Source organism: Plantactinospora sp. ZYX-F-223 (genome assembly GCF_039649625.1).
Classification (GTDB): domain Bacteria; phylum Actinomycetota; class Actinomycetes; order Mycobacteriales; family Micromonosporaceae; genus Plantactinospora.
Genome location: NZ_JBDJAV010000027.1, coordinates 57672 through 113113, shown reverse-complemented (window position 1 = coordinate 113113; position 55442 = coordinate 57672). Strand labels below are relative to the sequence as shown.

Annotated in this window: 57 protein-coding genes and 1 pseudogene (1 of these 58 only partly in view); 36 read left to right on the top strand and 22 right to left on the bottom strand. The window is 72.8% G+C overall.

Going from position 1 to position 55442, the window contains the following annotated elements:
• The 3 genes from AAH979_RS26120 to AAH979_RS26110 all read left to right on the top strand — a co-directional run.
• Window positions 1–394 carry the final stretch of a Xaa-Pro peptidase family protein gene (locus AAH979_RS26120; protein WP_346260764.1) on the top strand. 719 nt of this gene lie to the left of the window's left edge, so only the last 394 of its 1113 coding nucleotides appear in the window; its start codon lies beyond the left edge, outside the window; its stop codon occupies window positions 392–394.
• Window positions 391–1530: an acyl-CoA dehydrogenase family protein gene (locus tag AAH979_RS26115; RefSeq protein WP_346260763.1), complete on the top strand. Its 1140-nt coding sequence runs from the start codon at window positions 391–393 to the stop codon at window positions 1528–1530. The genes AAH979_RS26120 and AAH979_RS26115 overlap by 4 nt, the downstream gene beginning before the upstream one ends.
• A 159-nt stretch (window positions 1531–1689) precedes the next feature.
• The gene (locus tag AAH979_RS26110; RefSeq protein ID WP_346260762.1) at window positions 1690–2214 is read left to right on the top strand and encodes an Lrp/AsnC family transcriptional regulator; all 525 of its coding nucleotides are present in this window, start codon (window positions 1690–1692) and stop codon (window positions 2212–2214) included.
• Here AAH979_RS26110 and AAH979_RS26105 read toward each other — a convergent pair.
• Window positions 2144–2755 (bottom strand): histidine phosphatase family protein, encoded by a 612-nt coding sequence (locus AAH979_RS26105; RefSeq protein ID WP_346260761.1) that lies wholly within the window; start codon window positions 2753–2755, stop codon window positions 2144–2146. The two genes, AAH979_RS26110 and AAH979_RS26105, sit on opposite strands and share 71 nt — an antisense overlap.
• Before the next feature lie 236 nt (window positions 2756–2991).
• Here AAH979_RS26105 and AAH979_RS26100 point away from each other — a divergent pair, with 236 nt between their 5' ends.
• Entirely contained in the window at window positions 2992–3186 is a 195-nt protein-coding gene (locus tag AAH979_RS26100) for a CsbD family protein (protein ID WP_318397160.1), read from the top strand.
• A gap of 94 nt (window positions 3187–3280) precedes the next feature.
• Here AAH979_RS26100 and AAH979_RS26095 read toward each other — a convergent pair whose 3' ends face one another.
• A complete protein-coding gene (locus AAH979_RS26095) occupies window positions 3281–4690 on the bottom strand; it encodes a lysine 2,3-aminomutase (protein ID WP_346260790.1) in 1410 nt (469 codons plus the stop codon).
• Between the two features lie 213 nt (window positions 4691–4903).
• Between AAH979_RS26095 and AAH979_RS26090 the strand changes: the two genes are divergently transcribed.
• The 9 genes and pseudogenes from AAH979_RS26090 to AAH979_RS26050 all read left to right on the top strand — a co-directional run bounded on the left by AAH979_RS26090 (window position 4904) and on the right by AAH979_RS26050 (window position 15494).
• The gene (locus AAH979_RS26090; RefSeq protein WP_346260789.1) at window positions 4904–5941 is read left to right on the top strand and encodes a zinc-binding alcohol dehydrogenase; all 1038 of its coding nucleotides are present in this window, start codon (window positions 4904–4906) and stop codon (window positions 5939–5941) included.
• A gap of 4 nt (window positions 5942–5945) precedes the next feature.
• Window positions 5946–7544: an amidohydrolase family protein gene (locus tag AAH979_RS26085; protein ID WP_346260760.1), complete on the top strand. Its 1599-nt coding sequence runs from the start codon at window positions 5946–5948 to the stop codon at window positions 7542–7544.
• 21 nt (window positions 7545–7565) lie between these two features.
• Window positions 7566–9170, top strand: coding sequence for a lysine 5,6-aminomutase subunit alpha (locus AAH979_RS26080; protein WP_346260759.1), 1605 nt, complete (start codon window positions 7566–7568; stop codon window positions 9168–9170).
• A pseudogene (locus tag AAH979_RS26075) lies at window positions 9167–9895 on the top strand (OAM dimerization domain-containing protein); the annotation flags it as partial. The gene AAH979_RS26080 and the pseudogene AAH979_RS26075, both read left to right, overlap by 4 nt.
• An 89-nt stretch (window positions 9896–9984) precedes the next feature.
• Window positions 9985–10419 (top strand): hotdog domain-containing protein, encoded by a 435-nt coding sequence (locus AAH979_RS26070; protein WP_346260758.1) that lies wholly within the window; start codon window positions 9985–9987, stop codon window positions 10417–10419.
• Window positions 10416–11768, top strand: a complete 1353-nt coding sequence (locus AAH979_RS26065) for a glutamate mutase L (protein WP_346260757.1) — start codon at window positions 10416–10418, stop codon at window positions 11766–11768. The genes AAH979_RS26070 and AAH979_RS26065 overlap by 4 nt, the downstream gene beginning before the upstream one ends.
• 679 nt (window positions 11769–12447) lie before the next feature.
• On the top strand, window positions 12448–14091 hold the full coding sequence (lnt, locus tag AAH979_RS26060) for an apolipoprotein N-acyltransferase (RefSeq protein ID WP_346260788.1): 1644 nt from the start codon (window positions 12448–12450) through the stop codon (window positions 14089–14091).
• Complete coding sequence (locus AAH979_RS26055) at window positions 14088–14900, top strand: polyprenol monophosphomannose synthase (RefSeq protein WP_346260756.1); 813 nt, start codon at window positions 14088–14090, stop codon at window positions 14898–14900. The genes lnt and AAH979_RS26055 overlap by 4 nt, the downstream gene beginning before the upstream one ends.
• A 60-nt stretch (window positions 14901–14960) precedes the next feature.
• Complete coding sequence (locus tag AAH979_RS26050) at window positions 14961–15494, top strand: FxsA family protein (RefSeq protein ID WP_346260755.1); 534 nt, start codon at window positions 14961–14963, stop codon at window positions 15492–15494.
• 211 nt (window positions 15495–15705) lie between these two features.
• On the opposite strand, the gene AAH979_RS26045 is transcribed toward AAH979_RS26050, so the two are convergent.
• Both AAH979_RS26045 and AAH979_RS26040 read right to left on the bottom strand, forming a co-directional pair.
• Window positions 15706–16047, bottom strand: coding sequence for an RNA polymerase-binding protein RbpA (locus tag AAH979_RS26045; RefSeq protein ID WP_101366032.1), 342 nt, complete (start codon window positions 16045–16047; stop codon window positions 15706–15708).
• Window positions 16048–16279: 232 nt separating this feature from the next.
• Window positions 16280–17437: a hypothetical protein gene (locus tag AAH979_RS26040; RefSeq protein ID WP_346260754.1), complete on the bottom strand. Its 1158-nt coding sequence runs from the start codon at window positions 17435–17437 to the stop codon at window positions 16280–16282.
• A gap of 162 nt (window positions 17438–17599) precedes the next feature.
• On the opposite strand from AAH979_RS26040, the gene AAH979_RS26035 reads away from it, so the two are divergent.
• Entirely contained in the window at window positions 17600–18310 is a 711-nt protein-coding gene (locus AAH979_RS26035) for a methyltransferase domain-containing protein (RefSeq protein WP_346260753.1), read from the top strand.
• Between the two features lie 39 nt (window positions 18311–18349).
• Here the strand turns inward: AAH979_RS26035 and AAH979_RS26030 are convergent, their stop codons facing one another.
• Entirely contained in the window at window positions 18350–19354 is a 1005-nt protein-coding gene (locus AAH979_RS26030) for an NAD(P)H-dependent glycerol-3-phosphate dehydrogenase (protein WP_346260752.1), read from the bottom strand.
• Window positions 19355–19481: 127 nt separating this feature from the next.
• Entirely contained in the window at window positions 19482–20219 is a 738-nt protein-coding gene (locus AAH979_RS26025; protein ID WP_346260751.1) for a TetR/AcrR family transcriptional regulator, read from the bottom strand.
• Between the two features lie 85 nt (window positions 20220–20304).
• Between AAH979_RS26025 and AAH979_RS26020 the strand changes: the two genes are divergently transcribed.
• Window positions 20305–22722, top strand: a complete 2418-nt coding sequence (locus tag AAH979_RS26020) for a PEP/pyruvate-binding domain-containing protein (RefSeq protein WP_346260750.1) — start codon at window positions 20305–20307, stop codon at window positions 22720–22722.
• Window positions 22723–22936: 214 nt separating this feature from the next.
• Entirely contained in the window at window positions 22937–23797 is an 861-nt protein-coding gene (locus tag AAH979_RS26015; RefSeq protein WP_346260749.1) for an endonuclease/exonuclease/phosphatase family protein, read from the top strand.
• Between the two features lie 113 nt (window positions 23798–23910).
• Here AAH979_RS26015 and AAH979_RS26010 read toward each other — a convergent pair whose 3' ends face one another.
• Window positions 23911–24861 (bottom strand): WYL domain-containing protein, encoded by a 951-nt coding sequence (locus AAH979_RS26010; protein WP_346260748.1) that lies wholly within the window; start codon window positions 24859–24861, stop codon window positions 23911–23913.
• A gap of 87 nt (window positions 24862–24948) precedes the next feature.
• On the opposite strand from AAH979_RS26010, the gene AAH979_RS26005 reads away from it, so the two are divergent.
• On the top strand, window positions 24949–25365 hold the full coding sequence (locus AAH979_RS26005) for a VOC family protein (RefSeq protein ID WP_346260747.1): 417 nt from the start codon (window positions 24949–24951) through the stop codon (window positions 25363–25365).
• A 25-nt stretch (window positions 25366–25390) separates the two neighbouring features.
• Here AAH979_RS26005 and AAH979_RS26000 read toward each other — a convergent pair whose 3' ends face one another.
• The 3 genes from AAH979_RS26000 to AAH979_RS25990 form a co-directional block, all read right to left on the bottom strand.
• Window positions 25391–26563 carry a hypothetical protein gene (locus AAH979_RS26000; protein ID WP_346260746.1) on the bottom strand — a complete coding sequence of 391 codons (1173 nt, stop codon included), beginning with the start codon at window positions 26561–26563 and terminating at the stop codon, window positions 25391–25393.
• Between the two features lie 198 nt (window positions 26564–26761).
• Window positions 26762–26890 carry a hypothetical protein gene (locus tag AAH979_RS25995; RefSeq protein WP_346260745.1) on the bottom strand — a complete coding sequence of 43 codons (129 nt, stop codon included), beginning with the start codon at window positions 26888–26890 and terminating at the stop codon, window positions 26762–26764.
• A 123-nt stretch (window positions 26891–27013) separates the two neighbouring features.
• A complete protein-coding gene (locus tag AAH979_RS25990) occupies window positions 27014–27796 on the bottom strand; it encodes a class I SAM-dependent methyltransferase (RefSeq protein WP_346260744.1) in 783 nt (260 codons plus the stop codon).
• 89 nt (window positions 27797–27885) lie between these two features.
• On the opposite strand from AAH979_RS25990, the gene AAH979_RS25985 reads away from it, so the two are divergent.
• The 4 genes from AAH979_RS25985 (at window position 27886) to AAH979_RS25970 (ending at window position 32681) form a co-directional block, all read left to right on the top strand.
• Window positions 27886–28872 carry an alcohol dehydrogenase catalytic domain-containing protein gene (locus AAH979_RS25985; protein ID WP_346260743.1) on the top strand — a complete coding sequence of 329 codons (987 nt, stop codon included), beginning with the start codon at window positions 27886–27888 and terminating at the stop codon, window positions 28870–28872.
• 115 nt (window positions 28873–28987) lie between these two features.
• On the top strand, window positions 28988–31138 hold the full coding sequence (locus AAH979_RS25980; protein ID WP_346260742.1) for an MMPL family transporter: 2151 nt from the start codon (window positions 28988–28990) through the stop codon (window positions 31136–31138).
• A gap of 5 nt (window positions 31139–31143) precedes the next feature.
• Complete coding sequence (locus tag AAH979_RS25975) at window positions 31144–31833, top strand: response regulator transcription factor (protein ID WP_346260741.1); 690 nt, start codon at window positions 31144–31146, stop codon at window positions 31831–31833.
• Window positions 31830–32681: an ATP-binding protein gene (locus AAH979_RS25970; RefSeq protein WP_346260740.1), complete on the top strand. Its 852-nt coding sequence runs from the start codon at window positions 31830–31832 to the stop codon at window positions 32679–32681. The genes AAH979_RS25975 and AAH979_RS25970 overlap by 4 nt, the downstream gene beginning before the upstream one ends.
• Window positions 32682–32754: 73 nt before the next feature.
• Here AAH979_RS25970 and AAH979_RS25965 read toward each other — a convergent pair whose 3' ends face one another.
• On the bottom strand, window positions 32755–33240 hold the full coding sequence (locus tag AAH979_RS25965; protein ID WP_346260739.1) for a DUF1062 domain-containing protein: 486 nt from the start codon (window positions 33238–33240) through the stop codon (window positions 32755–32757).
• A gap of 546 nt (window positions 33241–33786) precedes the next feature.
• On the opposite strand from AAH979_RS25965, the gene AAH979_RS25960 reads away from it, so the two are divergent.
• Both AAH979_RS25960 and AAH979_RS25955 read left to right on the top strand, forming a co-directional pair.
• Window positions 33787–34356 (top strand): DUF4158 domain-containing protein, encoded by a 570-nt coding sequence (locus tag AAH979_RS25960; RefSeq protein WP_346260738.1) that lies wholly within the window; start codon window positions 33787–33789, stop codon window positions 34354–34356.
• 288 nt (window positions 34357–34644) lie between these two features.
• The gene (locus tag AAH979_RS25955) at window positions 34645–35025 is read left to right on the top strand and encodes a hypothetical protein (RefSeq protein ID WP_346260737.1); all 381 of its coding nucleotides are present in this window, start codon (window positions 34645–34647) and stop codon (window positions 35023–35025) included.
• A gap of 6 nt (window positions 35026–35031) precedes the next feature.
• Here the strand turns inward: AAH979_RS25955 and AAH979_RS25950 are convergent, their stop codons facing one another.
• Entirely contained in the window at window positions 35032–36291 is a 1260-nt protein-coding gene (locus tag AAH979_RS25950; RefSeq protein ID WP_346260736.1) for a hypothetical protein, read from the bottom strand.
• Between the two features lie 255 nt (window positions 36292–36546).
• Between AAH979_RS25950 and AAH979_RS25945 the strand changes: the two genes are divergently transcribed.
• Window positions 36547–36729 (top strand): hypothetical protein, encoded by a 183-nt coding sequence (locus AAH979_RS25945; RefSeq protein WP_346260735.1) that lies wholly within the window; start codon window positions 36547–36549, stop codon window positions 36727–36729.
• Between the two features lie 570 nt (window positions 36730–37299).
• On the opposite strand, the gene AAH979_RS25940 is transcribed toward AAH979_RS25945, so the two are convergent.
• Entirely contained in the window at window positions 37300–37767 is a 468-nt protein-coding gene (locus AAH979_RS25940) for an HNH endonuclease (protein ID WP_346260734.1), read from the bottom strand.
• A 147-nt stretch (window positions 37768–37914) separates the two neighbouring features.
• Between AAH979_RS25940 and AAH979_RS25935 the strand changes: the two genes are divergently transcribed.
• The 3 genes from AAH979_RS25935 (at window position 37915) to AAH979_RS25925 (ending at window position 40834) form a co-directional block, all read left to right on the top strand.
• Window positions 37915–38943: a tyrosine-type recombinase/integrase gene (locus tag AAH979_RS25935; RefSeq protein WP_346260733.1), complete on the top strand. Its 1029-nt coding sequence runs from the start codon at window positions 37915–37917 to the stop codon at window positions 38941–38943.
• Between the two features lie 1107 nt (window positions 38944–40050).
• Complete coding sequence (locus tag AAH979_RS25930; RefSeq protein WP_346260732.1) at window positions 40051–40464, top strand: VOC family protein; 414 nt, start codon at window positions 40051–40053, stop codon at window positions 40462–40464.
• A gap of 187 nt (window positions 40465–40651) precedes the next feature.
• The gene (locus tag AAH979_RS25925) at window positions 40652–40834 is read left to right on the top strand and encodes a hypothetical protein (RefSeq protein WP_346260731.1); all 183 of its coding nucleotides are present in this window, start codon (window positions 40652–40654) and stop codon (window positions 40832–40834) included.
• A gap of 13 nt (window positions 40835–40847) precedes the next feature.
• Here AAH979_RS25925 and AAH979_RS25920 read toward each other — a convergent pair whose 3' ends face one another.
• From AAH979_RS25920 to AAH979_RS25910, 3 genes are all read right to left on the bottom strand, one after another.
• Complete coding sequence (locus AAH979_RS25920) at window positions 40848–41333, bottom strand: dCMP deaminase (RefSeq protein ID WP_346260730.1); 486 nt, start codon at window positions 41331–41333, stop codon at window positions 40848–40850.
• Between the two features lie 414 nt (window positions 41334–41747).
• Complete coding sequence (locus AAH979_RS25915) at window positions 41748–42611, bottom strand: hypothetical protein (protein ID WP_346260729.1); 864 nt, start codon at window positions 42609–42611, stop codon at window positions 41748–41750.
• The gene (locus tag AAH979_RS25910) at window positions 42608–43570 is read right to left on the bottom strand and encodes an ATP-binding cassette domain-containing protein (RefSeq protein WP_346260787.1); all 963 of its coding nucleotides are present in this window, start codon (window positions 43568–43570) and stop codon (window positions 42608–42610) included. The genes AAH979_RS25915 and AAH979_RS25910 overlap by 4 nt, the downstream gene beginning before the upstream one ends.
• A 96-nt stretch (window positions 43571–43666) precedes the next feature.
• On the opposite strand from AAH979_RS25910, the gene AAH979_RS25905 reads away from it, so the two are divergent.
• From AAH979_RS25905 to AAH979_RS25890, 4 genes are all read left to right on the top strand, one after another.
• Window positions 43667–44887 (top strand): sensor histidine kinase, encoded by a 1221-nt coding sequence (locus tag AAH979_RS25905; protein WP_346260728.1) that lies wholly within the window; start codon window positions 43667–43669, stop codon window positions 44885–44887.
• Window positions 44884–45543, top strand: a complete 660-nt coding sequence (locus AAH979_RS25900; protein ID WP_346260727.1) for a response regulator transcription factor — start codon at window positions 44884–44886, stop codon at window positions 45541–45543. Before AAH979_RS25905 ends, AAH979_RS25900 begins: the two co-directional genes overlap by 4 nt.
• A gap of 72 nt (window positions 45544–45615) precedes the next feature.
• Complete coding sequence (locus AAH979_RS25895; RefSeq protein WP_346260726.1) at window positions 45616–45867, top strand: DUF6364 family protein; 252 nt, start codon at window positions 45616–45618, stop codon at window positions 45865–45867.
• On the top strand, window positions 45864–46181 hold the full coding sequence (locus AAH979_RS25890; protein ID WP_346260725.1) for a type II toxin-antitoxin system PemK/MazF family toxin: 318 nt from the start codon (window positions 45864–45866) through the stop codon (window positions 46179–46181). The genes AAH979_RS25895 and AAH979_RS25890 overlap by 4 nt, the downstream gene beginning before the upstream one ends.
• Before the next feature lie 25 nt (window positions 46182–46206).
• On the opposite strand, the gene AAH979_RS25885 is transcribed toward AAH979_RS25890, so the two are convergent.
• Complete coding sequence (locus tag AAH979_RS25885; RefSeq protein ID WP_346260724.1) at window positions 46207–46710, bottom strand: MarR family transcriptional regulator; 504 nt, start codon at window positions 46708–46710, stop codon at window positions 46207–46209.
• Window positions 46711–46780: 70 nt separating this feature from the next.
• Here AAH979_RS25885 and AAH979_RS25880 point away from each other — a divergent pair, with 70 nt between their 5' ends.
• From AAH979_RS25880 to AAH979_RS25870, 3 genes are all read left to right on the top strand, one after another.
• A complete protein-coding gene (locus AAH979_RS25880; protein ID WP_346260723.1) occupies window positions 46781–48016 on the top strand; it encodes an MFS transporter in 1236 nt (411 codons plus the stop codon).
• A 68-nt stretch (window positions 48017–48084) separates the two neighbouring features.
• Window positions 48085–48624: a GNAT family N-acetyltransferase gene (locus AAH979_RS25875; RefSeq protein ID WP_346260722.1), complete on the top strand. Its 540-nt coding sequence runs from the start codon at window positions 48085–48087 to the stop codon at window positions 48622–48624.
• A gap of 70 nt (window positions 48625–48694) precedes the next feature.
• Window positions 48695–49120: an Hsp20/alpha crystallin family protein gene (locus tag AAH979_RS25870; protein WP_346260721.1), complete on the top strand. Its 426-nt coding sequence runs from the start codon at window positions 48695–48697 to the stop codon at window positions 49118–49120.
• An 86-nt stretch (window positions 49121–49206) separates the two neighbouring features.
• Here AAH979_RS25870 and AAH979_RS25865 read toward each other — a convergent pair whose 3' ends face one another.
• Complete coding sequence (locus tag AAH979_RS25865) at window positions 49207–50190, bottom strand: WYL domain-containing protein (protein ID WP_346260720.1); 984 nt, start codon at window positions 50188–50190, stop codon at window positions 49207–49209.
• A gap of 139 nt (window positions 50191–50329) precedes the next feature.
• On the opposite strand from AAH979_RS25865, the gene AAH979_RS25860 reads away from it, so the two are divergent.
• Window positions 50330–51274, top strand: coding sequence for a tyrosine-type recombinase/integrase (locus tag AAH979_RS25860; protein WP_346260786.1), 945 nt, complete (start codon window positions 50330–50332; stop codon window positions 51272–51274).
• Window positions 51275–51302: 28 nt separating this feature from the next.
• Here AAH979_RS25860 and AAH979_RS25855 read toward each other — a convergent pair whose 3' ends face one another.
• A complete protein-coding gene (locus tag AAH979_RS25855) occupies window positions 51303–51674 on the bottom strand; it encodes a VOC family protein (RefSeq protein ID WP_346260719.1) in 372 nt (123 codons plus the stop codon).
• Between the two features lie 86 nt (window positions 51675–51760).
• On the bottom strand, window positions 51761–53461 hold the full coding sequence (locus tag AAH979_RS25850; RefSeq protein WP_346260718.1) for an acyl-CoA dehydrogenase family protein: 1701 nt from the start codon (window positions 53459–53461) through the stop codon (window positions 51761–51763).
• Between the two features lie 179 nt (window positions 53462–53640).
• Between AAH979_RS25850 and AAH979_RS25845 the strand changes: the two genes are divergently transcribed.
• The gene (locus AAH979_RS25845; protein WP_346260717.1) at window positions 53641–54099 is read left to right on the top strand and encodes a hypothetical protein; all 459 of its coding nucleotides are present in this window, start codon (window positions 53641–53643) and stop codon (window positions 54097–54099) included.
• Window positions 54100–54126: 27 nt separating this feature from the next.
• Here AAH979_RS25845 and AAH979_RS25840 read toward each other — a convergent pair whose 3' ends face one another.
• The gene (locus tag AAH979_RS25840) at window positions 54127–54720 is read right to left on the bottom strand and encodes a thymidine kinase (RefSeq protein WP_346260785.1); all 594 of its coding nucleotides are present in this window, start codon (window positions 54718–54720) and stop codon (window positions 54127–54129) included.
• Window positions 54721–54960: 240 nt separating this feature from the next.
• Window positions 54961–55332: a hypothetical protein gene (locus AAH979_RS25835; protein WP_346260716.1), complete on the bottom strand. Its 372-nt coding sequence runs from the start codon at window positions 55330–55332 to the stop codon at window positions 54961–54963.
• Window positions 55333–55442: the final 110 nt, after the last annotated feature.

Below are 55442 nucleotides of genomic sequence, written 5' to 3'. Positions count from 1 at the left end.
CTCCACCCGGTGCTACGTGATCGGCACCCCTCCACCCGAGTTCACCGACTACTACCAGGTGCTGCACGCGGCTCAGCGAGCCGCGGTCGGGGCGGTACGGCCCGGGGTCAGCGCGGCGGCGATCGACTCGGTCGCCCGCGAGGTCATCGCGGACGCCGGCTACGGTGCCGCCTTCCTGCACCGCACCGGGCACGGGATCGGGCTGGACGGGCACGAGGACCCGTACCTGGTCGCCGGCAACGAGCTGCCGCTGGAGCCGGGGATGGCGTTCTCCATCGAGCCGGGGATCTACCTGTCCGGCCGGCACGGCGCCCGGATCGAGGACATCGTGGTCTGCACCCCGGACGGGGTGGAGCGGCTCAACACCATCTCCCGGGAGTTGGTGCGGCTATGACGGTCGACCGGATCCTGCCCACCGACGAGGCGTACGAACTGCTCGACCTCGTCACCGAGCTCGCCGACCGGGAACTCGCGCCCCGGGTTGCCGACTTCGAACGGCGTGGCGTGTTTCCCCGCGAGCTGCTGCGTACCCTCGGCCGGGCCGGACTGCTCGGGTTGCCGTACCCGGAGGAGTACGGCGGCGCGGCGCAGCCGTACGAGGTCTACCTCCAGGTGCTGGAGATCCTGGCCAGCCGCTGGCTGGCGGTGGCCGAGGCGGTCAGCGTGCACACCCTGTCCTGCTATCCGGTGGCCACCTACGGCGGCGAACAGGTACGCAAGCTGCTGCCGGACATGATCGGCGGCGAGCTGCTGGGTGCGTACTGTCTCTCCGAGCCGCAGGGCGGCTCGGACGCGGCCGCCCTGACCACCCGGGCCAGGCGGGACGGCGCCGACTACCTCGTCTCCGGCACCAAGGCCTGGATCACGCATGCCGGCAACGCCGACTTCTACAACATCTTCTGCCGCACCGGCGGTCCCGGCGCCCGGGGCATCTCCTGCCTGCTCGCCGACGCCGGCACCGCCGGGATCGTCCCGCAGACCCCGGAACGCACCATGGGGCTGCGCTCGTCGCCGATCGCGCAGATCGCCTTCGACGACGCCCGGGTCCCGGCCGACCGGCTGGTCGGTGCCGAGGGGGAGGGGTTCCGGATCGCACTGTCGGCACTGGACAGCGGCCGGCTGGGCATCGCGGCCTGCGCCGTGGGGCTGGCCCAGGCGGCGCTGGACTACGCGGTCGACTACGCCCGGCAGCGGGAACAGTTCGGCCAGCCGATCATCGACTTCCAGGGACTGGGCTTCCTCCTGGCCGACCTGGCGACCCAGGTGTCGGCGGCCCGGGCGCTGACCCTGGCCGCGGCCCGGCTGCGGGACGCGGGGCGGTCGTACTCGACCGAGGCGGCCAAGGCGAAGCTCTTCGCCACCGACACCGCGATGCGGGTCACCACCGACGCGGTGCAGGTGCTCGGCGGCGCCGGCTACGTGGCGGACCATCCGGTCGAGCGGTACATGCGGGAGGCGAAGGTGTTGCAGATCGTCGAGGGGACCAACCAGATCCAGCGCCTGGTGATAGCCCGCTCGCTGGCCCGCTGACCACCGTCGTCCCGGCCCGCCGGCCGGAGCCTTCCCGGCCCGCCGGGGAGGCTCCGGCCGAGCGTGGGGCCGCCGCCAGCTATCGACCTGATAACGCGCGGCGGCGACCCGGCCGGTTCGAGGTCGTCCGGACCACCCTTTACCGGTAGGTTGCACGCCGTGGAGGAGACCGATCGGGCCATCGTGGCGGCTCTGGCCGCCGACGGCCGGCTGTCGTACACGGATCTGGCCGAGCGGGTGGGGCTGTCGGTGTCCGCGGTGCACCAGCGGGTCCGCCGGCTGGAGCAGCGCGGTGTGATCAAGGGGTACGCGGCGCGGATCTCGTTCGAGGCGATCGACCTGCCGTTGAGCGCGTTCGTGGCGATCCGGCCACTGGACCCGTCGCAGCCGGACGACGCACCGGACCGGCTGGCCCACCTGCCGGAGATCGACTCGTGCTACTCGGTGGCGGGGGAGGACTTCTACCTGCTGCTGGTCCGGGTGGCCAGTCCGGTGGACCTGGAGCGGGTACTCCAGGAGATCCGTACCGCCGCGAACGTCACCACCAGGACGACCGTGGTGCTCTCCATCCCGTACGAGAGCCGCCCGCCGAAGCTGCCGGCGGAGTCGAAGCTCAGTTCGGAGCCGGGGACGGCCCGGCTGCGGGCGCTCCCGCCCGACCCGGCGAGTTCCAGCGCAGGATGACCGGTCGGCCGTGCTCGTAGCCGAGCGTGGAGACCGTGGCGGTGTCCAGGCGCAGCCGCCCGCCGCCGCTGGCCGGTAGCCCGATCCAGCGCGCCCCGGCCACCCGCAGGCTGTGCCCGTGCGCCACCAGGGCCACGTCACCGGTGTCGAGCAGCGCCGTCGCCCGGGCCAGTACCCGGTCCAGCCGGGCACCGACCCGCTCCGGGGACTCACCACCGGGGCAGCCGTCGGTCCAGAGCACCCAGTCCGGGCGCTCCCGCCGGATCTCGTTGGTGGTCAGCCCCTCGTAGTCCCCGTAGTTCCACTCGCTGAGATCGTCGTCGACCTCCGTCACGTGCAGTCCGGCGAGTTCGGCGGTACGCAGTGCCCGCCGCCGGGGGCTGGAGAGCACGGCGGCGAAGGTCCGCTCGCCGAGTTCGGCGGCCACCTCCCGGGCCTGCCGCTCACCGTCCGGGGTCAGTTCCAGATCGGTGTACGAGGTGTGTCGGTGACTGGCACTCCAGGTGGTCTCGCCGTGGCGGATGAGGATGATCTCGGCCATCCCTCCAGTCAACCACCTCCGGTACCGCCCGCTTGACCTAGCATCCTAGGACGCATTAGGAGAGGTGGCACGCCCCGCAAGGCAAGACCGAAAGCACGGCCACCGGACAGGGAGTGCGACCTTTGGGAGCCTTCACGGGGTTTGGGGCGATCAGGCAGGTTTCATTACACCCTCGTCGGGCAACTCACTTGCGGGCCAGCCGCCGTGAGCGGCGCCATCGAGGTGAGGAGTGCGACATGAGTGCCATGGACAAGATGCGCAACAAGGCGGAGGAGCTGAAGGGCGCCGCCAAGGAACGGATGGGCGACCGGAGCAACAACGAGCAGATGCGTGGCGAGGGCGCCTCCGAGCAGATGCAGGCCAAGGCGAAGCAGGCCGGCTCCAACGTGAAGGAAGCCGGCCGCGACGCCAAGCAGGCGTTCGACCGTTGACGGTCGCCCGTCCTCAGTGAACCTTCTCCGACCTCCCCTTGCGGGCCGTAGGTGGAAGTCGGGGCGCGCGCCGCGCTGTCCAGGCGGAGAAGGTTCAGTGACCGGCCTGAGTGCCGTGCCGGGCCCACCAGGCCCGGCCGGCCTCGGGCAGGGTGTCGATCGGGTCGTAGTAGGCGTACCGCCGGTCCAGGGCGGTGAGGTCGTCCGACTCGATCGACGTCCGGTAGTTCTTGGTCCAGTACGAGATGCCGCGCTCGCGGTCGTACTCGGTGACCATGTGCACCCAGCGCTTGCCCACGAAGGGCACGTCGCAGACGATCCGTGGGGTGGCGTAGCCGGGCAGGTAGCCCATCATGTCGTGCTGGAGCCGCTGGGCGTGCCAGACCGGTACCCGCCAGTGTTCGGCGTTCGGGATCATGTCGCACATGTAGAAGTAGTACGGCAGGATTCCCGCTTCCCCCTGTAGTGCGAAGCAGAGGTCGAGCAGGTCGGCGGCGGTCGCGTTGACGCCGCGCATCAGTACCCCCTGGTTGCGTACGTCGCGGACCCCGACCTCCAGTGCGGTCTGGGCGGCCCGGGCAACCAGCGGGGTGAGCGACTGGGCGTGGTTGACGTGGGTGTGGATGGCGAGGTTGACGCCGCGCCGGGCGGCGGTCCGGGCGACCCGTTCGAGTCCCTCCACCACCTCGGGCTGGAGCCAGTGCTGGGGGAGTCCGGCGAGTGCCTTGGTGGCGAGCCGGATGTCCCGGATCGTCTCGATCTCCAGTAGCCGCATCAGGTACGACTCGAGGTTGCGCCACGGCACGTTGGCGACGTCGCCGCCGGAGACCACCACGTCCCGGACGCCGGGGTGGGCGCGCAGGTAGTCGATGTGCGCGTCGTACCGGTCGACGGGCTTGAGGCGCAGCCGGAGCTTGTCGACGGTCGGGGTGGAGTTGCCGACGAGGTCCATCCGGGTGCAGTGCCCGCAGTACTGGGGGCAGGTGGAGAGCAGTTCGGCGAGGACCTTGGTGGGGTAGCGGTGGGTGAGGCCCTCGGCGACCCACATGTCGTGTTCGTGCAGCGAGTCGCGGGTGGCGTACGGGTGGGAGGGAAAGTCGGTGCGCCGGTCGGTGGCGAGCGGCAGCATGTAGCGCCGGATCGGGTCGGCGCGGAAGGCGTCGACGGTGATCGGGCCGTCCGGCACCATCGTGTTGAGCATCTGCGGCGGGACCAGCATCGACATGGTGGCCCGGGTGTCCTGGTCGGCGGTGAGGTCGGCGTAGCAGGTGTCGTCGACGGCCTCGCCGAGCACGGCGCGGAGCTGCTTGACGTTCTTGACGCAGTTGGCGCGCTGCCACTGGGCGGATTCCCACTGCTCCCGGGTCACCTGTCGCCAGCCGGGGAAGCGGGTCCAGTCGGGTTCGACCAGGGCGCGGCGGCGGTATTCGTACGGCTGGCCGGTGGTGGGCGCCTCGGCCGGGCCGGGGTGCGCCGGGCCGCTGGGGTTGCGGGGGGCGAGCACGGCGGTTGCCGGTTCGACCTGGGTCACGGCGCCTCCTCCAGTTTCGGGTGCCGGCAGGGGCCGGTGCGGCCTGGACCTCGAACGCTACTGGAAGATTTCCCGTCTAGGAAATATCCTGCCGTAAGTTTTCCTGTTCCTGGCGGGCCTGAAGGGCTGATGCCCCGCCGGACGGGCCGTCGGGAGGAGGCAGCGGTGGGCACGACGCCGGGAGGTGTGGCGGTCACGTCGGCGGTCGGCTTGCGCCGGGTGCTGGAGCCGGCCGGGGTACTGCCGCAGGCGGCGTACCGGCTGGACACCCGGGGCGAGATCGCCGCCGACGAGGTCCGGATCCGGGTGGAGCGGCTGAACCTGGACGCGGCGAGCTTCCGGCAGTTGTCGGAGAAGCACGGCGGGGACGGTGCGGCGGTCCGGACCGAGGTGCTGGAGATCATCCGAGAGCGCGGCAAGATGCACAATCCGGTCACCGGGTCCGGCGGGATGCTGGTCGGCACGGTCGCCGAGGTCGGCCCGGAGTCGCCGCTGCCGGTCAAGCCCGGTGACCGGGTGGCGACGCTGGTCTCGCTGACCCTGACCCCGCTGGCGATCACCGACGGGCTCGCCGGCTGGGACGGCCGCTCCGAGCAGGTGCCGTGCACCGGGCACGCGATCCTGTTCGCCCGGTCGATCGTGGCCGTACTCCCGGACGACCTCGACCCCCGGCTGAGCCTGGCGGTCTTCGACGTCTGCGGTGCGCCGGCGCTGACCGCCCGGACGGTGCGCGGCTACCCGACACCCCGGGTCGCGGTGCTCGGCGGGGCCGGCAAGAGCGGCTCGCTGGCGCTGGCCGCCGCCCGGCAGGCGGGTGCCGGCCGGACCGTCGGGGTGGTGCCGGTACCGGCCGAGCAGGACCGGCTGCTCGCCACCGGGCTCGCCGACGAGGTGGTACTCGCCGACGCCCGGGACCCGGTGGGGTTGGCGGCGGCGGTGACCGGCGCGTTGGGCGGGCCGGCGGACGTCACAGTGGTCTGTGTCGACGTGCCCGGCTGCGAGCACGGCGCGATCCTGGCCACCGCCGACGGCGGGACGGTGGTCTTCTTCTCGATGGCCACGAGTTTCGCCTCGGCGGCGCTCGGTGCGGAAGGGCTGGCCGCCGACGTGACGATGCTGATCGGCAACGGCTACCTGCCGGGGCATGCCGAGTACGCGTTGTCGCTGCTGCGTACGGTGCCCGGAGTGCGCGCGCTCTTCACGGACCGGCTCGCGGCAGACTGATGCCATGACGAACCCCTCGACTCTCTACCGTGGCGGCCGGTTGTACTGTCCGGCCGATCCGCATGCGACCGCGCTGCTGGTCCGGGACGGCCGGATCGACTGGCTCGGTGCCGATGCCGACGCCCCGGCGGCCGACCGGGTGGTGGAGCTGGACGGCGCGCTGGTGACCCCGGCGTTCGTGGACGCGCACGTGCACGCCACCGACACCGGGCTGGCGCTGGCCGGGCTGGACCTGTCCGGGGCGCGGTCGGCCGCGGACGTCTGTGCGGCGGTCGCCGGGTTTGCGGCGGGGTTGCCGGCCGACGCGGTGGTGCTGGGACACGGCTGGGACGAGTCGGGCTGGTCGGACCGGCGGATGCCGGAGGCGGCGGAGCTGGACCGGGCGGCCGGTGGCCGGCGGGTGTACCTGTCCCAGGCGTCGATCCATTCCGCGCTCTGCTCGTCGGCGCTGCTGGCGGCGGTGCCGGAGGTGGCCGGGATTCCCGGCTACGACCCGTCGGGGTGGCTGCGCCGGGACGCCCACCACCTGGTGCGGGAGCTGGCGTTGGGTTCGGTGACCGACGCCCAGCGCCGGTCGGCGCAGCGGCTGGCGTTGCGCCGGGCGGCGTCGTTGGGGATCGCGGCGGTGCACGAGTGCGGCGGTCCGGACATCTCCGGCGAGGCGGATTTCACCACGCTGCTGTCCCTCTCCGGTGGCGACGGTCCGGAGGTGTACGGCTACTGGGGCGAGCTGATGGGTGCGGAGCGGGCCCGTGCGCTGGGTGCGGTCGGTGCCGGCGGTGACCTGTTCGCCGACGGGGCGCTGGGTGCGCGTACGGCGCACCTGTCGGTGCCGTACGACGACGGTGAGCCGGGAGCGTGCGGGCACGGCTACCTGACGGCGGAGCAGGTGCGGGACCATCTGCTGGACTGTGCGGCGCACGGGGTGCAGGGCGGTTTCCACGCGATCGGGGACGCGGCGATCAACACGGTGCTGTCCGGGTTCGCCGGTGCGGCGCAGGTGCTCGGGGTGGAGCGGTTGCGGGCGGCCCGGCACCGCGTCGAGCATGCCGAGATCATGAGCAAGCGCCTGATCGCCGGCTTCGTCGAGTACGGGATCGTGGCGAGCATGCAGCCGGCGTTCGACCGGTTGTGGGGCGGCGAGCGGCGGATGTACGCGTCGCGGTTGGGTGTGCGGCGGTCGCTGGAGTCGAATCCGATGGGTGCGATGCACGGGGTCGGGGTGACGCTGGCGTTCGGTTCGGATTCGCCGGTGACGCCGCTGGATCCGTGGGGTTCGGTGCGGGCGGCGGTGGCGCACTTCAACCCGGCGCAGCGGATGAGTGTGCGGGCGGCGTTCGCGGCGCACACCCGGGGTGGCTGGCGGGCGGTGCCGGCGGGCGCGGGTGGCCGGGATCCCCGGCTGACCGAGGGCGTGCTGGTGCCGGGGGCGGCGGCGACGTTCGCGGTCTGGTCGGCGCCGGCCGGGGTGGACGGTGGGCTGCCGGTGCTGGTGTCGGCGAGCCCGGAGGAGCGCGGGCCGGACGATCCGACGCCGCTGCCGACGTGCCGCCGGACGGTGCTGCGCGGTTCGGTGATCTACGACGGGGAGGACGCGTCGTGACGGGACGGTGGAGGGTCGCCGATGGCGCCGGGTAGTGGGGCGGGCGGCAAGCTGGCGCTGGATCCGGTGCTGGTCCGCCGGGCGCGGGAGTTGGCCCGGCGGGCCGGGCGGCCGGTGGTGGAGTTGGCCCGGGGCCATACGACCGTGTCGGTGGAGCGGGCGGTGTTGCGGCTGGCCGGGGTGACCGGTGCGGATCCGGACGGGATTCCGTGGGTGAACCGGCTGGTCGACGCGGTGGTCGCGGAGGTGGGGCTGGCGCACGGGGTGGCGGTGCCGGTCTTCGACGCGCTGCGGCGGGAGCTGGGTCCGGCGCCGGCCGGTTCGGACGTCGGGGCGGCGGTGACACTGCTGGCCCAGAAGGCGGCTGCCGGGTCGGTCCGGTTCGAGGTGCCGGCGGGCCGGGCGGCGCGGTCGGCCCGGGCGGCGGCGCGGCGGGCGGTCGGCGCCGGGCTGCGCCGGATCGACCGCCGTCGGGCGGAGCGGGACCGGATGGTACGCCGGCACGGCGATCCCGCTCGCCGGCCGTGGATCTATCTGATCGTGGCGACCGGCGACATCTACGAGGACATTCCGCAGGCGCAGGCGGCGGCCCGGGCCGGGGCGGACGTGATCGCGGTGATCCGGTCGACGGGGCAGTCGCTGCTGGACTACGTACCGGAGGGGGCGACCCGGGAGGGTTTCGCCGGCACGTACGCGACGCAGCAGAACTTCCGGCTGATGCGGGCGGCGCTGGACGAGTCCTCGAAGGAACTGGGCCGGTACGTGCGGCTGACCAACTACGCCTCCGGGTTGTGCATGCCGGAGATGGCGGTGCTGGCCGGGCTGGAGCGGCTGGACATGATGCTCAACGACTCGATGTACGGGATCCTGTTCCGGGACATCAATCCGGTGCGGACCTTCGTGGACCAGCGGTTCTCCCGGCAGGTACACGCCCGGGCCGGCATCGTCATCAACACCGGTGAGGACAACTACCTGACCACGGCGGACGCGGTCGACGAGGCGCACACGGTGACGGTGTCGCAGCTGCTCAACGAGTACTTCGCGCACGAGGCGGGGTTGCCGGACGCGCAGTTGGGGCTGGGGCACGCGTTCGAGATCGACCCGGATCTGCCGGAGTCGTTCCGGCTGGAGCTGGCGCACGCGCTGCTGGCCCGGGAGTTGTTCCCGGACGCGCCGCTGAAGTGGATGCCGCCGACCCGGCACATGACCGGGGACGTGTTCCGGGGCAATCTACTGGACGGCTTCTTCAACCTGGTCGGTGCGATGACCGGGCAGGGGATCCTGCTGGTCGGGATGATGACCGAGGCGGTGGTGACGCCGTGGCTGTCGGACCGGGACATCGCCCTGCAGAACGTCCGGTACGTGTTGGGTGCGGCCGGTGGGCTGCACGAGGATTTCGTGCCGGCGCCGGGCGGGTTCATCCAGCGGCGGGCGGCGACGGTGCTGGCCGAGGCGGTGGCGTTGCTGGAGCGGATCGCCGACGGCGGGCTGTTGCCGGCGATCGCGGATGGCACGTTCGGGATCACGAAGCGGCCGGCGGACCGGGGTCGGGGGCTGGATGGGGTGGCGGTGCACGCGGACGACTACTACAACCCGGCGACGGAGCTGTTGGAGGCGGGATCGTGAGCGGTGGTCCGGTGGTGCGGCCGTACGGGGACGCCACCGGGGACGGGATGGTGCAGGTGTCGTTCACCCTGCCGGTGCCGCACGACAAGCGGGCCGAGGGGGCGGCGCTGCAGTTGGCGGCGAAGATGGGGCTGGACCCGGCGATGCTGGTGCACGCCCGGCAGATGGGTGACGGCTTCACCTTCTTCGTCGTCTACGGCCGGGTGAACCATCTGGTGGACCTGTCGGCGGTACGGGTGGTGGAGCGGGACTATCCGCTGCTGTCGGCGAAGGAGGTCAACGCCCTGATCCGGCGGCGGCTGCGCCGCAAGCTGTCGGTGGTCGGCGCGTGCATCGGCACCGACGCGCACACGGTGGGGATCGACGCGATCCTGAACGTGAAGGGGATCGCCGGCGAGAAGGGCCTGGAGTACTACCGGGAGTTGCGGGTGACGAACCTGGGCGCCCAGGTGAGCGTGCCGGACCTGGTGGCGGCGGCCCGGGTGGAGCGGGCGGACGCGGTGCTGGTGTCGCAGGTGGTGACGCAGCGGGACGCGCACCTGCACAACACCCGGGAGATGTCGGCGGCGTTCCGGGAGGCGATGCCGGCGGGCCGGCGTCCGCTGCTGGTGGTCGGCGGTCCGCGGTTCGACGAGTTGATGGCCGGGGAACTGGGCGTGGATCGGATCTTCGGCCGGGGCACCACGCCGGGCGAGGTGGCCAGCTATCTGGTGCACCGGCTGGTGGCCGGCGGCCCGGCTGGACCGGACCGGGCGGCGGCAGCGTCGGGTGATCGGGATCGGTCAGCGGGCCGGGGAGTGGAAGGGGTGGCCGGGTGACCGGACGGGACGGGGCGGCGGATCCACGGCTGGGGCTGACGGTGCTGCACCGCCGGTACGTGCCGTACTCGCACGCGCACTATGCCGGCAACCTGGTGGACGGGGCGTACGCGCTGGGTTTGTTCGGCGACGTGGCGACCGAGGTGTGTATCCGGACCGACGGCGACGAGGGGTTGTTCGCCGGCTATGCCGAGGTGCGGTTCCAGGCGCCGATCCGGGCCGGGGACGTGCTGGAGGTGGCGGCGACGGTGGTCCGGGTCGGCAGCCGCAGCCGGACGTGCGAGTTCGAGTGCCGGGTGGTGTGCCGGGGCCGGCCGGACCGGGGCGGGTCGGCGGCCGAGGTACTCGATCCGCCGCTGGTGGCGGTGACCGCCGTCGGCACGGTGGTGGTGCCGCCGGCACCGGCCGGTGGCGGGCCCTGGCAGCGGTGACCTCGTACGCGGTCTGCGCCGACGTCGGCTCCACCTGGACGAAGGTGGCGGTGGTGGATCTGGCCGACGGTGCGTTGCTGGCCTCGGCGTCCGGCCGGACCACGGTCGGCACGGACGTGCTGCACGGGCTGGACGCGGCGGTGGCCGAGGCGACCGCCGGGCTGTCCGGGGCCGGGTCGGCGCCCTGGTACGTCTGCTCGTCGGCCGGTGGCGGGTTGCGGCTGGCGGTGCTCGGCTACGAGGAGCTGATCACGGCCCGGGCCGGGCACCAGGTCGGGTTGTCGGCCGGGGCCCGGGTGGTGCACGTCGGGGCGGGTCGGCTCGACGGGGCGGGGTTGGCGGCGTTGCGGGCGGCCCGGCCGGACGTGGTGCTGCTGGTCGGCGGGACCGACGGCGGTGACGCGGAGGTGCTGACCGCGAACGCCAGCCGGCTGGCCCGGGCGCGCTTTCGGGTGCCGGTGGTGGTGGCCGGCAACGCGGTGGCGGCTCCGGCGGTCCGGGAGGCGCTGGCCGGGCGCGGGGTGCCGGTGACGGTCACCGACAACGTGCTGCCGTCGATCGGCGTACTGGCGGCGGGGCCGGCCCGGGCGGCGATCCGGGAGGTGTTCCTGCGGCACGTGATCGGCGGCAAGCGGCTCTCCCGGGGCGGCCGGTTCGCCCGGCTGGTCCGGGCGGCGACCCCGGACGCGGTGTTGACCGGGGTGGAGTCGCTCGCCGACCGGCTCGGCGGGGATCTGCTGGTGGTCGACGTCGGCGGGGCCACCACCGACGTGTACTCGGTGCTGGTGCCGGACGAGCGGGCCGCTGGTCCGGGGCGGCCGGCGGCCGGGACGCTGTGGCGGGCCCGGACCGTCGAGGGTGATCTGGGGATGCGGTGGAGCGCGCCCGGGGTGGTGCGGGCGGCGGTGGCGGAGCGGCTGCTGTCCCCGGGCGAGGAGGGCCCGTTGGCGGCGGTGGCGGCGACGCTGGCGGCCGAACCGGGCCGGTTGGTGGCGACGGCCGGGGAGCGGGCGGCCGAGCGGCGGATCGCGGCGCTGGCCGCCGTGGTGGCGGTACGCCGGCACGCCCGGGGCGGCGGTGTGGCCGGGCAGCCGGGGCGGGACTTGCGGGACGTCCGGCTGCTGGTCGGCTCCGGCGGGGTGTTCCGGCATGCCGGTCCGGTGGTCGCGGCCGGGCTGCTCGACGGGGTGTCGACCGATTACGCCGGCGGCTGGCCGCTGCCCCGGTCGGCCCGTACGGTGGTGGACGTCACGTACGTGCTGGCGGCGGCCGGACTGTTGGCGCAGCCGCATCCGGTGGCGGCGGCCGGGCTGCTGGACCGGCACCTGCTGGCCGGCTCAGTCGGCTAGCTGAGTCGGCTACCGGGCGGTGTCCGGCGGGCGAACGGGAGACGAACCGGGGGCGGCGCGGCGCGGCGGATCCCGACACGCCGCCCGAATCGGACGACTGGCCGGGGGCGGTTGACAGTGCCCGGGGGGTACCACGTACCGTCTTTGAGTCCTACAACGGGAAGCGGCTGTTGTTCGCTTCGTCCCTTCGTCCGCTGGCCGAGCGACATGTGTTCGTGTCGTCGCAACGGCCAGGTCCAGCGGGCGGGGGTCGGCGGGGCGGCGCGAACCGGCTGCGGTTACCGGTGCTCGGGCAGGGTGGTGCAGGCGGCCAGTAGACAACGGCCCGACGGGAACAGCCAGTTCACGTCCGGTCGGTCCGAAGGTCGTGTGGCAATGCCCTACCACACCGGCCGGGGAGGGCCTGGGAGCATCGGGGCGCGGCTTGTCGGCCGCGCCCCGATTTTCATCTCGGTGCCGGCCTCTGTCCCTTTCGTTCGGTGCTGGCCGTTGTCGCCGGCACGCCGGCACCCGATTCGGGCCGCATTTCGACTGGTTCGGTGGGTTCGCAGCGCCGGGATTTGATCCGGGAGCGTCGCGGCTGCCGGTCCGGGTGGCCGGGCCGGTAGCCTTCGGCAGGTGGTCTCACCGGCGCCGGGGCCGGTGGCGTTCGAGAAGACGTGAGGCGCGCGTGACAGTGGTGACGGCCGAGCCGACCGAGACTGCCGAGAGCGGGGACCGGCCCGCCGAGCCGGCCGGAAGACCTTTGCCGCTGTGGCTGGCGCTGCCGGCCGCGCTCGGCGCCGGGCTGGTGCTGCTGCTGGCGTTTCCGCCGTACGGGGTGTGGTGGCTGGCGCCGGTCGGGGTGGCGCTGCTGTCGGTGGCGGTGCACCGGCGGCGGATGCGGGCCGGGTTCGGGCTCGGCGCCCTGGCCGGGCTGGCGCTGTTCCTGCCGATGCTGAGCTGGACGAACCTCTACACCGGTAATGTGCCGTGGCTGCTGTTGTCCGGGTTGCAGGCGGCCTATCTGGGGCTGTTGGGGCTGGCGCTGGCGTTCACCGGTCCGCTGGTGGACCGGTTCCGCTGGTCGTGGCCGCTGGTCACCGGGGTGCTGTGGGTGGCGCAGGAGGCGCTGCGCGACCGGACCCCGTTCGGCGGGTTCCCGTGGGGGCGGCTGGCGTTCAGCCAGGGTGACTCGCCGATGCTGCGGCTGGCCGCGTACGGGGGTGCCCCACTGGTCACCTTCGCGGTGGCGGTGGCCGGCGGGCTGCTGGTGGTGGCGGTGTGGCGGCCGTGGCGGGGGCTGCCGGTGGCCGGCTGGCTGCGCGGGGCCGGGTTCGTCGCCGGGGCGGCGGCCCTGGTGGCGGGCGGGCTGCTGGTGCCGCTGGCCGGGCCCGGCTCGGAGACCGCCCGGGTGGCGATCGTGCAGGGCAATGTGCCCCGGATGGGGCTCGACTTCAACGCCCAGCGGCAGGCGGTGCTGGACAACCACGTCAACGCCACCATCGAGCTGGCCGGCCAGGTCGCGCGGGGCGAGGCGGAGCGGCCCGACCTGGTGGTGTGGCCGGAGAACTCCAGCGACGTCGACCCGACCCGCAACGCGTCGGCGGGGCGGCGGATCTCGGATGCGGCGAACGCGATCGGCGCGCCTATCCTGGTCGGGGCGGTGCTGCTCGGCCCGGACAAGGGGCAGGTGCGTAACGCGGGGCTGGTGTGGTTGCCGGGTACCGGCCTGGACGGGTCGCAGATGTACATCAAGCGGCATCCGGTGCCGTTCGCCGAGTACGTGCCGCTGCGGGACATCGCCCGGATGGTCAGCAAGGAGGTCGACCGGGTCCGCAACGACTTCGTGGCCGGCACCGAACCGGGGGTGCTGCGGGTCGGCGGGGTGACGCTGGGCGATGTGATCTGTTTCGAGGTCGCCTACGACGAGGTGGTCCGGGACACCGTGACCGGTGGGGCGCAGGTGCTGGTCGTGCAGACCAACAACGCCACGTTCAACGTGGCGGAGGCCGAGCAGCAGTTGGCGATGGTACGGCTGCGGGCGGTGGAGCACGGCCGGGAGGCGCTGATGGCGTCGACGGTCGGTGTTTCCGGGTTCGTCGGGGCCGATGGGCGGGTAACCGGGGCGACCGGGTTCAACACCAGGGCGGTGGTGACCCGGCAGATGCACCTCGGGGAGGCCCGTACGGTCGCCACCCGGATCGGCCTGTGGCCGGAGGTGGCGCTGCTGGCCATGGCCGTGGCGGCGCTTGCCGCCGCGACGCTGCTGACCCGTCGGCGTCCGCTTCCCGGGGTCGGTACGGCGACGGCCGGCGACCCGGCGGATGCGGAGGAGCGGTGAATGAGTCGAACGGATCGGATGGGGGCGGGGACGGCTATCCGGGGGTGGGCCGGGTGCTGGTGGTGGTGCCCACCTACAACGAGGCCGACAACATCGGGGTGATCGTCGACCGGGTGCACCGGGCGGCGCCGTCTGTGGAGATCCTGGTCGTCGACGACAACAGTCCGGACGGCACGGGGGCGATCGCGGACCGGATGGCGGAAGCGGACCCCCGGGTGCACGTACTGCACCGGCCCGGCAAGCAGGGTCTCGGTGCCGCGTACGTGGCCGGGTTCGCCTTCGCGGCCGAGCACGGCTACGACGCCGTGGCGGAGATGGACGCCGACGGCTCGCACGCCCCGGAGGAGCTGCCCCGGCTGCTGGACGCGGCCCGGGACGCGGACGTGGTGATCGGGTCGCGCTGGACGCCGGGCGGTCAGGTGGTGAACTGGCCGTGGCACCGGCAGTTGCTGTCCCGGGGCGGCAACCTCTACACCCGGGTGGCGTTGGGGATGCCGCTGTCCGACGCCACCGGCGGGTACCGGGTGTACCGGGTGCCGGCGCTGGCCCGGCTGGACCTCGACTCGATCGCCTCGCAGGGGTACTCGTTCCAGGTGGAGCTCTCCTGGCGGGCGCACCGGGCCGGGCTGCGTACGGTCGAGGTGCCGATCACGTTCGCCGAGCGGGAGCGGGGGACGAGCAAGATGAGTCCGGTGATCATCGGCGAGGCGTTGTGGCGGGTCACGCTCTGGTCGGTGGCGGACCGGCGGGTGGCGCCGGGCCGGTCGCGCCGGGGCGGTACCGGCGACCAGCGGCTCCGCTGGCCGTGACCGGTGGCGTGTCATGCTGGACGTACGGGGTTTGTGGGCCCGACATCCGGATGGGGTGACATGCGCCGAGGGTTGAGGATCGTGCCACTGGCACTGCTGCTGACCGGGATCGTGGAGGTCGCGGTCTTCGTGCTGCTCGGGCGGTGGATCGGGTTCGGCTGGGCGGTCCTGCTGGTGCTGGCCGCCTCGCTGCTCGGGCTGGCCCTGCTGCGCCGGGAGGGGATGCGGGCCTGGCGGGGGCTGCGGGCCGCGGTCGAGGGTGGCCGTCCGCCGGGCAGTGAGGTCAGCGACGGGTTGGTGGGCCTGCTCGCCGGGCTGTTGCTCGCGATTCCCGGTCTGGTTACCGGGCTGGCCGGGCTGTTGCTGACGGTGCCGCTGCTGCGCCGGCTGGTGCGGGGGCAGGTGCAGCGGGTGGCCGAGCGGCGGGTCTCCGCCCAGGTCGCCGGTGATCTGTTCGGGCCACGTCGGGTGCGGGTCCGGCGGGGTCAGCCGCGACCGGACGTACGCCCGGAGCCTGCCGACACGGCGCCTGGGCCGCCGGCCGCCCCGGGTGGGGCGATCGAGGGCGAGATCGTGGAGCCGCGCCGGCCCTGATGGTCGATGACCAGGCGCGTCGATGGCCGGTTGAGTCCTCGTCGACCTGCGCCGGGCTCGCGGCCAGTGGTGGTGCCGCGACGGCACCGCGGTGGTGGACGGCCGAGGGGTGCGGTCGGGACGTGTCGGCGGCCTCGGGGTGGCGCCGGAGACAGTACCGCCCCCACGGCGACGCCGTGGGGGCGGTGGTGTGCTGCCGGCCGGCGACCGGTCAGGCCCGGCCGCGCCGGGTCCGGACCTCTTCGAGCCGTTCGGCGAGAATGCTCTCCAGTTCGGCGATCGAGCGACGCTCCAGCAGCATGTCCCAGTGGGTACGCGGCGGCTTGGCCTTCTTCTGCTCCGGCTCGCTGCCGTCGACCAGCCGGGCGACGCTGCCGTCGAACTTGCATTCCCAGGTCATCGGCACTTCGGCATCGACGGCGAAGGGCACTTCGAACTGGTGGCCCTTGGCGCAGAGGTACTCTCGGGTCTGTCGCGGGGCAAGCTCCGTGTTGCGGTCGGACTCGTAGCTGACTGCTCCCAGACGGCTCCCGCGCAGCATGCGCTCGCCCATGATCGGCTTTCCCCTCGGTCGTGGTGCGTGTTCTTATCGGTGTAACGACAGGTGCCGGGTGGGCGATTCCCGCCGCCCGGCAGAAACGTACAAGTGGTCAAACGCTCCGAGCGTAGCCGGATCTCCTCAACGGTGATCGAGATCACCGGTGTCGGCGGGGAATTGCCGGGATATGTCGCCTTGCTCCGGCTGTCCGATCCGGCCCGGCCGCACCGGGACCGGAACCAGGCGATCACGGCTCGGGGGCCGGGCCGGCGGGGCGGGATCCGGCGGGTGCCGGACGGCCGGTCGACACGTCGGCGACGGCCCGGGCGCTGAGCCCGGCCAGCGCGGCGGCGAGGTCGCTGACCTGGGTGGAGAGCTGACCGGCCCGGGCCAGGGCCGCGTCCCGGTCGGCTTCCGCCGCCGACAGCCGTCCGGTCAGCGCGTCGAGCCGGGCCTGCACGGCGGTCGCGGTGTCCCGCGCGGCCCGCAGGTCGGCCCGGGTCCGCTCCAGGTCGGCAGTCGCGGCGGCGGCCGTGGACCGGGCCCCGGCGGCGTCGGCGACCGCCCGCTCGACCTCGGCCCGGAACCGGGCCGCCTCCCCGGCCGCGCCCTCGGCGGCGGTGCGGGCCTCGGCCGCCGCCGCCCGGAACCGTTCCGCCTGGTTGACCGCCTCGGCCGCCGACCGGGCCGCCCGCTCCGAGGCGACTCGGGCCGCGTCCCGGTCCCGGGTCACCTCGGCGAGTTCCCGGGTCAGCTCGGCCAGCCGTCGCCGGTCGGCGTCCGCCTCGGTCCGCAGCGCCCGTAGCTCCCGGCGGGCCGCGTCGCGGTCCTGCTCGGCCTGGGTACGCAGCGCGGCGGCGGCGCTGGCCGCCTGCTGGGCCGCGTCCCGGGCGGCGAGCGCGGCGGCGGCTTCCGCGCTGGCCCGCTCGGCGGTGCGGGCGGCCCGCTCGGACTTCTCCCGGGCGGCGGCCCGGTCGGCGGCCGCCGCGCTGGCCGCCTGCTGTGCCTGGTGCAGGGTGACCGCCGCCGTCTCGGCGTCCCGGCGCGCCTCGTCCCGTTCGGTCTGCGCCGCCGCGATCTGGTGGGCCGCCTCGGCCCGCACCTCGGCGAGCCGGCGTTCCACCCCGGCCGGGGACAGTTCGGCGTGCAACGCCTCGGCCAGCGCCTCGGTGACCTGGTCGAGCCGGTCGACGACCTCCCAGGTGCGGGCCACCTGACCGGCCAGCCCGGGTGCGTTGCGGTGCCGCATCCGCTGGTTACGGGAGGCCCGCTGGCACGCGCCGTCGTTGTCCCGGCAGTACCGGAACGGCCGGCCCGCTGCCGCCCGCTGCGGTACCGGCCGTCCACAGTGGGCACAGGGCCGGATCTCCGTCGGCGGCTCCGGGGTGGGGGTCTGCTCGTCCATCGCCGGGGAAGTCTAGTGCGGCCCGTCCCCGGCCGTGGCGGGACGGCCGGCCGGGTAAATGCGGTGTCCCGGCCGGCCGAAAGCGGCGATACTGGCGCCTCGCCGGGCCGGTGCGGCACCCGGCCGTCGCGCGAGGGGCGTAGGGCCCGGTGGAGGAGTCGGATGGCACCGCAACACCCCGACTGGTGGCTCGACGAGCTGGCGCATGCCGGACCCGAGCACCTCGACCCGGCGTACGTCGACGGCTACGACCGCAAGGCCGGTCACGACCCGGAGGCCGACCTGGAGATACTGCGCCGGCACGGGCTGGACGGCAACGCCACGCTGGTCGACCTCGGTGCCGGTACCGGCCGGCTCACCCTGGCCGCCGCGGCGTGTTGCCGGCGGGTGGTCGCGGTGGACGTCTCGGCGGCGATGCTGGCCCGGCTGCGGGCCGGCGCCGAGCGGGCCGGGCTGGACAATGTCGAGGTCGTCCGGGCCGGCTTTCTCAGCTATACCCACCAGGGCCCGCCGGCCGACCTCGTCTACAGCCGGCACGCGCTGCACCAGCTACCGGACTTCTGGAAGGCGGTCGCGCTGACCCGGGTCGCCGGCCTGCTGCGGCCGAGCGGGATCCTGCTGCTGCGGGACCTGATCTACACCTTCGAGCCGGCGCAGGTGGCGGAGCAGTTCGAGACCTGGTTGGCCGGCGCGGCCGGGTCGACCGCCGACGGTTGGACCCGGGCCGAACTCGCCACCCACGTCCGCACCGAGCACAGCACCTTCAGCTGGCTGCTCGAACCGATGCTGGCCAGGGCCGGTTTCCGGGTCATCGAGGCGAGCCCGAGCCGCGACCCGGCCACGTACGCCAGCTACGTCTGCGTCCGGACCTGACGCCCCGACCGCGGGTGAGCCGGGAACGGGCCGGGGTGGTCAGTGCCGCTCGGGCTTTGCCGAGCGGGCCATCAGCTCCTTCACCGCGACCTGCGGCGACTTTCCGCCACGCACGATGTCGACGACCATCTCGGCGATCGGCATCTCGACGTCGTGCCGGCGGGCGAGGTCCAGGACCGACTCGCAGGAGGTGACGCCCTCCGCCGTCTGCCGGGTCGCCGCGACCGTCTCGGCGACCGTCATGCCCCGGCCGAGGTTGGTGCCGAAGGTCTGGTTGCGGGACAGCGGCGAGGAGCAGGTGGCGACCAGGTCGCCCATGCCGGCCAGGCCGGCGAAGGAGAGCGGGTCGGCGCCCATCGCCAGCCCGAGCCGGGTGGTCTCGGCCAGGCCCCGGGTGATCAGCGACGCCTTGGTGTTGTCGCCGAGGCCGAGACCGCCGGCGATGCCGACCGCCAGCCCGATGACGTTCTTGACCGCGCCGCCGATCTCGCAGCCGACCACGTCGGTGTTGGTGTAGGGGCGGTAGTAGCCGGTGTGGCAGGCGGTCTGGAGCCGCCGGGCGACGGCCTCGTCGCGGCAGGCGACGACACTGGCGGCGGGCTGGCGGCGGACGATCTCGGGGGCGAGGTTGGGGCCGGAGACCACCGCGATCCGGTCCGGTCCGGCGCCGGTGACCTCCGCGACGACCTGGCTCATCAGCTTGGCGGTGCCGAGTTCGACGCCCTTCATCAGGCTGACCAGGACACTGTCCGCGGCGATCAGCGGCGCCCAGCTGGTGAGGTTGGCCCGCAGGGTCTGCGACGGCACCGCGAGCACCACGAACTCGGCGCCCTCGGCGGCCTCCGCCGGATCGGCGGTGGCGGTGATGCCGGCCGGCAGCGGGATGCCGGGGAAGTAGTCGGGGTTGGTGCCGGTGCGGTTTACGGCGTCGACGAGGTCCGCGCGCCGTCCCCACATGGTGACCCGACAGCCGGCGTCGGCGAGGATCACCGCGAACGCGGTGCCCCAGGAGCCGGCGCCGAACACGGCCATACGGGTGGTCACCGAGCGGCCTCCCTCTTCCGGCGCCGTCCGTTCGCGGCGCGGGTCCGGTCGTAGCGTACGGGGCTGCCGGGGTCGGCCCGTACGGCCGAGTGGGTCGACGGTGGTGCGCCGGGCCGACGTACTCCGGTCATCCGGTGCCGGCGGGCAGATCCGAGCTGGCGCCGCCGGCCGGGGCGACGGGGCTGTCGCCGGCTGGGACGTGACGGTTCTGGCCAGGCGGGTCCTGGCCGGTCCGGTCGTGGCGGTTGTCGCCGGTCCGGTCCGATGTGGAGCCGAACAGCAGCCCGAGGTGGGCGTCGAGGGCGGCGACGGCCTGCTCGCCGGAGTAGTGCTGGCCGAGGACGTGGATGCCGAGCCCGTCGACCAGGGCCAGCAGGCCGGTGGCGGCGTGCACCGGGTCGATCCGCGGCGCCGCCCCGGTGGTCGCCTGCACGGCCCGGATCTGGTCGGCGATGAACGTCCGCATCTGGTCGGCGCTTCCCCGCAGCCCTTCGGCGATGGCCGGCTTGACGGCGGCGTAGGCGAGGAAGGCGAGGGTGACGTGCCCCTCGAGCCGTCGGGGCTCGTCCAGCGGCAGGATCTGGATCATCAGCGTCCGGACGAGTTCGGCGGGGTCGAGAACCCGACCGGCGGCGGTCACCTCGGTGGTGATCCGCTGCACCGCATCGTTCATCACCATGTCGAGGGCGAAGGTCATCATCTCGTCCTTGGTGCGGAAGTAGTGCTGCACCATGCCGGTCGACACCCCGGCCTCGGCCGCCACGTGCCGGAGGCTGACCGCCTCCAGTCCCTGGCTGGCGGCGAGTCGCATCAGGGCGTCGGCGAGCTGCCGGCGGCGGGCGACGTGGTCGGCTCTTCTGGGCACCCCACCACTTTACATTGCAGTCGTATTGACATGGCACGCCGAGCCGGTTACATTTCGGTCGTATTGAAAAAGAGGGGAGGCCCTGGTGAACGTGATCACCCTGGCCGAGACGTCTGCCGGGATGGCAGAACTGGTCGGTGGCAAGGCCGCCGGGCTGGGCGAGCTGATCAGGCTCGGCGAGCGGGTGCCGGACGGCTTCTGCCTGACCACCGCCGCCCACCACCGGGGCGCGATCCCGGAGGCCGAGGTGGCGGCGGCGTACCGGGGGCTGGGGGGTGGGCCGGTCGCGGTCCGGTCCAGCGCCACCGCCGAGGACCTGCCGTACGCGAGCTTCGCCGGCCAACAGGACACCTTCCTCGACGTCACCGGGGTCGACGCACTGCACGAGGCCATCGCCAAGTGCTGGAGTTCGCTGCACACCGAGCGGGCCGTCGCCTACCGCGAGGCCAACGACATCGACGGGCGGACCGTCCGGATGGCGGTGGTGGTGCAGCGCATGGTCGACGCGAAGGTCGCCGGAGTGCTGTTCACCGCCAACCCGCTCACCGGCTGCCGTACCGAGATGGTGGTCGACGCCGCCCCCGGGCTCGGCACCGCCGTGGTCGACGGCACCGCCCCGGCCGACCACTACGTCCTGGACGGCACCCGGTACGACGACCGCGGCTGCCTCACCCCCGCCCAGCTCGCCGAACTGCACCGGGCGGGCGAGCGGATCCAGGCCCACTTCGGCACCCCGCAGGACGTCGAGTGGGCGATCGACTCCGACGGCACCCTGTGGCTGCTGCAGTCCCGGCCGATCACCACGCTCTTCCCGCTGCCGCCGCCGACCGACCGACCGCAGCCCCGGGTCTACCTGGAGTTCGGGCACGTCCAGGGGATGCTCCGCCCGGTCACCCCGATGGGGATGTCCGCGCTGCGGGTGATCCTGGCCGGCATGCTCGGCTCCTTCGGCATCAGGGCCGAGATCGTCGACATCGGCGGCCGCCTCTACGGCGACCTGACCGACCTGGTCCGCGACCCGGCGACCCGCAAACGACTGGTGAAGCTGATGGCGGTGGACTTCGGCCCGCGCGCCCAGGCGGTGGTCGCGCACCTGCTCACCGATCCCCGGTTCGCGCCCGTGCCCGGCGTCCGGTCCCGCCCGGCCGGTGGTCTCGGCCCGGCGCTGCGTACCGCGCCACGGGCGATCGCCGGGATCGTGGCCGCGCTGGCCCGGCCCGAGGCGGCCCGGGTCCGGCTCTTCGAGGAGATCGACCAGCTCCGGCAGCGGGCCGCCGCCGGGTCGACCGGACCGCGTACCGCGGCCGAGCGGCTGGACCTCGTCGAGGCCCAGGACCCGTCGACCCAGTACGACCGGATCGTCTGGCCGGTCGTCGCCGGCATCCTGACCACCGCCCTGCCGGCCGAACTACTCAAGGGGATCGCCAGCCAGGCCGAGATCCACGCCGTACTCGGCGGCATGCCGCACAACATCACCATCGAGATGGACCTGGCGCTGTGGCGGCTCGCCGAGCGGGCCGGCGCACACCGCGACCTGCTCTGCACGACACCGCCGGAGGAACTCGCCACGCGGTACCGGGCCGGCACCCTGCCGGAGATCGGACTGTCCGCGTTCCTCGACACGTACGGGCACCGGGCCGCCGCCGAGGTCGACCTCGGGGTACCCCGCTGGGCCGAGGACCCGACCCCGGTCTTCGCCTCGATCGCGAACTACTTGCGGGTCACCGACCCGGAGCAGGCGCCGGACCGGCGGTTCGCCCGGGCCGCCGCCGACGCCGAGGCGGCACTCGCCGCACTCGTCCGCCGGGTCCGTCGCCGCCGACCGGTCCGGGGCCGGCTCGCCGGGTTCCTGCTGCGCCGGGCGCGGGTGCTGGCCGGGCTGCGGGAGGCCGGCAAGTTCGCCGGGCTGTATCCGCTGCGGGAGAACCGCCGGCAGTTGCTGCTGGTCGGCGCGGAACTGGCCGACGGCGGGCGGTTGGCGCAGGCCGACGACATCATGTTCCTGACCATCCCGGAGGCGCGTGCCGCCGTGTGCGACGGAGTCGACCAGCGGGCGCTGGTCGCGCAGCGCCGGGCGACGTACCGGCGGGAGTTGCGTCGCCGGCACGTACCGGTCGCGGTGCTCTCCGACGGCACCGACGTCGAGGTCGCGCTCGCCCCGGCCACCGCCGCCGCACCCGACGCCCTGCGCGGCGTCGGCGCCGCCCCGGGCACGGCGACCGGCCCGGCCCGGGTGGTGCACGATCCGGCGACCGCACGTGTCGAGCCCGGCGAGATCCTCGTCGCCCCGACCACCGATCCCGGCTGGACGCCGCTGTTCCTGACCGCCGGGGGACTGGTGACCGAGACCGGCGCGCCGATGGCACACGGCCCGACCGTGGCCCGGGAGTACGGCATCCCCGCCGTCATCTGCGTCCCCGGCGCCACCGATACGATCAGAACCGGTCAGGTCATCACCGTCGACGGCGCCGCCGGGACGGTGACGGTGGACCGGGGACGGTAGGCGGTCGGCACCGTCCTACTCGGACTGCCTGTCGGCCCACCCGTGATGCGGTCGCGGGCCGGTCGGCGACAACGGGAGGGGCGAGACCCTGAACGACGAGCCGACGACGGTCCGGCGACCGCAACGGCGGCGCTGGGGCGTCGAGGCGCGTGGCCGGTCGGCCTGGCGGCGCGGGTGGCTGCCCGCCGCCCTGGCCCTACTGGTCGCCCTGTCGTTGGCCGGCCACGCCCTGCTGCCCAACCGGATCGGCCGGCTGGGCAGCCTGCTGGAGACCTTCCTGCCCTGGCTCGGAGCCGCCGTTCCAGTACTGCTGGCGCTGCTGCGCCGTTCGCTCGCCGCTCTGGTCGCGCTGGTCTTGCCCACCACCGCCTGGCTCGGGCTGTTCGGCGGGGCGCTGCTGCCCGGGGACGGCTCCGGCGCGGGCATCACGGTGGTCCAGCACAACGTCAGCGACACCAATCCCGATCCGGCGGGCACGGCCGGCGCGCTGGCGAGGGCCCGGGCCGACCTGATCGGAATGCAGGAACTGACCACACCTGCGCTGTCGGCGTACGCGACGGTGCTGGGCCGGGACTATCCGTACCGTTCGGTGCACGGCACCGTCGGCCTCTGGTCGCGGTATCCACTGCTGGACGACCGGCCGCTGGACATCAGACCGGCCGGGTTCGGTCCGGACTGGAACCGGGGGCTGCGGGCCACCGCCCGGATGCCTGGCGGCGACGTCGCCGTCTACGTGGCGCACCTGCCGTCGGTGCGGTTCGGCCTGCCGGACGGTTTCGGCACCGCGCGGCGCGACGAGAGTGCCCGGCTGCTGGCCAGGGCGATCGACGCCGAACCGCTGGCGGCGGTGATCCTGATCGGTGACCTCAACAGCACGGTGCAGGACCGGGGGCTGGCACCGGTCAGCGAGCTGCTGCCGTCGACCGGCGCGGCCTTCCCGTTCAGTTGGCCGACCGCGTCGCCGGTCGCCCGGATCGACCAGGTGATGGCCCGGTCCGCGACCGTCACGGACCTGTGGGCACTGCCGGCCACCGACAGCGACCACCTGCCGATCGCCGCCCGCCTCAGCCTCTAGCCGGTGCGGCCGGGCGGTATCCGGCCAGCGGGGCTGGGCAGGCCACGCGGCCGGGCGCGATCCGGGCGGCGGTGCCGGTGACGGTCCGTGGTGGTCGGCAGCGGCGGCGACGGTCAGCCGTCGGCGGAGTAGCGGGCGGCGAGTTCGGTGCCGATCCGGGCCAGCTCGGCCCGGACCGACGGTGGTTCGAGTACCTCGACCAGGGCGCCCCAGCCGGCCAGATGGCGGGCGATGTCCAGCGCGGTGGGTGCGGCGAGCCGGACCCGGGCACGCCCGTCGCCCTGCTCGTCGTCGGGACGGCAGTGCCGGCCGAACTGGTCGCGCAGCACCGGCAGGTACCGGGGCTCGACGAGTACCGTCGCCCAGGTCCGGGAACGCCGCTGCTCCACCTCACCGACCACCGCGCGCCAGGCGGCGCCGAGGGTGAAGCCGTCCGGGCGTTCGGCGGGCTGTTCGGTCGGCTCGGCCTCGACGATCCGGTCGATCCGGAAGGTGCGCTGCCCCAGCTCCGTGCCGGCCAGCAGATACCAGACGTCGTCCTTGTCGACGAGTCCCCACGGGTCGACCAGCCGTTCGGAGCGTTTCCGGTCGCCGCCGACATAGCTCAGCCGGACCTTCCGACGGCGGATCACGGCCGTCTGGAGCAGGTCGACCAGTTCGGGGCGCGGCCGGTCCCGGCCGCTCCACCGGGTCCGGTCGACCACGGTGGCGCCGGCCGCCGCCTCGGCCTCGGCCCGGAAGGTCTGCGGCAGTGCCCGGACGAGCTTGCGTAGCGCCGCGCGGGCCTCGTCCGAGCCGGCCGCCGCCGGACCGACGAGCAGGAACAGGGCCCGCGCCTCCGCCGAGGACAGGCCGGTGAGGTCGGTACGGGCGCCGCCGACCAGCGACCAGCCGCCGTTGCGGCCGGGCTGCGGATACACCGGCACCCCGGCGGTGCCCAGCGCCGCCAGGTCACGGCGGGCGGTGGCCACCGAGATCTCCAACTCCTCGGCCAGCTCGGCGGCGGTCACCCGACCCCGGGCCTGCATCAGCAGCAGGGCGGCGACGAGACGGTCGGCGCGCATGCCAGCATCCTGCCCGGAAAAGTGCTCAATCGGTGCGCACTTTTCCTCGGAGGATGGACCTTGTCACCGACCGGAAGGAAAAATGTCATGTTGCGTGGACTCACCACCGTCACCCTTTTCGCCGACGACGTCACGGCAGCTCGGAACTGGTACGCGGAACTGCTCGGCGTCGAGGCGTACTTCGTGCGCCCGACCGAGGGGGCACCGGCGTACGTCGAGTTCCGGATCGGCGACTACCTGCACGAACTCGGCATCCTCGACAGCCGGTACGCCCCGTACGGCCACCCGGACCAGGTCGGCGGTGCGATCGTCCACTGGCACGTCGACGACATCCAGGCCAGCTTCGACCGGCTGCTGTCCCTGGGCGCCACCGTGCACGAGAAGCCGGTCGAGCGCGGCCCCGGCTTCGTCACCGCGTCCGTGGTCGACCCGTTCGGCAACCTCCTCGGCATCATGTACAACGAGCACTACCTGGAGGTGCTCCGGTCCGGGACGGGCCGGTAACGGCGGGTACGCCGCGTCGGGACAGTCAGTCCAGCCAGCGGATGCGCCGGAGGACTTCCCCGGCGATGTCGGGCACGGGTCGGCCGTCCGTGTCGACGCGCAGGTCGCCGAGCGTCGCCGCTTCCAGGGCTTCCGCCTCGGCGGTCGCCTCGTCGGCGACCTGACGCAGCCGTGCCGCCGGTCGCCCCTTCAGGTCGTCGCCCGCGATCAGCGGGCCCTGGCCCTGACCCCGGAGCAGGATCCGTTCGGTCAGCGAGTCGCGGCCGGCGTGCAGCCGGCACAGTGTGATCCGCACCGACGGCAGCGCTTCCCGGTACGTCCGCACGGCCTCGTCGTCGCCGACCGGACCGACCACGATCATGCGTCGCAGACCGGTGGCCCGGTAGGTCTGCCAGACGGCGGCGAGATTGCTCGCCCGGAGCGGATGGTTCCGGGGCGACTGGACACCGGCGGGGCGGTAGAAGCCGATCTGGTCGAGGTCGACGAACGCGGCACGCCTCCCGGCGTTGCTGACAGTCGTGTAGATCTCCCAACCGACCGTGGACTTGCCGACCCCGGTCGCGCCGCACAGCCACAGGATCTCGCCCGGACCGGCGGGGTACCTCGGGTAGGGCCCGGCCGGGTCCGCGGCCGTTGCCGCACCCGTACCGGTCAGCGTCGGCCAGCCGCCGGTCTCGGCCAGCACCAGCTTGAGAACGTCGGTGACAGTCCGGCCCGTCGTGTCGACGCAGAGGCCGGTCGGGTGGTTGCGGTCCAGCGCATCCGCGTACTCCAGCACCTGGTCGGCGGCGGCGTCCCCGGCCCGGCCACGGCCGGCCAGCCGCTGCCGCAGCTCGTACGGCTCGACGCGCAGCCGGCACGGCGTCAGCGCCAGGTGCGGGAGCAGGTCGACGTCGATCCCACGGACGGCGTCGACGACTCCCGAGGCGACGAGGCAGCGGGCGCCGGCGGCCCGGACGTTCGCCGCCACCAGGTTGAGGTTGCGGGCCTGCCGCCGGTGCCGACCCGGGTCGGAGGCCGGCTCCGGGGCCCAGTTGTCCGGCCTCGGCTGGGCGTAACACATGCCCAACTGGTCGAGGTCGACGTAGCCGGTGGGCATCCGGCGGGAGAGCTGGGTGAACAGCTCCCAGGCGACGGTGGACTTCCCGACAGCGGGCGGCCCGTAGAGCCACAGCACCGGCAGCGGTGCCGCACTCATCGGCGGGCTCGCCACCGTGCCGACGGCGGCACCATGGCTCGGGTCATGGTCGCGAGTATCGTGACCGCCTGCGGCCAGGTCGACCGAATATCCGGTAGGCGGCCGGCGTCGGCGCCGCGCACCCCTGGCGTCCACCGTGCGCCGTGCTCGACCGGGGCGGCTGTCGGTACGGCGCGCGGACGCCGGTGCCGGCACAGGTCAGGTACGGCGGTTGTGGGTGCCGGGGGTGTAGCCGAAGGCGCGCTGGAAGACGTCGATGAAGGCGCTGCCGGGGGCGCATCCCGCCACCGACCGGCCTGAGCCGCCGGCATTTGAAGGCTTCACCACGCCGCCCTGCTGATCTCGCGGATAAGATCGCGATCGAGGCGACCGCCTGCCGGGCCTGATCATGGACGACTACGGCACCTCGGGCACCGGCACGGTCGGCGAGGTCAGGGCGCGCGACTTCAGCTAGGGGCTCGGCGCGTCCGCAGCCACCGGCGAGCTGCTGAGGCGGTCGGGCGGGAGGCGGTAGACGGAGACGTGGGACCGGGATTCGCCGGTGAACTGGGAGCCGGTCCAGTCCGCGTGCCTGGACTCCAACTCGAAGCTGGCCAACTGTGCCATGAGATCCAATTCGGCGGGCCAGACGTAGCGGTGCGGACTGCGGAACACACGTGCGTGTCGACCGTCGTCGAACCGGAAGTGGTGCGACACCACCTGCTGCCGCAGGAGGTCGTAGGTGTCCAGACCGACGTAGCCAGTTTCGGTCCCGAAGACGACCGCCTGCTGACCCGGTGGGAGTTTGCGCAGCTCAGGCACCCAGAGCTCGATGACGAACCGACCACCGGGCAGCAGGTGACGGGCGGCGTTGCGGAAGCATGCGACCTGCTCGGCCTGGGAGAGCAGGTTCGAGATGCCGTTGTAGACGAGGTAGACGAGGGTGTGCTTCCCACCGGTGACGGCGGTGGCCATGTCTCCGACCACGACCGGGATCGTCGTCTCGTCGACCTTGGTACGCAGTTGCTCCACCATCGCAGGGGACAGTTCGATGCCGGTGACCGGTACGCCGCGCTCGGCGAGCGGAACGGCCACCCGCCCGGTGCCGATGGCGAACTCCAGCGCCGGTCCGGCACCGGCAAGTTCGGCGAGGCGGTCCACGACGGGCCCGAGGACCTCGGGTGCGAACATCCCCCTGCCGGGAGTGTCGTAACGCTGGGCGACGTCGGCGTCCCAGATCTCCTCCTGCCGCATCTGGCCACAATCGTGGCCCTGTCCATGCGCTGTCCACCGAATTTGCGGGGTCAGCCGCGACCGGGAACGTATCCAATCAGGAGGTCACCATGCCGGACGGCTTTCTTTCGGCGCGACTCGTCGGGGCTGGCGACGTCCGGGTGGTCAGCGAGAACCGGCCGGTGCCGGGCGAGGGGGAGTGGCTGGTCGAGGTGACCTCGGTCGGGTTGTGCGGGTCGGACCTGCACTGGTTCACCGAGGGGTCGATCGGCGACGTCAGGCTGGCCCGCCCGCTGGTGCTGGGCCACGAGATGGCCGGGGTGGTGCGGGGCGGGCCCGCCGACGGTACCCGGGTCGCGATCGACCCGGCCGTACCCTGCGAATCCTGCCCCGAATGCGCGCGCGGTGACGGCAACCTGTGCACAGACGTGGTCTTCGCCGGGCACGGCGGGTGTGACGGCGGGCTGCGGCAACTCATGGCGTGGCCCAGCGACCGGCTCGTACCGCTGCCCGACTCGCTCTCCGACGACGAGGGCGCGCTGCTGGAACCGCTCGGCGTCGCCGTGCACGCCCTGGACCTCGGGCACCTGCGCGTGGCCAACACGGTCGGGGTGGTCGGGTGCGGGCCGATCGGGCTGTTTCTGGTGCAGCTCGCGCGGCTGGCCGGCGCCACCCGGGTGCTGGCCGCCGACCCGCTACCGCACCGGCTGGAGGCGGCCGTGACGTTCGGCGCCGAGCCGATCACCGATGCCGAGCAGAGCGCCGCCGACGTGGTCTTCGAGGTCGGCGGCACGGACGGCGCGGTGGACGCGTCGCTGCGGCTGGCCCGGCCCGGCGCGCGGGTGGTGCTGGTCGGCATCCCGGACGGCGACCGCACGTCGTTCTCTGCCTCGGTCGCCCGCCGCAAGGGCCTGACCCTGGTGATGTCCCGCCGGATGGGCGAGGTCTATCCGCGCGCGATTGCCCTGGCCACCAGCGGCCGGCTGGATCTGTCGTCACTGGTCACCGGGGCGTACCCGCTCAGCGACATCGACGCGGCACTGTCCGCCGCAGTGGCCCGGACGGGCCTCAAGGTGGTCGTCCACCCCCAGGGCTGAGACGCGCCCGTCCGGGATCGACCGTCAGGCAACCGTCAGGTTCGCCGACGCCGGACCGTCAGGCACGGGCGGTGTGCTGAGGCTCCTTGACCCACGACCACGGGAGTCTGCCGTCATGGCCGCATTGCTCTACCGGCTCGGCGCCTGGACCTATCGGCGCCGCCGGACCGTCCTGGTGGCCTGGCTGGCCATGCTCGTCGCCGTCGGGGCGCTCGCCGGCAGCGCCGGTGGCTCCTACGAGGACGACTTCTCGATCCCCGGCTCGCGCGCCCAGCGGACCCTGGACACCGTCGCCGAGCAGTTCCCCGCCGCGGCGGGCACCTCCGCGCAGGTGGTGTTCGTCGCCCCCGCCGGCCACCAGGTCACCGAGCACCGAGTCGTCATCGAGCGGACCCTCGCCGCCGCCGCGAAGGCGCCGCAGGTGGCCGGGGTGGTGGACCCGTTTGCCGCGAAGACGGTCTCGCCGGACGGTCGCGTCGCCCTGGCCATCGTGGACTATCAGCAGAAGCGCGCCCGGCTGGAGGGCGGCTCCCTCGAAGCGCTGGAGGACGTGGTCCGACCGGCCCGCGAGGCTGGGCTGCGGGTGGAGGTCGGCGGGCCGGCGTACGCCGACAGCTCCGGCGACGGTGGCCAGGGCACCGAGGCCGCCGGCCTGCTGATCGCGCTGGTCGTCCTCGTCATCACCTTCGGTTCCCTGGTGGCGGCCGGACTACCTCTGCTCACCGCCCTGCTCGGAGTCGGGGCCACCGTCGCCGGCCTGGCCACGGCCGCGGGCATGCTGACGCTGCCGACGACCGCGCCGGCCCTGGCCCTCATGCTCGGGCTGGCGGTCGGCATCGACTACGCGCTGTTCATCGTCGCGCGGCACCGGTCGCAGTTGGCGTCCGGCATGCCCGTGGCTGAGTCCGCGGCCCGGGCGATCGGCACGGCCGGCGCCGCCGTGGTGTTCGCCGGCCTCACCGTGGTGATCGCCCTGGCCGGGCTGACCGTCGTCCGGATACCGTTTCTGACCGCGATGGGACTGGCCGCGGCCGCCGCCGTGATCGTCGCGGTGCTGGTCGCGATCACTCTGATCCCGGCGGTGCTGGGCTTCGCCGGGGACCGGCTGCGCCCGAGGCCCGGCTCGCGGACCGTTCGGCGCGAGGCCGCGGATGCCCGGCCCACCATGGGCGCGCGCTGGGTCCGGCTGGTCACCCGCCGGCCGCTGGTCACGACCCTCGCTGTCGTCGCGGCGCTCGGCGTCATGGCCGTACCGGCGGCAGGGTTGCGGCTCGCGCTCACCGACAGCGGTTCCGCTCCGGCGGCCAGCACGCAGCGGCAGGCGTACGACCTGACAGCCGCCGCGTTCGGGCCGGGCTTCAACGGCCCGCTGCTGGTCCTGGCCGACCTGAAGAACGAAGGCGACAATCGGGCCGCCGCCACGGCGCTGGCCGAGCGGCTCGGCGCGGTCGACGGGGTGGCCGCCGTCGGCCGCCCGCAACTGTCCGCCAACGGCAGGTACGCGCTGCTGACGGTGATCCCCGAGACCGGGCCGCAGGACGAACGTACCGAGCGGCTGGTGACCGGCATCGAGACCGCGGGCGGGGGGTCCGTGTCGGTCACCGGCGTGACCGCCATCGGCATCGACATCTCCGAGCTGCTGAACGCCTCGCTCGTACCCTTTGCTCTGGTCGTCGTGGGTCTGGCCTTTCTGCTGCTGATGGTGGCCTTCCGGTCGCTGGTGGTACCGCTGAAGGCGACGCTGGGGTTCCTGCTGTCGGTCGGCGCGACGCTGGGCGCGGTCGTCGCGGTGTTCCAGTGGGGGTGGCTCGCCGATCTGATCGGGGTCTCGCGCACCGGGCCGGTGATCAGCTTCATGCCGATCATCCTCATGGCGGTGCTGTTCGGCCTGGCAATGGACTACGAGGTCTTCCTGGTCAGCCGCATGCACGAGGAGTACGCCCACCGCGCCGACCCGCAACGCGCGGTCGCCCAGGGGTTCCGGGCCTCGGCACGCGTGGTCGCGGCGGCCGCCCTGATCATGATTTCGGTCTTCGCGAGCTTCATTCCGGACGGCGACGCCACGCTGAAGCCCATCGCCTTCGCGCTCACGGTGGGCGTCCTGCTGGATGCGTTCCTGATCCGGATGACGCTCGTGCCGGCGGTGCTGGCGCTGACCCGGCACCGCGCCTGGTGGCTGCCGCGGTGGCTCGATCGGGTGCTGCCGAACCTGGATGTGGAGGGCACGCAGCTCGGCCGGCGCGCTTCCGTCGTGATGGTGAGATAGAGAACGTGGACCGCATTCTGGTGGTGGACGACGATCCTGGGCTGCGGGAGCTGCTGCTGTCCGCGCTGCGGTTCGCGGGGTTCGAGGTCGAGGCGGCCGGCGACGTGCCGGCCGCGCTGACCGCGATCGAGGCGCGCACGCCCGACGCGATCGTGCTGGACGTGATGCTGCCCGGCACGGACGGCTTCAACCTGCTGCACCTGCTGCGCTCGCAGGGCGTCGGAGTGCCGGTGATGTTCCTGACCGCCCGCGACGAGGTGGACGACCGGGTGCGTGGCCTGCGGCTGGGCGGCGACGATTACCTCAGCAAGCCGTTCAACGTGGTGGAGCTCGCCGCGCGGCTGGAGGCGCTGCTGCGGCGTTCCCGCCGCGTGCCGTCGGCGGGGCCGGAGGGAGTGCTGCGCTGCGGCGACCTGGAGATGGACGAGGCCCGGCATGTGGTGACCCGGGGCGGGCGCCCGGTCGAGCTGTCCCCCACCGAGTTCCGGCTGCTGCGCTACCTGCTGGCCAACACCGGGCGGGTGGTCTCCAAGGCGCAGATCCTGGACCACGTCTGGCAGTACGACTTCGGCGGTGACGCGGGCGTGGTCGAGCGGTTCGTCTCGAACCTGCGTCGCAAGATCGACTTCGGTGGGCCGTCGCTGATCCACACCGTACGGGGGTTCGGGTACAGCCTGCGGCCGGTGCAGCAGTGAAGCGCTCCTCCCGGTGGCGGCTGGCCCTCATCGCGCTGTTCGCCGGCCCGGAGGCCGCCGCGATCACCGCCGCGGTCCAGCAGGCGTTCGACGCCCGCCGGCGAGCCGAGGACCGGCTGCGCAGCTTCGTCGCCGACGCCAGCCATGAGCTGCGCACGCCGCTGGCGACCATGCACGGCTGGATCGACCTGTACGTCCAGGGCGGGCTGCGCGACCCCGACGAACTCGACCACGCCATGGAACGGATGCAGGCCGAGGTGGGCCGGATGCGGCTGCTCGTCGACGAGCTGGCGCTGCTGGCCCACCTTGACGGGGCGCGGCCGCTGGACTGCTGGCCGGTGGACGTGGCGGCGCTGGCCGGCGAGGTGGTGGACGACGCCCGGGTGGTCAGCGCCGACCGGGCCATCACCCTGGAAGGCGTGGCGGAAGCGGTCGTCGACGGGGACGGCACGCGCATCCAGCAGGTGCTGCGCAACCTCGTCGGCAACGCGGTACAGCACACCCCGCCCGGCACGCCGGTCACGGTCACCGTCACCGCCGAGGACGGCGAGGTGGTGATCGCGGTACGCGACGAGGGCGACGGAATCGCGCCGGAGCATCTGCCGCACGTGTTCGAGCGTTTCTACCGCGCCGACCCCAGCCGCAGCCGCGACGGCGGTGGCTCGTCAGGTCTGGGTCTGGCCATCGTCGAGGCGATCGTGACCGCGCACGGTGGCCAGGCCGGGGTGACCTCGGTGCCCGGGCAGGGCACCACCGTACGGGTCACGTTCCCGGCGACAGCTCGCCCTGCCCGACCGGACCGCCCTGCTGGGCCGGCACGACCGGCCCCGCGCGATCCCGCGCGCTGAGCCTTCCGGTACCGGCATGGGTGTCGGGGTGAAGCCGGGCGGGCCGGATGGCCCGCCGCGGCTACATCCCCGGTTAGTCCCCGGCCATCACGGTGAAGGTGAATCCGGCGCTCGTCGTGCGGCGCAGCGGAATGTCGCACTTGATCCGGCGCAGTACCTCGGGCCTGCTGAGGCCGAGCCCTTGCGCGATGAGCCGTTCCGGGCGCACCGGTACCGGATCCTCGAAGACGACCTCCACCTGGACCGGCCACGCCTCGTCGAGCCGTGCCGACGGGGTGTCCAGCCGCCAGGCCCCCGTCCAGTCCAGGGCGAAGCGGCTGCGCCGGGCGAGCAACGGATCCAACAACCTGGACGCCACCAGTTCCGGATCGTTGACGCGGTAGCCGTGGAGCTCGGCCGGATCGAAGGAACTGACCGGCACTCGCTCGTGCACGGTGAGCTTGCTCGTCCGATCGCAGGATACGCAGCGGACCAGCAGCCACACGTCCAGCAGCTTGCGGTTGGCGTTGACGCGGAACCTGCCCTCGCCGGTGGTGGCCGACTCCGACCGGCAGTCCACGCACCGCAACGACAGTAGGGGCAGCCTGGTCCGACGAACGACCCAGGGCAGCACGGTATGAGGTGGTGAAGACATGGTCTCTCCAGACCTGACACGAGGCCGATCGCGCGCGGCCTCAAACGCTGGATGATCGGGCGCACAAGGGCAGCCCGGCAGAGCCGACGGGAGCGTCGGCTACAGGTGAGCGCAAGAAGGTGTCAGGTCTAAAGAGCAGGCGGGGTCACGCGGTTTTGTCCTCTGTCCTCACCGGGTTGGGGCTGGGGGCAACCTACGGGGACGCGGCAGGAAGGCTCAAACGGTTTTCGATGGCCCCGCAAGGACCTACCCCTCGATCGGCTGTGCGGCCCGGTGTGCTGTCCGAGACGATCTACGTCTGCGGCGCCCGGGCCGGCGAGGTGTGCGGCCTACACGTCGAGGACCCCGACCTGCGACTGGGGGGCGTTGGTAAGAACTTTGTCACTAGCCGCCAAGAAGATGATCTAGCCGCGAGGGCTGTTGCCGGCGCCGTCGGGCCCCGGATGATCTGCGGCTGTGAATCGCCCTTCGTTGAATCTTGGGGATCTGGTCGAGCACTGGACGGTGGTTGGTGCCGAGCAGGACCTGGTCGCGGCCAAGCATCGGGACACTCGGCTTGGATTCGCGCTGCTGCTGAAGTTCTACGGCCGGTTCGGTCGGTTTCCGCGTGGCCGGGCGGAGTTGCATCCGGACGCGGTGGAGTACGTCGCGAAGCAGGTGGGTGTCGACGCGGGCTCGTTGGGCCAGTACGAGTGGTCCGGGCGCACCATCGAGCGGCACCGTGCGCAGATCCGTGCTCATCTGGGGTTTCGGGAGTGCACAGTCGCGGATGCGGAGAAGCTGACCGATTGGTACGCGCAGCAGGAACGCCGGTACGAGCTGGTTCGGGACGCCTTGCTGGCGGAGTGCCGGGCCTGGTCGATCGAGCCGCCCACGAGTGATCGGGTGGACCGGATCGTGCGGTCGGGGTTGCACCAGGCGGAGAGGTTCCTGACCGAGCGGGTCGCCGGGCAGCTGCCGGCGGATGTGGCGGCGCGGCTGCTGGGTCTGCTGCGGACGGCTCGGCGTCGCGACCGTTCTTGTGGGCCTGACCGTCGCTAGGCGCCTTCCGCCTATGCGGCGGCGATGTTACGGGATGTGATGGCGACTACGCGGTCGGGAACCTGGCCGGCCGGAGCACCATCGAACGTGAGAGGCGGTTCCAGCGTGGTGAGGAGTGTAATGCCTAAAAAGACGGGATTAGTGGTCGCCTTGGCTGTTGTCCTGGTGTTGGCTACTACTGGTGGGTGCGCTACAGGAGACGGTTCCGGCGAGGCCGGGCCAGAGCGGGCCGCAGAGCAGGTGGAGGATTTGCTGCGCACGAGGTACGCACAGTGGTACGGGGGCATAGTGCTGGACGAGCCCGCCGGTACCATGACCGTCTACCGTAAACCGGGCAGCGATCTTGACGAGGTAGTTCGTGATCGGTTCGCCGATGTCGCCATCCATTTCGCGGACGCCCGTCTGTCGGAGCAGGAGATGCTCGCGTTGACCGAGCGTGTCATGGCCGACGTGGAGCACTGGCGTGGCGAAGGTATTTCCGTGTCCGGGGCTGGTCCGCTGCCCGACGGATCGGCGGTGCGTGTGATGACGGCCGATGGGGCTGCGGGCGAGTCGGAGCGGCTGTCCGAGCATTATCGGCAGCCGATCGTGGTGGAGCGGGGCTCGGCCGAGTTCGCGCCGTTCTCGGTGGGCCCGGGCGGAATTCCGTCCGGGCCCACCGGCAAGTGACGGATGTCAGGGGCCGAAGTGCACGCTGAGCCGGGACAGTTGCTGGTTGATGTCGACGTACCACCATTTCCAGGAGCACTGCCGGGAGTTAGGGTCGTTGATGTCTCCGCTGGGTACTCCGGCGCAGGCCACAATTTCCTCACGTACGTTCGACCGCAGGCTGATGATGCCTCGGGCCGTGCCCGCGTTGCCGGACTGCACATAGACGGGGCCGCCGCTGTCGCCGTTGCCGACACCGGCGACGCGGTTTGCGGCCTCTGCCCGAACGAGGCCTCTGATCGTGGGTCCGCCCTCGGGCGTGAGGGTTTGGTTGAGTGCCCGGACCGTCCAGCCGCAGGCGGTGCCGGAGAAGGAACCGCCGGTGCAGACAAGGTTGCCGACTTGGTTGGTGGAGGCAGCGTTGATGTGGCGTCCCGTGTTGGTGTCGCCGGTGGCAAAGGACGGACCCTCGTATACCGCAGTGCCGGCGTCGGTAAGGATCAGCATGCCGTCGTACTCGACGGTCGTGTTCGTGAGGGTGTTGCCGATAACAGTGCCGGCACCCGTTCGCCACTGCCCCTGGCCGCAGTGAGCCGCAGTAAGCAGATAGCGAGCCGCACCGTTGTTGCCCCTTACACCAAAGCCGGAGGTGCAGGCGCCGCCGTTGACGATCAGCGCGCCACCCCAGTAGGGGGTAGTGTCCGCGCCGCGGGTCGTGAACTCGGCAGGTGACTCAAGTGACAAGTCCAGCTTCACGTTGCTGGCCAGTTCGTCGTTCACCTGGTGCAGGTCGGTGGATGCGCGGGCGTTGCCGCCGTCCGGTGTGACACCGACTTCGAGGCTGTTGCCGTCCGGGGCCGGGCCGACCAGTACGACGCGGCCCGATGAGAACCTCCGCCCCGCGAGGCGGTCGGCCTCCTTCTGCAGGGTGTGCAGCGAGTAGGCCGCAGCCTGTACCTTGACGTCGATTCCCGCACGGCGAGCCGTCGCAATCGCGGCCTGGACCGCCGGCTGTTGCTCGCCGTGCCAGTAGATGGTCAGGGTGTTGGTTGCGGCGTCAACCCGGGCGCCGGCGAAACCGGACAGGGCTGGGTTGCCAGCTGCGGCCTGGACGGTGTCAGCCGCAGCGTTGAGTTTTTCCTGACGGGCGAAGAGTGCGGCGTACTTCCGTGCTTCCCCCGTTGCCGGTCCGGTCAGCGTGACCTTGCCGGGATCCTCTGGCCCGACCGGCTTCGCGGAAGCTGGCGCCGATACGGCTGCCACCAGCGCGACGATGAGGCCGCCCACCAGAAGACTTCTGGTCTTCCCCACAGATCGTACTCCCGTCTCGATAACGACATGTATGTGGAAGCTTACTCAACGTCATCCATGCATGGCAATCTCTCGATTGATGTTGACCGCAAGCCCTGGTCGAGCTGGCGCGCGCCGGTTCAACGAAGCGATCAGCCGCCACACATCTCAGAACCAGGTTCCTTGCCTCCGCGTCGATGTGACGCCGCTCACTCATCAGCCAGAAGCGGCGGCCGGCGCGATGGACATGGCGTGACCAACATCCGCGATGCCAGTCGCACGACTACCAGCGAAGACGCCGTACCGATGGCCCCGAAGCCACCGAAGATCATCTTCTTGGCGGCTGGTGCCACGGTTCTTACCAACGCCCCACTGGACGACGAGCACGTGCGCGTCCCCGGCAAGGGCGGCGCGGTGCGCACCGTGTCGAACTGATCAACGCCGGGGTGTCCATCGAAGCCGTCCGCCGCCGACTCGGGCACGTTCCCACCGAGACCACCCAGCAGTACGCCCTCTCGACGACAAGGTCGCCGACGACAGCCACCGGGGATGATTGTTGGATTGCCATTACCAGTAATCCATTAATCCCCATAGCTGACACCGGAGAGGCGGCCGGAACGACCAAGACGTGATACATCATAATGACAGTTCTTTACCGTAAGCACTTAGGATGGTGTAAGCCGATCCTGCCTGCGGCCCGCACCCGATCGACAAGGGGACGCCAGCGGTTCGATCTTGGGGGCGGCGCCAGCCGTACGACGTCGACGGCAGTGTTCGTCGTTCTCCCATCCGCCGCACCCGTGCAGAGGTACTTCCGGATAGCTACCTGGACCGACTCGTCAAACGCGACCCAGCGGCCGGGTCGCCACCGGCACGGGCGCCACCGGCGCCTGGCCTACCGTCCGGAGTGTTGATCGGCCGGAAGGTTTCCCTTCCCACCAAGGTTCCGGTGTCCCCACAGCGGCGCCCGGCGACGCCGAAACCCCGGATCCCGCGCGGCCGGCGTCAGTCCGTTGCGCGGCCGTAGCTGGCGCGGCCCTCGGCAACCTGGCGGGCTTGCCGTTCGCGCCACCGCTTCTGCGCGTCTCCGTTGCAGCGGCGGCAGACCTTGCGATAGCGGCCGGTACGGGTATCGACCTCACGGTCGTGTCCATTGCGGCACCGAGGTTGCTGCTGGCGGCTACGACAGTTCTCGGCATGACTGATCTGACGCAGGTGGGTCGGTTCGATACAGTCCGGCACACCGCAAACGTGGTCGACTTCCAACTCAGGGCTGTAGTCACCGACGAAGACGACGTACGCGGCGATGTGGGCCCATGCCCGACCCGCGACCTTCTGGTACACGCCTCGCTGGCTACCGTAGCCTCGTACGATGAGGCAGCCGTCTTCCATGCGCGCCGAGCGGTCCAACAAGTACGTCCGGAGCGTTTCCTCCGTGAAATGGCGGGACAAGCCTCTGATCTGGGAGAGCACGCCGGGAGGATAGCGGGTACCTCCGATGTTCCCGGTGGTCGGCGGCAATACCCCCGCTGTCCTGGCCCGACCGGCGGTCCCCGACGATGGCGTCCTGCCGGGCGCGCCTCGGCACGAATCCACATCTGAGCTGAGAGCCTTTCTCACATGCTCTCTCCCGACGTCGTGCCCCGCAGGTCGAGCAGCCCCGCGCTGACAGCCGCTGGGCCCGCCGACTTCACCGAAGCCTGGCTGGGCAACCGGCGGCTGTCGGAGCACACTCGCGACGCCTATCGGCGGGACGTCGCCGGCTGGCTGAGCTGGTGCAAGAGCCATGGCCTCGATCCGCTGCGGGCCACGTTCCTCGACGTCAACGCGTACGCCCGTCAGTTGGAGGCGACGCTGGGGCTCCGCAGTGGCCGCCCGCTCACCCCGGCCACCGTCGCCCGCCGCCTCTCCGCCTTGTCCAGCTGGTACGAGTTTCTGGTCAAGCTGCACGCCGTCGAAACCAATCCGGTGGCCGCCGCCGACCGCCCGCGGGTCGACCGGGACCACTCCGCCACCGTCGGGTTGACCCCCGACGAGGTCGATGCGCTGCTGGCCGCGGCCGAGGCCGACACTGGACCGACCGCCATCCGGAACCGGGCCACCATCACCCTGCTGGCCGATCTGGGGCTACGGGTCGGCGAGTTGATCTCGCTGGACCTGACCGATCTCGGCACCGAGCGCGGACATCGCAGCATCCGCTTTGTCGGCAAGGGCGGCAAGGTCCGTCGCCGCGCCCTTACCCCCGGCACCGCCTATGCGGTGGACGCCTATCTGGCCGCCCGGGCCGCCGCCCAGGGGCTGAGCGTGCCGGAGTTGACCGGTCCACTGCTGGTCACCGCGACCGGTGCGCGGCTGGACCGGAACGCGGTGTTCCGGCTGGTCCGCCGACTCGCCCAGGCAGCGGGCATCCACGCCTGGGCAAGGCTGTCGCCGCACTCGCTGCGGCACGCGTTCGCCACCACTGCCCGCGCCGAAGGGGTGTCCTTGGAGGATGTGCAGGACGCGATGGGACACGCGGATCCGCGCACGACCCGCCGCTACGACCGAGACCGGCACAACCTCGACCGCGATCCTGCGTACGTCATCTGGGCGGCCCGTGCCCGCCGGGGCGGCCGACGGACCGGGATCGGCGGGGCGAACGCCTCTTGAGGCGCCCATAAAGAGCGGCACCGCTGTGGCGTGCGGTACACCAACCTGGCCTCGCCGTAGTTTCCAGGCGAAAAACCACTCCAGCCCCTTGGTTATGGCTCCGAGCATGCCCAGGAAGCGGTACTCCCCGACCACCTCGCTCGCGCGAACGCGCCCGGAACCGGACGCGACCGGCAGACCTGATGCTGACCTCGTGGTCGGTGCTGGTACCGGCGCCACCCCCGAAGCACCCGGGCCAGCATCGACTCGGTTACCCGGGTGACCCCGATGACCGTGTGGTAGAGGTCGTCGGTCTTGATCTGGAACAGCTCGTCCCTGGGGATAGGTCTCCAGGATCTGCAACAGGTCCTGCCGTCGCGTCGCTCGCTTCGCAGCCGGCGGCGCCGGGCCCCGCCGTACCGCCGAGGGCGCTGATGGACGCGCCCGGCTTGGACCAGCCCTGACCAGGCTGGTCCAAGCCCGGAAACCTCCTATGGCCCCTCGTGGCGACGCCAGAGCCAGTCACCAGCCCGAACAGCGATGGCCAGCAGCATCAGTACCACCTTCCACCGACGCGGGCGCCGATCGCGCCCAGCCTGCGGACACCCGCAGCACCCCACGTCGCCACCATCGTCACGCCGCATTCCCATCTCCTCCCGTGCTGACCTTGGCAGGCCTGCCCTGCCAAGGAGCTCCATCGGCAGGACGCTGGTCACGGCGTATGTATGCAGCCTAGGCCCAGGCGATCCTCATGCGCCGCTGTCGATTTGTCCTCTCCGATCACCAGTGGCTTTGGGCCGTGAGAGGTGAGGAAAGGTCGTGGGAGGTGAGGAAGGTGAAGTGGTCGTCGGCGGGAGGGGCAGCAGTCGCCGACGCCGACCACGATGTGCCGGTGGTCGCGGAAGGAGTGGTTGGCGATCCATTGCACCGCAAGGGAGGCTGACAGGTTCACTGGGCCCAGGAGCGGTATACAACCGCCCGCTCGACCGCCCTCGGGCGGCGGGGACGCATCCTTCCCGGCGATGCAGGTGATCAAACCGATCAGGATTCAAGAAGCGTGGTCCCCGGAGCCGCTCGTAGCGTGATTCTCGTGTGCATCACCAACAAGCACAAGCAAGGAGACGAGGCATGAAAGCGCACGTGAGTTCGATCCTCCTCGGCGTTCGGGACATGGAGGCGTCCAAGCGGTTCTACACGGAGGGTCTTGGCTGGAAGATCGAGCAGGACTACGGCGTCTCGGTGTTCTTCGCACCGGACGGCGGGTCTCCCGTCGGCTTCTACGGCCGTGAAGGTCTGGCCGAGCAGGTGGGTACGACCCCGGAGGGCAGCGGCTTCAGCGGGCTGGTCCTCACCTACGTCGTCCGCAGCGAGACACGGGTCAGCGAGGTCATGGCGGAGGCCGAGAAGGCCGGTGCCACGATCCTCAAGTCCGCTGGCCCTCTGCCGTGGGGTGGCTACGGCGGCTCTTTCGCGGACCCGGACGGCTACATCTGGAGCCTCGGCTACAGTGCGCACGGAGAGGACCAGCCCTACGCGGAGTAGCCGCCGACGGAGGCTTCGGTCGGGTGTGGCCGACCGGGTCATACTCCCCGGCGCAGCCCGCCGCCTCCCGGAAGCCGGGGCGGTTGACACGGCACGGGGACCTGGAGCCCGTGGCCGGAAGCTGTCCGGCTGGGCTGCGGTGGTCTTCGGCGCCCTTGACCTGCTGCTCTTTCTGTATCCATCGGCCATGCTGCGTGACACGGTCGCGGCGGGCGCGCTCGGCGAACGCGTCGGGATCCTGCCGGCCATCGCCACCCAGGCCGCCGCCTACGGCCTGGCCGGCGCGGTCGCGCTGCTCGCCCTTCCCAAACCCGCACCGGTACGGACTGAGCTCGCGCCGCCGTCCCGACCTGACCGCGCCATCGCCTGACCCCGCTGTCAGATCACCAGCCGTTCGGACGACGGTCAGCCGGCCCGAGCACGTGGGCGTTGATCGCGATCACGAGATGGCCCAACTCGCTGATCTCGACGACGTCGACCCCGCCGTCGCGCAGGGTCGCCACGCCGTCGCAGTCGGCGAAGAGGAGCGGCTCCCGCAGGGCCAGCACCACTCGCGCGATGCCGGCGTCGAGCAGCAGGTCGGTGCAGGGATCCGGCCGTGACCTGCGGATGGTGCACGGCTCCATCGAGGTGTAGAGCGTCGCCCGGCCCAGGTCCAGGCCGGGCCGGGCGGCGAGCTTCGTCAGTGCGGCTTCCTCCGCGTGGTGGTGCGGGTCGGTCTCGCCGGTGTAGCCGGTGGCCAGCGTGACGCCGTACCGGTCGACGATGATCGCTCCGACGGCGTAGTGGGTCGGCGAGGGTGGCGACAGCCGGGACAGTTCGATGGCCGACCTCAACCATCGCCGGTCCTGTTCGGTGCCGCCGTTCATGCCCTGCCGTAACGATCCGGCTCGACCGTCGCCGACCCCGGGGCGACCGGGGCACCCGCGCCGCCGACAGTCACCACCTCGCCGACGCCGTGTCGGGCACTGTGCCACCGCCTGCGACGCACGCCCCCGCCTCCCGCGGCTCTCGGTGTCCGCCCACTCCGCACTCCGTACGCTACGGCCGTGGTCAGGGGGCCGCTCCTCGAGTTTCACGGCACGGTGCTGGACGACGCCATCATGAACGAGATCGTCGAACGGGTGGGCACCGGGGCGACCCGTGGCGGTCAGCGGAGCAGGACCAGCTGGCCGGGCTGGCCCTGCGCGCCGGATCGGCCGACCGCCACGCCAGCATCGACTGACCGCCGGCAACCGTCCCGGGACCGAGACCGTCGCCGGTATGCGGTCCGGGACGGCCGCTCAGACGTCGCGGCGGCGTACCACGATCAGGGCGACGACGATCGCGGCCACCGGCCAGGCGGCGTAGACGATCCACGACCCGGCGACGTCGGGCTGGGAGAAACCGTCAGCCGGCGGCGGTACCCACATCGCGGTCAACCGTTGCCATGCGGTGAGCACCATCGCGTGGTTGATCTCGGCGGTCCACCGCGTCTGGATCGAGAAGAACTGCGGCAGCATCAGCAGCGTGAAGATGCCGGTGACCATCGTGGTGGCGCCGTGCCGGATCAGGACCCCCAGGCCCAGTCCGATCAGCGCGCAGACCGTGGGGAGCAGCGCGGCGGCGGCCAGGGCGCGCAGCGCGACCGGTTCGGTGATCGCTATCGCCGCGTCCCGCCCACTCAGGATGGCCTGGGAGACCGTGAACGCGCCGCTCGCGGCGAGGGTGCCGGCCACCGTCCAGAGCACGGCTACCACGACCGCCTTGGCCAGCACCACCGAGCCGCGGGCCGGCACCGCGACGGTGGTGGTGCGGATCAGACCGCTGCCGTACTCGCCGACCACCACGATCGCGCCCGCGCTGACCGCGACGAGTGCCAGTGTCCAGTAGCCCATCAGCGGAAACGCGTCGGAGAGCGCGAACATCGGCTCTCGCTGCGCCTCCGGGCTCATGCTCGGGAAGTCGCGGTAGTCGTCGAGCGCCTCCATGGTGGCGGTACCGACGACAAAGAGCGTGCTGAGCAGCAGCGTCCAGGGTGTCGAACGCAGCGACCAGACCTTGATCCACTCGGCGCCGAGCAGGTCGCGGAACCGGGCAGGTGGCTCGGCGAGCGCTTCGGCCCGGCGTGCCGGATTCGGTGCCGAGGTGGCGGTGTCGGTGCTCATCGGGACTGCCCCGCCAGGTATTCGATGCGGTCGGCGGTGAGTTCCAGGTAGGCGTCCTCCAGTGAGGCGGTCCGGGTGGCCAGTTCGTGCAGGACGATCCGGTGGTCGAAGGCGAGGGTGCCGATCTGTTCGGCCAGTAGCCCCATCACGGTCAGCGTGCGTACCTCGGAATCGACCCTCTCCTGCGCCTCCACCCGCGCTCCGGCGGCGGTCAGCAGCGCGGTGAGTTCGGCGGCCCGTGGGGTACGCACCAGCACGCTGCGCCGGCTGCTGCGGGCGGCGAAGCCGGTCAGCGACTCGGCGGCGACCAGCCGGCCCCGGCCGATCACGACGAGTTGGTCGGCGGTGTTCTCCATCTCGGTCATCAGGTGGCTGGAGAGGAAGACCGTCCGGCCCTCCGCGGCCAGCCGGCGGAACAGGTGCCGGACCCAGCGCACCCCCTCGGGGTCCATCCCGTTGATCGGCTCGTCGAAGAGCAGTACCGGCGGGTCACCGAGCAGCGCGGTCGCGATGCCGAGTCGCTGCTTCATGCCGAGGGAGAACCCGCCGACGCGCTGCCGGGCCACCTCGGCAAGCCCCACCTCCCGGAGGACCTCGTCCACCCGGCGCGGCGGGATGCCGTTGCTGCGGGCCAGGGCGGACAGGTGTGCCCTGGCGCTGCGTCCGCCGTGCACGTGGTTCGCGTCGAGCAGGGCACCGACGTGCCGCAGCCCGCGCCGGTGGGTCCGGAACGGCACGCCGCCGACCGTGGCGGTGCCCCGGGTCGGTGCGTCCAGACCGAGGATCATCCGCAGCGTGGTGGTCTTGCCCGCACCGTTCGGTCCGAGGAAGCCGGTGACGTGCCCGGGCCGTACCGTGAAGGAGAGGGCGTCGACGGCGGTCTTGCGACCGTATCGCTTGGTCAGGTCGTTGACTTCGATCACGACGGCAACGCTGCCGAATCGGGCGGCCTGGGACATCGGGCCGGCGGCGGCAACCGTCCGGGCGGCGCCAGCCTGCGGAATTACGTCCGTGGACGGATGCCGCACCGGCCGGCCGGTGGCTAGTCTCGCCGCGTGGACGCCACCCCGCACCTGCTCCGGCCACCGCTGCGCCACCGCCTGCCGGCGGGGGTGCGGACGGCACTGGTCTGGTGCGGAGTCGCCGCGTTCCCCGTGCTACTGGCCCTGACCGTGGCGATCGTCTCAGACGGCCCCGGCCGCTACCACAGCGTGCTGGAGATGATCCCCCGGTACGCGCTGCCGGCCCTGGTGATGGCGCTGCCCGCCGTCCTGCTGCGGCGCAGCCCGCTGGCGACCCTGGCGTTGATGCTGCTCGGGTCGGCGGCGATGACGGTGATGATCCACTCGTGGCACCAGGGCTACCTGGCCGACCTGCGGTATCTGCAACTGCTGGCGATCAACCTGGTCGTCGGGTTCGTCGCGGCGACCAGGTCCCGTCGGCTCTCGGTGACCGTCGCCGTACTGACGCTCTGTGCCGAGATCATGATCGGCTACCTGGACCTCGGCGACAATGCCGTCTTCCAGCCGGAGATCCCCACCCTGGGGATGCTGGCCACCTGGATGATCGGCAACTCGGTGCGGGCGCGGCGGCGGTACGCCGAGGCGCTGCGGTCGCAGGCCACCACCCAGGCGGTCACCGCCGAACGGCTGCGGATCGCCCGTGAACTGCACGACATGGTGGCGCACAGCATCGGCATCATCGCGATCCAGGCCGGGGTGGGTAGCCGGGTGATCCAGACCCAGCCGGCCGAGGCCGGTGCTGCGCTGCGGGCGATCGAGACGACCAGCCGGGAGACCCTCGCCGGCCTGCGCCGGGTGCTCGGCGGGCTGCGTCAGGCGGACCCGTCCAACCCGGCGCCCCGGGATCCGGCGCCCGGGCTCGCCGACCTCGACCGGCTGGCCGAGGCGACGGCGGAGGCCGGGGTCCGGGTAGAGCTGTGCCGGCGGGGGGAGCGGCGTCCGCTGCCGGCCGACATCGAGCTGTCCGCGTACCGGATCGTGCAGGAGGCGGTGACCAACGTCGTCCGGCACGCCGGTACGCCACGGTGCCGGGTCACCCTCGACTACCGGGAGCACGACCTGCACGTCGAGGTCGTCGACGAGGGGCGCGGCGGGCCGGTCGCGGCCAGCGGGTTCGGGATCGCCGGGATGCGGGAGCGGGTCGGCCTGCTGCACGGCGACTTCGCGGCCGGACCGGTCCCCGGAGGCGGTTTCCGGGTGGCGGCCCGGCTGCCGCTGCCGGAGACCGTTGCGAGCCCGGCGGTGCCGGCATGAGCGTCCGGGTACTGCTCGTCGATGACCAGCCGCTGGTCCGTTCCGGGCTGCGGGTCCTCATCGCCGACACCCCCGACCTGTCGGTGGTCGGCGAGGCGGGCACGGGTGCGGAGGCCGTCGAGCTGGCCCGGGCCGTCCGGCCCGACGTCGTGGTGATGGACATCCGGATGCCCGGCATGGACGGCATCGAGGCGACCCGGCAGATCGTGGCCGGTGACGGAGCGAGCCGGGTACTCGTGCTGACCACCTTCGACGAGGACGAGCACGTCTACGGCGCACTCCGGGCCGGTGCCAGCGGTTTCCTGGTCAAGGACATGGCCGTGGACGACATCCTCGGGGCGATCCGGGTGGTCGCCGCCGGTGACGCCCTGATCGCACCGAGCGTGACCCGCCGGCTGATCGCGGGCTTCGTCGAGGCCGCACCGGCGGCCGCCCGTCGGGTACGCCCGGTCGCCGGTATCACCGAGCGGGAGCGGGAGGTGCTGACCCTGATCGGGCAGGGCCGCTCGAACAGCGAGATCGCCGACGAGCTGTTTATCACGATGGCGACCACCAAGTCGCACGTGGCCCGGCTGCTGACCAAACTCGACGCCCGGGACCGGGTACAGCTCGTGATCATCGCGTACGAGCTGGGGCTGGTCGCGCCGGCCCGCTGACCGGCTCCGGTGCCGCCCCGACACACCCGCGCGGATACCTCCGCCGACACCACCGGGCGTACCATCGCGGACATGGCGGACAAGGTCACGCTCAGCCTGAACCCGGACACGCTCGCCCGAGCCCGTGCCGCGGCGAAGCAGGACGGCATGTCCCTGTCGGCCTGGATCGACCGTGCGGCCCGCAAGGAGGCGCTCCGCGCCGCGGCTCGGCAGCACGAGGCGTGGCTGGCCGCGCACCCGGAGGTGCGGGACGAACTCGACGCCTTCGACCGCTACGCCGACCGGGTCGACGCGGGCTGGTCCGACCTGGCCGGCGCCGCGTGAACCGGGGCGAGATCTGGACCGTCGGCGACCGTACCCAGCAGGCCAGACACCGGGTCATCGTGCTCTCCGGCGAGGGGCACAACGACCGGCCGTCCACCTCCCCGTACTGTGCCCCGATCGTCCGGCAGCGCGGCAGCAGCGAACTTCCACCGTTCGTGGTGCCGCTGGCCGAGACGGATCCGGTCACCGGGGTCGTGGTGGTGAACCGGCTGCGCCGGGTTCCGGCGGCGGTCGCGGTGGAGCGGGTGGGGATGGCGACCGGCGCGAGCATGGCCCGGATCGGCGCGGCGCTGCGGGACCTGTTCGAGCTGTGACCACCAGGGCGGGCCCCTGATTCGGTCAGAGCGTCGGGGGCCGCTCGGCGGCGAGCATGACCCGGCGCAGCAGGTCGGAGAGGGTACGCCGCTCGTCCGCGGTGAGCGCGCCGAGCAGCCTGTACTCCTCGTCGCCGAGGATGTCCATCGCGCCGAGCCAGGCGGCCCGGCCCTGCTCGGTCAGCTCGATGTCGACCCGGCGCCGGTCGGTGGCCGACGGTGTCCGCCGGACGAAGCCGCGGGCGACCAGGGCGTCGATCCGGGCGGTGACCGAGGGCGGCGCCAGGTTGAGGTCGTCGGCGAGCTGGGACGGCACCGCCCGGCCGTGCCGGCCGGCGAGCGCGTGCAGGGTGTCGAACTCCGGCCGCTGGAGGTCGAAGTCGACCAGCGACTTCTCCCGGACCCGGCGCAGGTGCTGGGCCAGCAGTTTCGCCCGGGTCACCGTGCCCTCCACGTCCGGGTCGAGGTCGGGCAGCACGGGCAGCCAGCGCGCGACGTGCCCGTCGGTCCAGTCCTCCTGGTGTTCCACGCCACAATCCTACGTCGAAGTGGAATTATTCGTTGGCGAAAGGTTCGGCTTCGAAATAACCTCCGAACCCGTGACCCACCCGCTCCGGCTGCGCGCCTTCCAGTTGCTCTTCCTCGGCCGTACGCTCTCCGCGCTCGGCGACGCCGTCGTGCCGGCCGCGCTCGCCCTCGCCGTGCTGCGAGCCACCGGTTCCAGCTCCGCCCTGGCCCTGGTGCTCGGCTGTGCGATGGTGCCGAGACTGCTGCTGCTACCCCTCGGCGGAGTGCTCGCCGACCGGCTCGATCCCCGGATCGTGGCCATCGGCAGCGACCTGGTCCGCTGCGCCGCCCAGGTCTTCGTCGGGGTCGAACTGCTCGGCGGCGATCCGACCCTGCTGTCGATCGCCGTCGCCTCGGCGGTCGGTGGGGTCGCGTCCGCCTTCGCGATGCCCACCACCTCACCGCTGGTCGCCGGGGTGGTCGACGCGCCCGGCCGGCAGCGGGCCAACGCCGCGCTGGGCGCCGCCCGCAGCGCCACCGGGCTGGCCGGACCGGCGCTGGCCGGCGCGTTGATCTGGGCCGCCGGGCCCGGCTGGGCGTTCGTGCTCGACGGTGCCAGCTTCGCGGTCAGCGCCGCCCTGCTGGCCGTGCTCCGGGTACGCCGGACCCCGGTGCAGCGCCACTCGCTCCTCGCCGACCTGCGGGAGGGCTGGTCCGAGGTCCGCTCCCGCGACTGGTACTGGAGCAGTCTGGTGGCGCACGCGGTCTGGAACGGCGTGGCGGCGGTACTGGTCACCCTCGGCCCAGCGGTGGCGATCGACCGGCTGGGCGGCGAGGGCGTCTGGGTACTGGTGCTCGAGGCGGGTGCGGTCGGTCTGCTGGTCGGCTCACTGCTGGCCGGACGGGCCCGGCTGCGCCGGCCGATCCTGGTGGCGAACCTGGGCCTGGCCACCTACGCGCTGCCGCTCACCCTGTTCGCGGTGGCCGCTCCGGCGTGGACCGTGGTGGTCTCGTACGGCGTCGCGCTGGCCGCCCTCGGCTTCCTCAACCCGCTCTGGCAGACCGTCGTCCAGGCGGAGATCCCGTCGCACGTGCTGGCCCGGGTCACCTCCTACGACTGGCTGCTCTCGCTCGCCGCGATGCCCCTCGGGTACGCGCTCGCGCCGCTCGCCGCCGACGCCTGGTCGCCCACCGTGCCACTGGCGCTGGCCGCCGTGGCGGTCGCGGTGGCCTGCCTGGGCACCGCCGCGGTCCCCGGGGTGCGTCGCCCGGTCAGCACCGGCCCGGAGGCCGCGCCGGAACCCGCGCCGGTCGCGGCCGTCCGCTGACCGGTCGCCCGCGCCGCCACCCGAACGGAGCGGGGAAAACCGCTGGACGCGCCGGCCAGACTGACCGGGTGGGAGACATCCTGACCCTGGGCTGGACGGTCCGCGCCGAGCCCGTCGGCGGAGCGGTGGCAGGTGCCCTGCTCCGTGACTACTTCACCGAGATCGTCAGCCGGTACCACCGCCGGCCGACCGACGACGCCGAGATCGACCAGGTGCTGGCGGACGAGCCGAGCGACGACCTGACCCCGCCGACCGGGCTGTTCCTGGTCGGCTGGTACGACGGCGAGCCGGCCGGCTGTGCCGGAGTACGGCTGGGTGACCTGCCGTACGCCGAGGTGACCCGGGTGTTCGTCCGGGCCGGCGCGCGGCGGCGCGGGGGCGGGGCACGGCTGCTCGCCGCCGTGGAGGAGGCAGCGGCGGCGCACGGGGCGACGACGATGCGGCTGGACACCCGGCACGACCTGGTGGAGGCCCGGGCGCTGTACGCCAGACACGGCTACCGGGAGGTGCCGGCCTACGCCGTCTCGCCGTACGCCGACCACTGGTTCGAGAAGCGGCTCGGTTGGCGTCGCGTGCTCGGGGTTGACGCCGGAGCCGCGGCGCGGTAATAAGGAAGAGAACTTGAGTCACCTCGACTCAACTTAACCTTCGGCCCAGGAGAACCGAGGAGGATCGACGATGTTGATGCGTACCGACCCGTTCCGCGAGATCGACCGGATCGCCGAGCACTTCTTCGGCACCACCAGCCGACCGGCGGTCATGCACCTGGACGCCTACCGCGACGGCGACTACTTCTACGCGGCCTTCGACCTGCCCGGCGTCGACCCGGAGAGCATCGAGTGCACGGTGGAGCGCAACGTGCTCACCGTCCGCGCCGAGCGGCGCCGGCCGACCGGCGACAAGGTGGAACTCGTCGCCGCCGAACGTCCGATGGGGGTATTCACCCGGCAGCTCTTCCTCGGCGACACCCTCGACACGGACAAGCTGGAGGCGGGCTACGAGGCCGGGGTGCTGACCCTACGCATTCCGGTGGCCGAGCGGGCCAAGCCGCGCCGGGTCGAGGTCACCGTCTCCGGTGCCGGCCCGCGCCAGATCAACTCCTGATTCCACGTACCACCGTCCCGCGACGCGCGCCCGTCCGGCCGACATCCCGGACCGGCGCGCGTCGGCATTCCGGGCAGCGGCGCCGGTCAGTCCGCTGTGATCCGGTACCGGCCGGCCATCGCCCGGGCGGTGGCCACGAACGCCGCCCGCAGCTCGGCCGGGGCGAGCACCTCGACGTCGGCGCCGAGCTTCAACAGCTCGACGTGCCCGTGCCGGACCGACTCCATCGGCACGGCCGTGTAGCGCCAGCCGGCGTTGTCGACCGGTCCGGCCGCGGCCCGGGCCGCCCGGGACATCGCCGGGGGAAAGATGAAGGGCATCCGCTCCAGCGCCGCCTCGGTCAGCCGTACCGTTGCGGTGGCCTGGTAGACGCTCTCCTCGTAGCGGCGGCTCCAGGCGTGCCAGAAGCCGGCCAGGTCGAAGTCGTCGGGCCGGGTGAAGCTCTCGTCCAGCACCGTCAGCTCCAGCACGCTGCCGATCCGGTAGGCCCGGGGCTCCTCGCCGGCCCGGGCCACCAGATACCAGCGGCCCGCCTTGAGCACCACGCCCAGCGGCGCGAGCCGCCGGGTCACCTCCCGGGGCGCCCGCCAGCGGCGGTACCGGATCTCGACCATGCGCTCCCGCCACACCGCGTCGGCGAGCGCGGCCAGGTGCGGGGTCGGTTCGGCGTCGCGGAACCAGCCCGGTGCGTCCAGGTGGAACCGGTCGCGGGCCCGGGCGGCCCGGCCCCCCAGTTCGGCCGGGAGCGCGGCGAGCAGCTTGAGCTCGGCACCGGCCAGCACGGTTCCCAGGCCGAGTTCGGTGGCCGGGCCGGGCATGCCGGCCAGGAACAGCGCCTCCGCCTCGTCGGTGGTCAACCCGGTCAGCCGGGTCCGGTAGCCGTCGAGCAACCGGTAGCCGCCGGCCGGACCCCGGTCGGCGTAGACGGGTACACCGGCCGCGCCGAGCGACTCGACGTCCCGGTAGACCGTCCGGACCGACACCTCCAGCGCGGTGGAGAGCTCCTGCGCCGTCATCCGCCCCCGGGCCTGCAACAGCAGGAGCAGTGAGACGAGTCGGCTGGCGCGCACCCGAGCAAGATTATCCTGGTATTTCCGAGAGTTGGAGATCGCCGGGCGCGTCTTCGAGGTCCCGGGCGAATGGTCTGAAAAACTTTCTCGCGTGTCCCGATCCACCCTGGTTCGCCGGGCGACGCCCCGACCGGTGTCGATGTCCGCTCCGGCCGACTTCACCGAGGCCTGGCTGCGTAACCGTCGGTTGTCCGAGCACACCCGGGCCGCGTACCGGCGGGATATCGCCGGCTGGCTCGGCTGGTGCGGCAGCCGGGCAGTCGACCCGCTCGGCGCGACGTTCCTGGACGTCAACACGTACGCCCGGGAGCTGGAGTCGAGCGTCGACCCGCGCAGCGGCCGCCCGCTGACCTCGGCAACGGTGGCCCGGAAGCTCTCCGCGCTGTCCAGTTGGTACACGTTTCTCGGCAAGCTCGGGGCGGTGCCGGGCAATCCGGTCTCCGGTGCCGACCGGCCCCGGGTCGACCGGGACCACTCCGCCACCGTGGGCCTGACCTCGGACGAGGTCGACGCGCTGCTCGCCGCCGCCGAGGCCGACACCGGCCCCACCGCGCTGCGCAACCGGGTGGTGCTGGCTCTCCTCGCCGACCTCGGGCTACGGGTCGGCGAGCTGGTCTCGCTCGACCTGGCCGACCTGGGCCAGGAGCGGGGGCACCGCAGCGTGCGGTTCGTCGGCAAGGGCGGCCGGGCCCGCCGCCGGGCGCTGACCCCGGGTTCGGCGTACGCGGTGGACGCCTACCTGGCCGCCCGCGCGATCGTGGCGGGACGGCCAGTGGAGCAGTTGACCGGCGCGCTGCTGGTGACCGCCACCGGCAACCGGCTCGACCGGCACGCCGTGTTCCGGCTGGTCCGGCGGCTGGCCCGGGTGGCGGGCATTCCGGCCTGGGAACGGCTCTCCCCACACTCGTTGCGGCACGCCTTCGCCACCTCGGCCCGGGCCGAGGGGGTGCCACTGGAGGATGTGCAGGACGCGATGGGGCACGCCGACCCGCGCACCACCCGCCGGTACGACCGGGACCGGCACAACCTGGACCGGGACCCGGCGTACGCGATCTGGGCGGCCCGGGCCCGCCGCCGGAGCTGAGACGGCGGGTCCGCCCGGGTCCACCTGCTCAGTCCTGCGGTCGCCGGCAGATGCAGAACGGCTGCCCGGCCGGGTCGGTGAGCACCCGCCACCGGTCACCGCCGGGCTGGAAGTCGGGTCGCGCGGCACCGGCGTCACGGCAGGCCGCCTCGGCCTTGTCCAGGTCGTCGACGTAGAGGTCGAGGTGGTAGCGCTTGCCGCCGGAGCTGTCCGGCCAGGCCGGCGGCTGGTAGCCCTCGACCAGCCCGAAGCCGATCGAGGCGTGCCCGTCGCTGATCATCGCGTACTCGTCCGCGCTGGCGGTGATCTCCCAGCCGAGCGCCCGGGAGTAGAACTCGGCGTGCGCGCGGGGATCCGGGCTGTCCAGGTTGACCATGATGAGGTCGCCGATCTTTTCCATGCCGGCCAGCCTGCCTGCCGTACCTGACACCTCCTGTCAGGTACGGCGACCGAGTCCGCGCACCGCCGCTCTGCCGGGCGGGCGGTTCAGCAGAGCAGGTCCAGTTCGTGGTGTGCCTCCGCCGCGATGTCCGCGCCGCGCAGCCAGCGCCGCGCCCAGAGCCGGGCGGCCACCTCCGCCGTCTCGTCGCCGCCGGCCGCCTGTTCCACCAGCAGGGCGGTGGCCAGCGCGTACGCCATCCGCAACGCCAGCCAGCGCGCCCCGGCCAGTACCGCGACCGACTCCGGGGTCACCTCGGCGAGCGAGTTCCGCAGTTCCGCCGTCGTGCCGGCGAGCGCGTCGGCCAGCGCCGGGTGCAACCGCCGGCCGGTGTCGGTGGCGGCGTCCAGCCGGGCCAGCAGTGGGGTAGCGGCGTCCTCCCGGAGCACCGCCCGCAGCACGTCCAGCGCGAGCACGTTGGTGGTGCCCTCCCAGATCGGCAGCACCTGGGCGTCCCGCAGCAGCCGGGGCACCCCGGTGTCCTCCACGTATCCGGCGCCGCCGAAGCACTCGACGTACTCGCTGGCCGAGGAGACCGCCAGCCGTCCGGTGGCGAGTTTGGCCAGCGGCGCCACGATCCGCAGTTCGGCCGCGGCGGCCGGATCCGCCCCCACCTCGACCCGGCCGAGCAGCGCGAACGCGTGCCCGGCCAGCACGAACGCCCCGGCCGCGTCCACCGCCAGGGTGCCCAGGGTGGCCCGGTGCAGCGGTGCGGTGATCAACCGTCCGCCGGCCACCTGGCGGGCGTCGGCGTATGCCAGGGCGTACCCGAGCCCCCGGCGCATGCCGGCCGCGGCCGCCGCCGCGTTGTGCAGTCGGGTCACCACGACCAGGGTCATCGCCCGGCTCAGACCCGGCACGGACGGGTCACCCAGCGGCCAGGCGTACGCGTCGTGCAGCCCGATTTCGGCGGTCGGCAGTGCCCGGGTACCGAGCTTGTCCTTGAGCCGGTGCACGGTGATCCCCGGCGCCGGGGCGTCCCGGTCGGCGCCCGGCCCGGCCAGCGGCGAGTCGGCGGCGTAGCGCGGGACAAGGAACGGCACCAGCACCCGGCTGCCCCCATCGGCGCCCTCCGGGCGGGCCAGCGCGACCGCCAGCTCCGCGTCGGCGGCCGAACAGAACCACTTCTCGCCGGTGAGCCGCCAGGAGCCATCGGTGGCGGGCCGGCCGGTGGTGGTCGACCGGGCCAGGTCGGAGCCGCCCTGCGACTCGGTCATCCACTGCCCGCTGCTGACCGCCACGGCCGGGTCGGTGGCGGTGAGCCGGGGCAGCCAGGCGTCCCGGAGCGCCGGATCGACCTCGGGGCGGGCGAGCAGCGCGGCGGCGCCGTCGCTCATCGCCACCGGGCAGGAGAAGGTGGCCGACTCCGGACCGTACAGGTGCAGCAGGGCGTGCTGGACGACCCGGGCCGCCGCTCCCCAGGTACTCCGGGCCTGCGCCAGGTACGGCAGCGCGACCACGGCGTGCCGGGCGGCCGCCGCGCGCTGGGCCTGCCAGCCGGCGGAGGTCTCGATCCGGTCGATCCTGGCTCCCCACGGACCGTAGCGGACCAGGGTGGGCGGGTGCGCCTCCGCATCGGCGTGCGCGGCCCGTAGCGGACCGGTGACGTCGGTGGCGAGCGCGGCCAGCCGGTCCGCCGCGGCGGCGTGCCCGTCCGGGCCGAGCTGGCGGTCCAGCCAGGACCGCAGCAGCCGGTCGCTGAAGTACGGGTCGGCGGGTAGCGGGACCGACTGGACGTAGCGTTGCATGGTCGTCGTCCTCGAGGGGCGAGGGCCGGCCGGCGGGCCGGCGAAGCTGGCGGGGGATGGTCCCGACCGTAGACCACGGCGGGCGCCCGGTGGCGCCGACCGAGCCGATCATGGCCGGCGGGTGCCGACCCGACCGGTTCGGCACCCGCCGGACGCGGTGGCTATCTACGGTCGGTGGCATGGGCTACGAGCTGCCCGGCGGGCGCGGGGCACGGCGGCCGCGCCGGCTCCGGGGCGTGCTGTCGGTGGTCGCGGCCGGCCTCTTCGTCTGCTGTGTGGGCGCGGCCGGCCTCGGGGCCTGGAACTACCAGCACGTCCGGCAGTCCTCCGGCGCGGCCCAGGAGGCGGCGGAGGCGTTCCTGCAGGACGTGACCAGCGGCGACGCGGGCGGCGCCTACGACCGGCTCTGCGTCGACACCCGCGAGCGGTGGAGCCGGGACGAGTTCGAGCGCCGCCTCTCGGTGCCACCGACGATCACCCGATACGCCATCGACGACGTCACCGTCGCCAGCGACCGGGGCCAGCTCCGGGCGACCGCGACGGCGAAGCTGACCCGCCGCTCCGGTGCGGTGGACCGGCGGGAGCTGCCGATGATCAAGGACGGCGACGAGTGGCGGGTCTGCGGCGACCCGTTCTGATCCCGACCGGGCCGGCCGGCCCCGGCGTCAGCGGTGCTCGCCCAGGTCGCCGGAGCGGAAGTGTCGCCGGCAGAGCACCTGGTAGCGCACCTCGGCCGCCTCGACGGTGTCGCCGATGACCACCTGCTCGCCCTGCCGGGCCACCGCGCCGCCAACCACCCGGGCGTTGAGCTGCCCCGGGCGTCCACACCAGCAGAGCACCTCGACCTGGATCCGGGACACCTCGTCGGCGAGTTCGAACAGCCGCTGCGCCGCCGGGAACAGGCAGGACCGGAAGTCGCTGGCCAAACCGAACGCGAAGACGTCCACGTCGTAGCAGTCGACCAGCTCGGCCATCTGCTCGACGTGCCGCACGGTGTAGAAGCAGGCTTCGTCGCAGATCAGGTAGTCGAGCCGGTCGCCCTCGGCCCACCGGCCCCTGACGAGTTCACAGAGGTCGAGGTCTTCGGTGACCTCGATGGCCTCGTGCGCCAGGCCGATCCGGGTGGTGATCTGCGGGCCGAGGGAACGGTCGATCCTGGTCAGCACCAGTCCACGCCGGCCCTGCCGGGCGTGGTTGTAGTTCATCTGCAGGGCCATGGTCGACTTGCCACAGTCCATCGGTCCCCAGAAGAACTTCAGGGCGGCGCCCTGACGTAACCGGCCGTCGCCGGCAGCGAAGCACGCCTGGGCGAGCGCGGACTCGTCGCCGGCGGACAGGGTCGGGCTGGTGCGGCTGTCGTCGGTCACGGTCGGGGAGCCTAGGCCACCAGGTGTTTCCGGTTCGACCCGCCGTGTCGTTGACCACTCTGGTCGGCCGACCGACCAGCGGGCCGCGACTCAGCCCGCTCAGCCCGCGACTCAGCCCGGTCGACCCGCGACTCAGCCCGGGCCGGGGTCGCCGTCCGGCAGCCGGCTGGTGATCCCGGCCCGCTCGTCCGCCGGGAGCGCCGGCACGAGATGCTGGTCGACGAGGTGCCGCAGGCCGGCGGCGAGGTCGGGGTCACCCTGCACCAGGTCCCGCAACCGGCGCTGCCAGCCCTCGGCGAGGGCGCGTTCCAGGGCGGGGTCGCCGGCCTGGCGGGCGGCGAGCACCTCGGCGCGTACCTCGGTCAGGTCGGCGGCCACGTCGTCCGCCTCCCCGGGCCGGACCTGCCGCCAGAAGGCCACCACCTCGGCCCGGGCCGCCGGCCAGCCGGCACCGGCCATCACGCCGACCAGTGCCGTACCCGCGGCCACCTCGATCCGCTCCATTCCGCGCCTCCCGCCCACGTGCCGCCCCGGGCCCACCCTAGGCCAGATCGTGCCGCTGGTCGCCCCGGTCGGCCAGCTCGTGCGGGCCGACCCGGGCCGACGCGGCAGCC

Coding starts and splice junctions, on each gene's coding strand:
- AAH979_RS25930 (WP_346260732.1), top strand. CDS start 40,051: ATGAAAGCGCACGTGAGTTCGATCCTCCTCGGCGTTCGGGACATGGAG.
- AAH979_RS25925 (WP_346260731.1), top strand. CDS start 40,652: ATGCTGCGTGACACGGTCGCGGCGGGCGCGCTCGGCGAACGCGTCGGG.
- AAH979_RS25980 (WP_346260742.1), top strand. CDS start 28,988: ATGGCCGCATTGCTCTACCGGCTCGGCGCCTGGACCTATCGGCGCCGC.
- AAH979_RS26100 (WP_318397160.1), top strand. CDS start 2,992: ATGAGTGCCATGGACAAGATGCGCAACAAGGCGGAGGAGCTGAAGGGC.
- AAH979_RS26010 (WP_346260748.1), bottom strand. CDS start 24,861: ATGCGCGCCGACCGTCTCGTCGCCGCCCTGCTGCTGATGCAGGCCCGG.
- AAH979_RS25870 (WP_346260721.1), top strand. CDS start 48,695: ATGTTGATGCGTACCGACCCGTTCCGCGAGATCGACCGGATCGCCGAG.
- AAH979_RS25895 (WP_346260726.1), top strand. CDS start 45,616: ATGGCGGACAAGGTCACGCTCAGCCTGAACCCGGACACGCTCGCCCGA.
- AAH979_RS25920 (WP_346260730.1), bottom strand. CDS start 41,333: ATGAACGGCGGCACCGAACAGGACCGGCGATGGTTGAGGTCGGCCATC.
- AAH979_RS26045 (WP_101366032.1), bottom strand. CDS start 16,047: ATGGGCGAGCGCATGCTGCGCGGGAGCCGTCTGGGAGCAGTCAGCTAC.
- AAH979_RS25910 (WP_346260787.1), bottom strand. CDS start 43,570: ATGTCCCAGGCCGCCCGATTCGGCAGCGTTGCCGTCGTGATCGAAGTC.
- AAH979_RS25850 (WP_346260718.1), bottom strand. CDS start 53,461: ATGCAACGCTACGTCCAGTCGGTCCCGCTACCCGCCGACCCGTACTTC.
- AAH979_RS25985 (WP_346260743.1), top strand. CDS start 27,886: ATGCCGGACGGCTTTCTTTCGGCGCGACTCGTCGGGGCTGGCGACGTC.
- AAH979_RS25990 (WP_346260744.1), bottom strand. CDS start 27,796: ATGCGGCAGGAGGAGATCTGGGACGCCGACGTCGCCCAGCGTTACGAC.
- AAH979_RS26115 (WP_346260763.1), top strand. CDS start 391: ATGACGGTCGACCGGATCCTGCCCACCGACGAGGCGTACGAACTGCTC.
- AAH979_RS25860 (WP_346260786.1), top strand. CDS start 50,330: ATGTCCGCTCCGGCCGACTTCACCGAGGCCTGGCTGCGTAACCGTCGG.
- AAH979_RS25855 (WP_346260719.1), bottom strand. CDS start 51,674: ATGGAAAAGATCGGCGACCTCATCATGGTCAACCTGGACAGCCCGGAT.
- AAH979_RS26035 (WP_346260753.1), top strand. CDS start 17,600: ATGGCACCGCAACACCCCGACTGGTGGCTCGACGAGCTGGCGCATGCC.
- AAH979_RS26005 (WP_346260747.1), top strand. CDS start 24,949: ATGTTGCGTGGACTCACCACCGTCACCCTTTTCGCCGACGACGTCACG.
- AAH979_RS26080 (WP_346260759.1), top strand. CDS start 7,566: ATGGCGCCGGGTAGTGGGGCGGGCGGCAAGCTGGCGCTGGATCCGGTG.
- AAH979_RS26085 (WP_346260760.1), top strand. CDS start 5,946: ATGACGAACCCCTCGACTCTCTACCGTGGCGGCCGGTTGTACTGTCCG.
- AAH979_RS26105 (WP_346260761.1), bottom strand. CDS start 2,755: ATGGCCGAGATCATCCTCATCCGCCACGGCGAGACCACCTGGAGTGCC.
- AAH979_RS25900 (WP_346260727.1), top strand. CDS start 44,884: ATGAGCGTCCGGGTACTGCTCGTCGATGACCAGCCGCTGGTCCGTTCC.
- AAH979_RS26040 (WP_346260754.1), bottom strand. CDS start 17,437: ATGGACGAGCAGACCCCCACCCCGGAGCCGCCGACGGAGATCCGGCCC.
- AAH979_RS26000 (WP_346260746.1), bottom strand. CDS start 26,563: ATGAGTGCGGCACCGCTGCCGGTGCTGTGGCTCTACGGGCCGCCCGCT.
- AAH979_RS25845 (WP_346260717.1), top strand. CDS start 53,641: ATGGGCTACGAGCTGCCCGGCGGGCGCGGGGCACGGCGGCCGCGCCGG.
- AAH979_RS25935 (WP_346260733.1), top strand. CDS start 37,915: ATGCTCTCTCCCGACGTCGTGCCCCGCAGGTCGAGCAGCCCCGCGCTG.
- AAH979_RS26050 (WP_346260755.1), top strand. CDS start 14,961: ATGCGCCGAGGGTTGAGGATCGTGCCACTGGCACTGCTGCTGACCGGG.
- AAH979_RS25835 (WP_346260716.1), bottom strand. CDS start 55,332: ATGGAGCGGATCGAGGTGGCCGCGGGTACGGCACTGGTCGGCGTGATG.
- AAH979_RS25915 (WP_346260729.1), bottom strand. CDS start 42,611: ATGAGCACCGACACCGCCACCTCGGCACCGAATCCGGCACGCCGGGCC.